At 61.5% G+C, this 57,505-nt stretch carries 49 protein-coding genes, 1 pseudogene and 1 riboswitch (1 of these 51 cut by a window edge); of the genes and pseudogenes, 22 read left to right on the top strand and 28 right to left on the bottom strand.

All coding sequences use genetic code 11. The features are described 5' to 3' along the window. Together rapA and rluA are read left to right on the top strand one after the other, a co-directional pair. Positions 1–2,046 carry the 3' portion of an RNA polymerase-associated protein RapA gene (rapA, locus tag BN1121_RS01800; protein WP_043597052.1) on the top strand. Its footprint begins 822 nt before the window's first position, so 2,046 of the gene's 2,868 nt are visible here — the last part of the coding sequence; the start codon falls outside the window, past its left edge; the stop codon is at positions 2,044–2,046. A 17-nt stretch (positions 2,047–2,063) separates the two neighbouring features. Next, positions 2,064–2,723, top strand: coding sequence for a bifunctional tRNA pseudouridine(32) synthase/23S rRNA pseudouridine(746) synthase RluA (gene rluA, locus BN1121_RS01795; protein ID WP_005356165.1), 660 nt, complete (start codon positions 2,064–2,066; stop codon positions 2,721–2,723). Positions 2,724–2,776: 53 nt separating this feature from the next. On the opposite strand, the gene BN1121_RS01790 is transcribed toward rluA, so the two are convergent. The 3 genes from BN1121_RS01790 to BN1121_RS01780 all read right to left on the bottom strand — a co-directional run bounded on the left by BN1121_RS01790 (position 2,777) and on the right by BN1121_RS01780 (position 5,074). Next, complete coding sequence (locus tag BN1121_RS01790; protein WP_005356162.1) at positions 2,777–2,962, bottom strand: hypothetical protein; 186 nt, start codon at positions 2,960–2,962, stop codon at positions 2,777–2,779. 141 nt (positions 2,963–3,103) lie between these two features. After that, entirely contained in the window at positions 3,104–4,741 is a 1,638-nt protein-coding gene (gene groL / locus BN1121_RS01785) for a chaperonin GroEL (protein WP_005356159.1), read from the bottom strand. 39 nt (positions 4,742–4,780) lie between these two features. Then, a complete protein-coding gene (locus BN1121_RS01780; RefSeq protein ID WP_005356158.1) occupies positions 4,781–5,074 on the bottom strand; it encodes a co-chaperone GroES in 294 nt (97 codons plus the stop codon). Positions 5,075–5,317: 243 nt separating this feature from the next. Here BN1121_RS01780 and BN1121_RS01775 point away from each other — a divergent pair, with 243 nt between their 5' ends. Then, positions 5,318–6,613 carry an MATE family efflux transporter gene (locus BN1121_RS01775; protein ID WP_081606458.1) on the top strand — a complete coding sequence of 432 codons (1,296 nt, stop codon included), beginning with the start codon at positions 5,318–5,320 and terminating at the stop codon, positions 6,611–6,613. Between the two features lie 42 nt (positions 6,614–6,655). On the opposite strand, the gene BN1121_RS01770 is transcribed toward BN1121_RS01775, so the two are convergent. After that, complete coding sequence (locus BN1121_RS01770) at positions 6,656–7,093, bottom strand: FxsA family protein (RefSeq protein ID WP_005356152.1); 438 nt, start codon at positions 7,091–7,093, stop codon at positions 6,656–6,658. 343 nt (positions 7,094–7,436) lie between these two features. Here BN1121_RS01770 and aspA point away from each other — a divergent pair, with 343 nt between their 5' ends. The 3 genes from aspA (at position 7,437) to BN1121_RS01755 (ending at position 11,635) form a co-directional block, all read left to right on the top strand. Continuing rightward, positions 7,437–8,876 carry an aspartate ammonia-lyase gene (gene aspA, locus BN1121_RS01765; RefSeq protein ID WP_005356149.1) on the top strand — a complete coding sequence of 480 codons (1,440 nt, stop codon included), beginning with the start codon at positions 7,437–7,439 and terminating at the stop codon, positions 8,874–8,876. 125 nt (positions 8,877–9,001) lie between these two features. Further along, positions 9,002–10,321, top strand: coding sequence for an anaerobic C4-dicarboxylate transporter (locus tag BN1121_RS01760; protein WP_005356146.1), 1,320 nt, complete (start codon positions 9,002–9,004; stop codon positions 10,319–10,321). Between the two features lie 228 nt (positions 10,322–10,549). After that, positions 10,550–11,635: a porin gene (locus BN1121_RS01755; RefSeq protein ID WP_005356143.1), complete on the top strand. Its 1,086-nt coding sequence runs from the start codon at positions 10,550–10,552 to the stop codon at positions 11,633–11,635. A gap of 79 nt (positions 11,636–11,714) precedes the next feature. On the opposite strand, the gene mdtH is transcribed toward BN1121_RS01755, so the two are convergent. Further along, on the bottom strand, positions 11,715–12,911 hold the full coding sequence (gene mdtH, locus BN1121_RS01750) for a multidrug efflux MFS transporter MdtH (protein WP_005356141.1): 1,197 nt from the start codon (positions 12,909–12,911) through the stop codon (positions 11,715–11,717). A 92-nt stretch (positions 12,912–13,003) separates the two neighbouring features. Here mdtH and BN1121_RS01745 point away from each other — a divergent pair, with 92 nt between their 5' ends. Next, positions 13,004–13,900, top strand: coding sequence for a LysR family transcriptional regulator (locus BN1121_RS01745; protein WP_005356139.1), 897 nt, complete (start codon positions 13,004–13,006; stop codon positions 13,898–13,900). A 33-nt stretch (positions 13,901–13,933) separates the two neighbouring features. On the opposite strand, the gene BN1121_RS01740 is transcribed toward BN1121_RS01745, so the two are convergent. Then, complete coding sequence (locus tag BN1121_RS01740) at positions 13,934–15,700, bottom strand: M4 family metallopeptidase (RefSeq protein ID WP_005356137.1); 1,767 nt, start codon at positions 15,698–15,700, stop codon at positions 13,934–13,936. Positions 15,701–16,022: 322 nt separating this feature from the next. Between BN1121_RS01740 and BN1121_RS01735 the strand changes: the two genes are divergently transcribed. Together BN1121_RS01735 and BN1121_RS01730 are read left to right on the top strand one after the other, a co-directional pair. Then, positions 16,023–16,577, top strand: a complete 555-nt coding sequence (locus tag BN1121_RS01735) for a GNAT family N-acetyltransferase (protein WP_005356136.1) — start codon at positions 16,023–16,025, stop codon at positions 16,575–16,577. Continuing rightward, positions 16,577–17,131, top strand: coding sequence for a GNAT family N-acetyltransferase (locus tag BN1121_RS01730; RefSeq protein ID WP_005356135.1), 555 nt, complete (start codon positions 16,577–16,579; stop codon positions 17,129–17,131). The genes BN1121_RS01735 and BN1121_RS01730 overlap by 1 nt, the downstream gene beginning before the upstream one ends. A 57-nt stretch (positions 17,132–17,188) precedes the next feature. On the opposite strand, the gene putA is transcribed toward BN1121_RS01730, so the two are convergent. The 3 genes from putA to BN1121_RS01715 all read right to left on the bottom strand — a co-directional run bounded on the left by putA (position 17,189) and on the right by BN1121_RS01715 (position 22,063). After that, the gene (gene putA, locus BN1121_RS01725) at positions 17,189–20,353 is read right to left on the bottom strand and encodes a bifunctional proline dehydrogenase/L-glutamate gamma-semialdehyde dehydrogenase PutA (RefSeq protein WP_005356134.1); all 3,165 of its coding nucleotides are present in this window, start codon (positions 20,351–20,353) and stop codon (positions 17,189–17,191) included. A gap of 269 nt (positions 20,354–20,622) precedes the next feature. Beyond that, positions 20,623–21,222: a TIGR04211 family SH3 domain-containing protein gene (locus BN1121_RS01720; RefSeq protein WP_005356133.1), complete on the bottom strand. Its 600-nt coding sequence runs from the start codon at positions 21,220–21,222 to the stop codon at positions 20,623–20,625. A gap of 94 nt (positions 21,223–21,316) precedes the next feature. Next, complete coding sequence (locus BN1121_RS01715; protein WP_005356132.1) at positions 21,317–22,063, bottom strand: potassium channel family protein; 747 nt, start codon at positions 22,061–22,063, stop codon at positions 21,317–21,319. Between the two features lie 99 nt (positions 22,064–22,162). Between BN1121_RS01715 and BN1121_RS01710 the strand changes: the two genes are divergently transcribed. The 5 genes from BN1121_RS01710 (at position 22,163) to glmS (ending at position 30,154) form a co-directional block, all read left to right on the top strand. Then, the gene (locus tag BN1121_RS01710) at positions 22,163–23,413 is read left to right on the top strand and encodes a methyl-accepting chemotaxis protein (RefSeq protein ID WP_005356130.1); all 1,251 of its coding nucleotides are present in this window, start codon (positions 22,163–22,165) and stop codon (positions 23,411–23,413) included. A gap of 149 nt (positions 23,414–23,562) precedes the next feature. Next, positions 23,563–26,409: a bifunctional [glutamate--ammonia ligase]-adenylyl-L-tyrosine phosphorylase/[glutamate--ammonia-ligase] adenylyltransferase gene (gene glnE / locus BN1121_RS01705; protein ID WP_005356129.1), complete on the top strand. Its 2,847-nt coding sequence runs from the start codon at positions 23,563–23,565 to the stop codon at positions 26,407–26,409. Positions 26,410–26,465: 56 nt separating this feature from the next. Beyond that, positions 26,466–27,458: a sensor domain-containing diguanylate cyclase gene (locus tag BN1121_RS01700; RefSeq protein WP_005356128.1), complete on the top strand. Its 993-nt coding sequence runs from the start codon at positions 26,466–26,468 to the stop codon at positions 27,456–27,458. 66 nt (positions 27,459–27,524) lie between these two features. Beyond that, the gene (locus tag BN1121_RS01695) at positions 27,525–28,298 is read left to right on the top strand and encodes a DeoR/GlpR family DNA-binding transcription regulator (protein ID WP_005356126.1); all 774 of its coding nucleotides are present in this window, start codon (positions 27,525–27,527) and stop codon (positions 28,296–28,298) included. A gap of 23 nt (positions 28,299–28,321) precedes the next feature. Beyond that, entirely contained in the window at positions 28,322–30,154 is a 1,833-nt protein-coding gene (glmS, locus tag BN1121_RS01690; RefSeq protein ID WP_005356124.1) for a glutamine--fructose-6-phosphate transaminase (isomerizing), read from the top strand. A gap of 71 nt (positions 30,155–30,225) precedes the next feature. On the opposite strand, the gene BN1121_RS01685 is transcribed toward glmS, so the two are convergent. Continuing rightward, positions 30,226–30,711, bottom strand: coding sequence for a MarR family winged helix-turn-helix transcriptional regulator (locus BN1121_RS01685; RefSeq protein ID WP_005356123.1), 486 nt, complete (start codon positions 30,709–30,711; stop codon positions 30,226–30,228). A gap of 329 nt (positions 30,712–31,040) precedes the next feature. Between BN1121_RS01685 and BN1121_RS01680 the strand changes: the two genes are divergently transcribed. From BN1121_RS01680 to BN1121_RS01670, 3 genes are all read left to right on the top strand, one after another. Continuing rightward, positions 31,041–32,024, top strand: a complete 984-nt coding sequence (locus tag BN1121_RS01680; protein WP_197065733.1) for an EamA family transporter — start codon at positions 31,041–31,043, stop codon at positions 32,022–32,024. Further along, a complete protein-coding gene (locus BN1121_RS01675) occupies positions 32,021–32,617 on the top strand; it encodes an NADPH-dependent FMN reductase (RefSeq protein WP_005356119.1) in 597 nt (198 codons plus the stop codon). Before BN1121_RS01680 ends, BN1121_RS01675 begins: the two co-directional genes overlap by 4 nt. A gap of 141 nt (positions 32,618–32,758) precedes the next feature. Next, on the top strand, positions 32,759–34,756 hold the full coding sequence (locus BN1121_RS01670) for a bifunctional 2',3'-cyclic-nucleotide 2'-phosphodiesterase/3'-nucleotidase (protein WP_005356118.1): 1,998 nt from the start codon (positions 32,759–32,761) through the stop codon (positions 34,754–34,756). Between the two features lie 28 nt (positions 34,757–34,784). Here BN1121_RS01670 and BN1121_RS01665 read toward each other — a convergent pair whose 3' ends face one another. After that, the gene (locus BN1121_RS01665; protein ID WP_005356116.1) at positions 34,785–35,399 is read right to left on the bottom strand and encodes a LysE family translocator; all 615 of its coding nucleotides are present in this window, start codon (positions 35,397–35,399) and stop codon (positions 34,785–34,787) included. Between the two features lie 104 nt (positions 35,400–35,503). Between BN1121_RS01665 and BN1121_RS01660 the strand changes: the two genes are divergently transcribed. Further along, the gene (locus BN1121_RS01660) at positions 35,504–36,427 is read left to right on the top strand and encodes a LysR family transcriptional regulator (protein ID WP_005356112.1); all 924 of its coding nucleotides are present in this window, start codon (positions 35,504–35,506) and stop codon (positions 36,425–36,427) included. A 44-nt stretch (positions 36,428–36,471) separates the two neighbouring features. Here the strand turns inward: BN1121_RS01660 and BN1121_RS01655 are convergent, their stop codons facing one another. The 5 genes from BN1121_RS01655 to BN1121_RS01640 all read right to left on the bottom strand — a co-directional run bounded on the left by BN1121_RS01655 (position 36,472) and on the right by BN1121_RS01640 (position 40,894). Further along, positions 36,472–37,191 (bottom strand): substrate-binding periplasmic protein, encoded by a 720-nt coding sequence (locus BN1121_RS01655; RefSeq protein ID WP_005356110.1) that lies wholly within the window; start codon positions 37,189–37,191, stop codon positions 36,472–36,474. Between the two features lie 59 nt (positions 37,192–37,250). Further along, positions 37,251–38,141, bottom strand: coding sequence for an ABC transporter substrate-binding protein (locus BN1121_RS01650; protein ID WP_005356109.1), 891 nt, complete (start codon positions 38,139–38,141; stop codon positions 37,251–37,253). Positions 38,142–38,727: 586 nt separating this feature from the next. Continuing rightward, complete coding sequence (locus tag BN1121_RS19655) at positions 38,728–38,877, bottom strand: hypothetical protein (RefSeq protein ID WP_231552982.1); 150 nt, start codon at positions 38,875–38,877, stop codon at positions 38,728–38,730. A 203-nt stretch (positions 38,878–39,080) separates the two neighbouring features. Next, positions 39,081–40,028 (bottom strand): transposase, encoded by a 948-nt coding sequence (locus BN1121_RS01645; RefSeq protein WP_043597043.1) that lies wholly within the window; start codon positions 40,026–40,028, stop codon positions 39,081–39,083. Between the two features lie 41 nt (positions 40,029–40,069). After that, complete coding sequence (locus BN1121_RS01640; RefSeq protein ID WP_005363993.1) at positions 40,070–40,894, bottom strand: transposase; 825 nt, start codon at positions 40,892–40,894, stop codon at positions 40,070–40,072. A gap of 404 nt (positions 40,895–41,298) precedes the next feature. Here BN1121_RS01640 and BN1121_RS19650 point away from each other — a divergent pair, with 404 nt between their 5' ends. Together BN1121_RS19650 and BN1121_RS19100 are read left to right on the top strand one after the other, a co-directional pair. Further along, the gene (locus BN1121_RS19650; RefSeq protein WP_156139382.1) at positions 41,299–41,892 is read left to right on the top strand and encodes a hypothetical protein; all 594 of its coding nucleotides are present in this window, start codon (positions 41,299–41,301) and stop codon (positions 41,890–41,892) included. A gap of 123 nt (positions 41,893–42,015) precedes the next feature. Continuing rightward, positions 42,016–43,128: a PIN domain-containing protein gene (locus BN1121_RS19100; protein WP_081606497.1), complete on the top strand. Its 1,113-nt coding sequence runs from the start codon at positions 42,016–42,018 to the stop codon at positions 43,126–43,128. A gap of 667 nt (positions 43,129–43,795) precedes the next feature. Here the strand turns inward: BN1121_RS19100 and thiH are convergent. The 12 genes from thiH to BN1121_RS01575 all read right to left on the bottom strand — a co-directional run bounded on the left by thiH (position 43,796) and on the right by BN1121_RS01575 (position 56,080). Continuing rightward, a complete protein-coding gene (gene thiH / locus BN1121_RS01630) occupies positions 43,796–44,944 on the bottom strand; it encodes a 2-iminoacetate synthase ThiH (RefSeq protein WP_005354317.1) in 1,149 nt (382 codons plus the stop codon). Then, positions 44,941–45,708, bottom strand: coding sequence for a thiazole synthase (locus tag BN1121_RS01625; RefSeq protein WP_005354316.1), 768 nt, complete (start codon positions 45,706–45,708; stop codon positions 44,941–44,943). The genes thiH and BN1121_RS01625 overlap by 4 nt, the downstream gene beginning before the upstream one ends. A gap of 85 nt (positions 45,709–45,793) precedes the next feature. Next, positions 45,794–46,000, bottom strand: a complete 207-nt coding sequence (gene thiS, locus BN1121_RS01620; protein ID WP_005354315.1) for a sulfur carrier protein ThiS — start codon at positions 45,998–46,000, stop codon at positions 45,794–45,796. Continuing rightward, on the bottom strand, positions 45,997–46,773 hold the full coding sequence (locus tag BN1121_RS01615) for a HesA/MoeB/ThiF family protein (RefSeq protein ID WP_005354314.1): 777 nt from the start codon (positions 46,771–46,773) through the stop codon (positions 45,997–45,999). The genes thiS and BN1121_RS01615 overlap by 4 nt, the downstream gene beginning before the upstream one ends. Next, positions 46,763–48,370, bottom strand: a complete 1,608-nt coding sequence (gene thiE, locus BN1121_RS01610; RefSeq protein ID WP_005354313.1) for a thiamine phosphate synthase — start codon at positions 48,368–48,370, stop codon at positions 46,763–46,765. The genes BN1121_RS01615 and thiE overlap by 11 nt, the downstream gene beginning before the upstream one ends. Beyond that, positions 48,367–50,409, bottom strand: a complete 2,043-nt coding sequence (gene thiC, locus BN1121_RS01605) for a phosphomethylpyrimidine synthase ThiC (RefSeq protein WP_005354312.1) — start codon at positions 50,407–50,409, stop codon at positions 48,367–48,369. Before thiC ends, thiE begins: the two co-directional genes overlap by 4 nt. 275 nt (positions 50,410–50,684) lie before the next feature. Continuing rightward, positions 50,685–50,798, bottom strand: a riboswitch (TPP riboswitch). 108 nt (positions 50,799–50,906) lie between these two features. Continuing rightward, entirely contained in the window at positions 50,907–52,385 is a 1,479-nt protein-coding gene (locus tag BN1121_RS01600; protein WP_043157658.1) for an aerolysin family beta-barrel pore-forming toxin, read from the bottom strand. A gap of 488 nt (positions 52,386–52,873) precedes the next feature. Beyond that, positions 52,874–54,028: a glutathionylspermidine synthase family protein gene (locus BN1121_RS01595; protein WP_005354304.1), complete on the bottom strand. Its 1,155-nt coding sequence runs from the start codon at positions 54,026–54,028 to the stop codon at positions 52,874–52,876. 2 nt (positions 54,029–54,030) lie between these two features. Next, a complete protein-coding gene (locus BN1121_RS01590; RefSeq protein ID WP_005354303.1) occupies positions 54,031–54,567 on the bottom strand; it encodes a DUF1190 domain-containing protein in 537 nt (178 codons plus the stop codon). Positions 54,568–54,574: 7 nt separating this feature from the next. After that, positions 54,575–54,988: a DUF350 domain-containing protein gene (locus BN1121_RS01585; protein WP_005354302.1), complete on the bottom strand. Its 414-nt coding sequence runs from the start codon at positions 54,986–54,988 to the stop codon at positions 54,575–54,577. Positions 54,989–55,120: 132 nt separating this feature from the next. After that, the gene (locus BN1121_RS01580; RefSeq protein WP_005354301.1) at positions 55,121–55,594 is read right to left on the bottom strand and encodes a hypothetical protein; all 474 of its coding nucleotides are present in this window, start codon (positions 55,592–55,594) and stop codon (positions 55,121–55,123) included. A 72-nt stretch (positions 55,595–55,666) separates the two neighbouring features. Then, positions 55,667–56,080 carry a DUF5666 domain-containing protein gene (locus BN1121_RS01575; protein ID WP_005354300.1) on the bottom strand — a complete coding sequence of 138 codons (414 nt, stop codon included), beginning with the start codon at positions 56,078–56,080 and terminating at the stop codon, positions 55,667–55,669. A gap of 80 nt (positions 56,081–56,160) precedes the next feature. Between BN1121_RS01575 and BN1121_RS01570 the strand changes: the two genes are divergently transcribed. Beyond that, entirely contained in the window at positions 56,161–56,829 is a 669-nt protein-coding gene (locus BN1121_RS01570) for a response regulator transcription factor (RefSeq protein WP_005354296.1), read from the top strand. Then, a pseudogene (locus BN1121_RS01565) lies at positions 56,826–57,505 on the top strand (HAMP domain-containing protein); the annotation flags it as partial. The gene BN1121_RS01570 and the pseudogene BN1121_RS01565, both read left to right, overlap by 4 nt.

Here is a 57,505-nt window from a genome sequence, read left to right as displayed (position 1 = left end):
CTGCTGGTCGTGGATGAGGCTCATCACCTAGAGTGGAGCGCCGAGGCGCCGAGTCGTGCCTACGAGATGGTCGAGGCCCTGGCCGAGCAGGTCCCCGGCGTACTGCTGCTCACCGCAACCCCGGATCAGCTAGGCCACAAGAGTCACTTTGCCCGCCTGCGCCTGCTCGATCCGGAGCGCTTCTTCGACTACGACGCCTTCCTCGCCGAGGAGCAAGAGTACGGCGCCATCGCCAGCGCCGCCCAGGCCCTGCTCGACGGCGCAGAACTCGACGCCGCCGCCCGCTCCCTGCTGGCCGAACAACTCGACGGGGTTGATCTGAGCGATGCAGCCAGCCGCCAGCAGGCGGTAGAGAAACTGCTCGATCGTCACGGTACCGGCCGCGTGCTGTTCCGCAACAGCCGCGCCAACATCCAGGGCTTCCCGGAACGCCACCTCAACGTCTATCCCATGGCCTTGCCGGATCAGTACAAGACCGCCATCAAGGTGATGGGCATGATGGGCGGCAATGGCGGCGATCTGCAAACCCGCGCCTTGCGCTACCTCTACCCCGAGAAGATCTTCCAGCAATTCGAAGGTGACAGCAGCACCTGGACCCAGTTCGATCCGCGTATCGACTGGTTGCTGGAGCTGCTGCTCTCGGCACGCCAGCAGAAGGTGCTGGTGATCTGCTCCGAGGCCGCTACCGCCATCGCACTGGAAGAGGCCGTGCGCACCCGCGAGGGGATCCGCGCCGCCGTGTTTCACGAAGGCATGTCCCTCATCGAGCGTGACAAGGCCGCGGCCTACTTCGCCCAGAACGAGGGCGGAGCCCAGGTGCTGCTCTGCTCCGAAATCGGCTCCGAGGGCCGTAACTTCCAGTTCGCCAGCCACCTAGTGCTGTTCGATCTGCCGCTCAACCCGGATCTGCTGGAGCAGCGCATCGGCCGTCTCGACCGGATTGGTCAGCGCAACACGGTGGAGATCCACGTCCCTTATCTGGAGGGCACCTCTCAGCATGCCCTGCTGCGCTGGTACCACGCCGGTCTCGACGCCTTCGAGCAGACCTGTCCGACCGCCCGCCCTGTGTTTGAGGCGGTACGCGAGGAGCTGTTCACCCTGCTGGCGGCCAACGACAACGGCGAAGAGGCCCTCGATGCCCTGCTCGAGCGCACCCGCGCCATTCACGAGCCGCTCAGGGCCAAGCTGGAATCCGGCCGCGATCGCCTGCTCGAGATCCACTCCAGCGGTGGCGACAAGGCGCGCGCCCTGGTCGAACAACTGGCAGCCGAAGACGACGACACCGCCATGGTGGCGTTCGCCCTCAAGATGTTCGACGAGATCGGCATCAACCAGGATGACCGCGGCGAGAACGCCCTGGTGCTGACCCCGGGTGACCATATGCTGGTGCCCAGCTTCCCGGGCCTGCCCCAGGACGGCATGACGGTTACCTTCGACCGGGAGACCGCCCTGTCGCGCGATGACATGGCGTTTGTCTCCTGGGATCACCCCATGCTGCGCGGCGGTATCGATCTGATCCTCGGCTCCGAGATCGGCTCCACCTCGGTGGCCCTGCTGAAGAACAAGGCGCTGCCCATCGGCTCGACCCTGCTCGAGCTGGTGTTCGTGGCCGAGTCGGCCAGCCATCCCCAGCTCTACCGCTTCATGCCGCCGACCCCGATCCGCCTGCTGCTCGACAAAAACGGCAACAACCTGGGTGAAAAGGTACCCTTCGAGACCTTTAACCGTCAGCTGACCCCGGTCAACCGTCACCTGGGCAGCAAGCTGGTGACCACTTCCCAGCCGCTGATCCACGGCCTTATCGGCAAGGGGCAGGAGCTGGCCGAGCCGCTCAAGGCCCAGATCGTCGCCGACGCTCGTGCCCGCATGGTCGCCACCCTGCAGCAAGAGCTGGCCCGCCTGACCGAGCTCAAGGCGGTCAACCCCAACGTGCGCGACAGCGAACTGGCCTATCTGCAGCAGTTGGAGGCAGAATTGCTCCACCTGATTGACCAGACCCAGCTCAAGCTGGATGCCATCCGCTTCATCGTGGTCACCCACCAGTAACAGACAGAGCGAGAGAGATGATCGACTACAACCCGCCCAAGGAGCCCTGGCTCGAGATCCTGCATCAGGATCGCGACATCATGGTGGTCAACAAGCCAACCGGTCTGCTCAGCGTCCCCGGCCGTGGCGCCGACTACGAAGACAGCGTGCTGTGGCGCGTGCAGCAAGAGGGGTTCCCACGGGCGGCGGCGTCCCATCGTCTCGACATGGCCACCAGTGGTGTCATCGTGGTACCGCTCACACCCGACGCCCACCGGGAACTGAGCCGTCAGTTTCGCGAGCGCGAGACCGACAAGCACTACCTGGCCTGGGTGTGGGGTGAGATGAAAGACGAGAGCGGTCAGGTCGACCTGCCCCTGTGCGTCGACTGGCCGAACCGACCCAAGCAGAAGGTGGACTTCGAGGAGGGGCGCCATGCCCTCACCCTGTGGCAGAAGCTGAGGGTGGAGAATGGCAACACGCTGGTGAAGCTGACGCCCATCACAGGGCGCTCACACCAACTGCGGGTCCACATGCTGGAGCTGGGTCACCCCATTCTGGGGGACAACCTCTACGCCCACCCTGAGGCCCTGGCGGCCGCACCGCACCTCTATTTGCATGCGGCGCGCCTCGAGATAAGCCACCCGCGCAGCGGCGAGCGTATCGCCTTCGAGGCGCCGGCGCCCTTTGCGCTCTGAATCGCATCCATAAAAAAAGCCTCGGCATCTGCCGAGGCTTTTGTTTTGTAGCATCAGACACGAATGTCGATGTTGCTGCCCAGCGAACCGCCGGCGGACTGAGGAGCGGGAGCAGACTTGGATGCAGTCTGCAACAACTCCAGAGCAGCCTGCCCTTCTTGCTGTTGCTGTTTCTTGGCCAGGCTAGCCGCAAGGATAGCCTGGCCATAGTTGGCAGAACCGGATCCGGAAATTTCCATAGTTTACCTCCTGTCCAACACCATTATCGGCCTGTCGGGGCAAATCATGACCTATTTTTCTGGCCTATCACCGCAAAGTGCTATTCCTGTCGCAAAAAGAAAGGGCCCTCACGGGCCCTTCGTCAAGCAGGGGGGGAAGGCTTACATCATGCCGCCCATGCCACCCATGCCGCCCATGTCCGGCATGGCCGGGGCATCTTTCTTCGGCAGCTCGGTCACCATGCACTCGGTGGTGATCATCAGGCCGGCGATAGAGGCCGCGAATTGCAGGGCGGAGCGGGTTACCTTGGTCGGATCCAGGATACCCATCTCCAGCATGTCGCCGTACTGCTCGGAGTAGGCGTTGTAACCGAAGTTGCCTTCACCGGCCTTGACGTTGTTGGCCACGACGGAGGCTTCTTCGCCGGCGTTGGTGACGATCTGACGCAGGGGGGACTCCATGGCGCGCAGGGCAACCTTGATACCCACGTTCTGGTCTTCGTTGTCGCCACGCAGGTCAACCAGCTTGGCTGCCACGCGGATCAGGGCGACACCACCACCGGCAACCACACCTTCCTCAACGGCGGCGCGGGTTGCGTGCAGGGCGTCTTCCACACGGGCCTTCTTCTCTTTCATTTCGACTTCGGTGGCAGCGCCCACCTTGATCACGGCAACACCGCCGGCCAGCTTGGCCACGCGCTCTTGCAGCTTCTCACGGTCGTAATCGGAAGAGGTCTCTTCGATCTGCTGACGGATCTGGGCAACGCGGGCCTCGATCGCGGCGGCTTCACCCACGCCATCGATGATGGTGGTGTTTTCCTTGGTGATGACGATGCGCTTGGCACGACCCAGATCTTCCAGGGCTGCCTTCTCCAGCTCCATACCGACTTCTTCGGAGATGACGGTACCACCGGTCAGGATGGCGATATCCTGCAGCATGGCCTTGCGACGGTCACCGAAGCCCGGCGCCTTGACGGCAGCAACCTTGACGATACCGCGCATGGTGTTGACCACCAGGGTAGCCAGGGCTTCGCCTTCCACATCTTCGGCCACGATCACCAGCGGCTTGCCAGACTTGGCCACGCCTTCCAGTACCGGCAGCATTTCGCGGATGTTGGAGACCTTCTTGTCAACCAGCAGGATGAAGGGGTCGTCCAGCTCGACGGCACCGGCTTCCGGCTTGTTGATGAAGTAAGGAGACAGGTAACCGCGATCGAACTGCATACCCTCGACCACAGCCAGCTCGTCTTCCAGAGCCTGACCGTCTTCAACTGTGATGACGCCGTCACGACCCACCTTGTCCATGGCTTCGGCAATCAGCTTGCCCACCTTCTCGTCGGAGTTGGCGGAAATGGTGCCTACCTGGGCGATGGCGTTGTTGTCGGCGCACGGGGTGGACAGGGCTTGCAGCTCGGTGACGGCAGCGGCAACGGCCTTGTCGATACCGCGCTTCAGATCCATCGGGTTCATGCCGGCGGCGACCGCCTTCAGGCCTTCGTTGACGATGGATTGAGCCAGTACGGTGGCGGTGGTGGTGCCGTCACCGGCGGCGTCGTTGGCCTTGGAAGCGACTTCCTTGACCATCTGGGCGCCCATGTTCATGAACTTGTCTTCCAGCTCGATCTCACGAGCGACGGAGACGCCGTCCTTGGTGATGGTCGGGGCACCGAAGGACTTGTCCAGCACCACGTTACGGCCCTTCGGACCCAGGGTCACCTTGACCGCATCGGCCAGGATGTTGACCCCGTCCAGCATTTTTACGCGAGCGTCGTTACCAAATTTAACGTCTTTAGCAGCCATCTTGTTCAATCCTTATCAATGAAACGGGTTAGGGTGAGATTACTCTTCGACGATCGCCAGGATGTCGGTCTCGGAGAGGATCAGCACCTCCTGACCATCCAGCTTCTCGGTCTTCACACCGTAGCCTTCGTTAAAGATCACCTTGTCACCCACCTTGACGGCCAGCGGCTTCACTTCGCCGTTATCCAGGATTCGACCAGTGCCCACGGCCAGAACTTCGCCACGAGTGGACTTCTGGGCCGCAGTACCAGTCAGCACGATGCCGCCGGCAGACTTGGCTTCGGCTTCGATGCGCTTGATGATGACACGGTCATGCAGTGGACGAATTTTCATCGATAACTCTCCCAAAATGAGTTTTCTCTTGTTTCGTTAACATGGCCATACCTGGCCAAAGCGTTGATATTCCCAGATGTGGGGGCTCAAGCCCTGCCTTCAAGGGGCGATACAAAAAAAATTTTTTCACGTACTATTGAACTCTCTTTATCGAACCGCCCCGGCGGCCCGCCTGCAAAGAGAGACGCCGTGCACGCCCCCAACCCACTTCACCACGCCCCGATCCCCGCCCTGCTGGCACGCATGACGGGCCCCATGATCGTCGGCATAGTGGCCATCCTGGCCTTCAACCTGATCGATACCTTCTTCATCGGTCTGCTGGGCACCGAGGCGCTGGCGGCGGTCAGTTTCACCTTTCCGGTCACCTTCGTGGTCACCTCCCTCATCATGGGGCTGGGGGCCGGTCTCTCTGCCGTGCTTGGCCATACCCTGGGCCAGGGGCGCCACGACGAAGCCGCCCGTTTCACCACCGATGCCCTGCTGCTGACGCTCTTGATGGTGAGCAGCCTGTCGCTACTGGGCGCCGCCACCATAGACCCCCTGTTTCGTCTGCTGGGGGCCAGTGACCAGTTGATCGCCCTGATCCACGACTACATGCTGATCTGGTATCTGACGGTTCCCCTGCTGGCGCTGCCCATGGTGGGCAATGCCGCCACCCGGGCCACCGGCGATACCAAGACCCCCAGCCTGGTGATGGCGGTGGCCGGGCTGGTCAACGGCCTGCTCGATCCCCTGCTTATCTTCGGCTGGGGTCCGGTGCCGGCCCTCGGCATCAAGGGGGCGGCCATCGCCACCTCGCTCTCCTGGCTGATGGCCATGCTGGTGAGCCTGCGCATCCTCTACCGGCGCGATCGCCTGCTGCTGCTCACCCTCTCCCCCTGGCCAAGGCTGAAAACGCACTGGCAGGCCGTCTTACATGTGGCCCTGCCGGCCGCCTTCACCAACATGCTCAACCCGCTGGCCAACGCCCTGTTGATGATGATCTTCGCCGGGCTAGGTACCGAGGTGGTGGCCGCCTATGGCGCCGCATCGCGGGTCGAGGCCCTGCTACTCATCGTCATGATGGCGCTCTCCTCGGTCCTGGCCCCCTTCGTGTCGCAGAACACCGGGGCCGGTAACCCGCAGCGAGCCCATGCGGCCCTGATGCTGACGATGCGCTTCGCGCTGCTGTTCCAGCTCGCTCTCTATGCGGTCGTCTGGCTGGTCGCCCCCTGGGTGGCCACCCTCTTTAGCGAGAGCCCAACCGTCGTCGAGACCATGACCCGTTACCTCCATCTGGTTCCGCTGGGATATGGCTGCCAGGCTCTGGTGATGCTGCTGGCCTCCGCCCTCAACGGAGTGCGCGCCTCCGCCGTCGCCCTGCTCTTCAACGGCCTGCGCCTGTTTGGGCTCTTGCTACCTCTGGCCTGGTTCGGCTCGGCACAGGGGATAGAGGGCATCTTCCTCGGCATGCTGCTGGCCAACCTGCTGGCGGGCACGCTGGCCTATCTGTTTGGTGCCCACCGGTTCGAGGCCCTCTGCCGCCTCAAGACCCCCTGAAATGAGAAGGGGGCCTCACGGCCCCCTCTGTTATCGACGCACTCAATCCTTTCGCTCGTACTCACCCTCTAGGGTGCGACCATCCGACGCGGGACGCCCGGCGCCTGCATCGAAGGGGCCCTTGACCACGAAACGGCCCGAGCCCATCAGCTTGTCGGCAATCCGGTTGCGCAACGTCGGCTGCAACAGCAGTACGGCCACTATGTCGGTGACAAAACCGGGGATGATTAGCAGCAGTCCCGCCAGGGCCAACATGATACCGCTCATCATCTCGCGGCCAGGCAGCTCACCCAGCTGCATCTTGTGTTGGGCCCCCATCAGGGTACGCAGTCCCTGAGAGCGCACCAGCGAGGTACCGACCAGAGCGGTCAGCACCACCAGGGCCACCGTGGGCAGGGCACCGATGACGGAGCCGACCTGGATGAGCACCGTCATCTCCAACAGGGCCAGACCCACCAGCCCGAAAAACAGTTTACCCATGATGACCTCTGTCGCTTTTGACTCGTATCCAACTTAAATGGGGGTGTGATGACCCTTTTTCAAGTCTCGGCTCACACTCAACACCTCACTGTAATGCATAGAAAATCGTTTAGATAACATGGCCATTCTGGCAAATGGCAGTTATTTATTTTTTTGAAAACTTTAAATTTAGTGATCTGCGTCTGATTTGAGCTACCCACAATGAGATAATATTATTGTCAGTTTTCAGGGCATCGCCCTGCGCCCCTACACGATGTGCAACGCTTCAGGATGACAATTGCGCATGGAACTCGCATCGCATTGTGAGGAATGTTCAATCTGTTTTGATTTCTGAGGCAACACAATGAGCGACAACAAGAACGTCCGCATTGAAGAAGACCTGCTGGGCACCAAAGAAGTTTCCAATGACGTTTACTACGGCGTGCATACCCTGCGTGCCATTGAGAACTTCAAGATCAGCTCTCAGAAAATTTCCGATGTTCCCGCCTTCGTTCGCGGCATGGTGCTGACCAAGAAAGCCGCTGCCCTCGCCAACGGCGAGCTGGGCACCATCCGCCCCGAGATCGCCGACAAGATCGTCGAAGCCTGTGATGTCATGCTCAACACCGGCAAGTGTTTCGATCAGTTCCCGATCGACGTATTCCAGGGCGGCGCCGGTACCTCCGTCAACATGAACACCAACGAGGTGCTGGCCAACATCGCCCTCGAGCTGATGGGCCTTGAGAAGGGTCGCTACGACGTCATCAACCCCAACGACCACGTCAACAAGTGCCAGTCCACCAACGATGCCTACCCGACCGGTTTCCGCGTCGCCGTGGTCGACAGCACTGACACCACCCTGCATGCCCTCGAGCATCTGATCGCCGCCTTCGATGCCAAGGCTGCCGAGTTCAAGAGCATCCTGAAGATGGGTCGTACCCAGCTGCAAGACGCCGTGCCCATGACCCTGGGTCAGGAGTTCCACGCCTTCGCCGTCACCCTGCGCGAAGAGATCAAGACCATCAAGCGTTGCCAGGAGCTGCTGCTGGAAGTGAACCTGGGCGCCACCGCCATCGGTACCGGCCTGAACACCCCGCCCGAGTACTCCCAACTGGCCATTCAGCGCCTGGCCGAGATCACCGGTCGCGCCTATGTACCGGCCGAGGATCTGATCGAGGCGACCTCCGACTGCGGCGCCTATGTGATGCTGCACGGCGCGGTCAAGCGTCTGGCCATGAAGCTCTCCAAGATCTGTAACGATCTGCGTCTGCTCTCCTCCGGTCCGCGTACCGCACTCAAAGAGATCAACCTGCCGGAGATGCAGGCTGGCTCCTCCATCATGCCGGCCAAGGTCAACCCGGTTATCCCCGAGGTGGTGAACCAGTCCTGCTTCAAGGTGTTTGGTAACGACGTGACCATCACCTTCGCCGCCGAAGCCGGTCAGCTGCAGCTGAACGTGATGGAACCGGTGATCGCCCAGGCCATGTTCGAATCCCTGAGCCTGATGGAGAAGGCCTGTATCTCTCTGCGTGAGAAGTGCGTGGAAGGGATCACCGCCAATCCGGAGATCTGCCGCAACCACGTGCTCAACTCCATCGGCATCGTGACCTATCTGAACCCCTTCATCGGTCACCACGAAGGGGACATCGTCGGCAAGATCTGCGCCCAGACCGGCAAGAACGTCCGTGAAGTGGTGCTGGAACGCGGCCTGCTGACCGCCGAGCAGCTCGACGAGATCCTCTCCATCGAGAACCTGATGAACCCGCAATACAAAGCCAAGCGCTTCACTCGCGAGCAGGCATAACTCTGTCATGGGGCGGGCATGCCCGCCCCATAAAGCCTCTTCCCGAGCGATCTGCACCCAGATGACTCGGGAATCGGCTTTTTCAAGCACACAGCGTCACCAAAAACTAAAAAATGGAGTTAACCATGATTGGCATTGAGTTACTGGTAGTGCTCGCCGCTATCTATCTGGGGGCCCGGATAGGCAGCATCGGCATCGGCTTCGCCGGTGGTCTGGGTGTGTTGGTCCTGACCTGGGGCCTTGGGGTGCAGATCCCGAGTGACCAGCTGGTCTCCTACATCCCCTGGGACGTGATCATGATCATCGCGTCCGTCATCTGCGCCATCGCCTGCATGCAGCTGGCCGGCGGGATGGACTATCTGGTGCATCTGGCCGAGAAGGCCCTGCGCAAGAACCCCAAATACATCACCTTCGCCGCCCCTGTGGTCACCTATCTGATGACCATGCTGGCCGGTACCGGTCACACCGCCTTCTCCACCCTGCCGGTGATCGCCGAAGTGGCCAAGGAGCAGGGCATCCGCCCCTCCCGCCCGCTCTCTATCGCGGTCGTCGCCTCCCAGATCGCCATCACGGCCTCACCGATCTCCGCCGCCGTGGTCGCCTTCTCCGGCATGCTGGAGCCGCTGGGCGTGGACTACCTGACCCTGCTGGCCATCTGCATCCCGTCCACCTTCATTGCCTGCATCCTGGGTGCCTTCGTCGCCAATATGCTGGGCAAGCCGCTGGACCAGGACGAAGTCTATCTGGAGCGCAAGGCCAAGGGGCTCATCAAGCTGCGTGGCGCCACCCAGCTTGAAATCAAACCCTACGCCAAGCTGTCGGTGTGGATCTTTGTCGCCGCCATCGTCGCCGTCATGGCCTATGCCACCGCCATCTCCGGCAAGGTGGGCCTGATCGCCAACCCGCCGATCCCCCGCGATGGCGCCATCATGGGCATCATGCTGGCCGCGGCCACCATCATGACCCTGGTGTGCAAGCTGGACGTGACCCAGGTCACCAACATGCCGACCTTCAAGTCCGGTATGTCCGCCTGTATCTGCGTGCTGGGTGTGGCCTGGCTGGGTAACGTCTTCGTGAAGGGCAACATGGACACCATCCAGCTCATCGCCGGCGACCTGCTGAACCAGTACTCCTGGCTGCTGGCCGTGGTGCTGTTCTTCGCCGCCATGCTGCTCTACTCCCAGGGCGCCACCACCAAGGCACTGATGCCGGCCGCCCTGGCGCTGGGCGTCAGCCCGCTGACCGCGATTGCCTCCTTCGCCGCCGTGAGCGCCCTGTTCGTGCTGCCGACCTACCCGACCCTGCTGGCCGCGGTCGAAATGGACGACACCGGCTCTACCCGTATCGGCAAGGCGGTGTTCAACCACCCCTTCTTCGTACCGGGTGTGGCCACCATCGCCATGGCCGTGGCGCTGGGCTTCTTCTTCGGCGGCATCATGCTGTAAGCTCGCCCCAGAATGAAAAACGGCCCGCCATCGTGCGGGCCGTTTTTTTTGCGAGCCATATCACAAAACACCGCAACATTCTGCCGTTACGTTCCGGTTCAGCCTTATTAATCACCAACTCTTTAAGCTTCAGTCAAGCTTTGGCGGTATATCGTCCTCTCATCGGAAACACCGATCACCCGGACCGAGCACAGGTCTGTTGAGTGTTGATATCAGAGGATTAAAACTATGAAATACACTGCACTGAAGATCGCCATCTCCAGCCTGTTGCTGGCCGGTACCGCCCAGGCTGCCACCGTTTATGACCAGAACGACACCAAACTCGACATCGGTGGCCGTGCCCAGGGCATGTACTATGGCACCGATGACAACGGCGCCGAAGGTGATCAGAGCTACTTCCGTGTGAACATGCGCGGTGAGACCAAGATCGCCCCCGAAATGAAGGCCTTCGGCTTCGTCGAGTACAACCTGCCGACCTCCGGCTCCGACAACGACGAGCTGCGTTATGCCTATGCTGGCATCAAGCACGATCGCTTCGGCGCCTTCAGCTACGGTCGTCAGGACGGTCTGTTCCGCATCGTGAACGACTACACCGACGTGCTGCCCGAGTGGGGTGGTGACGGTCTGGGCAAGGGCACCGAGGTGTTCGGTACCGGCCGTACCAACGGCCTGGCCCAGTACCTCTACACCTACAATGGCCTGACCCTGGGCGCCCAGTTCACCGGTAACAACGATCCGCAGAATGCCGATCGCTCCGACTTCAAGGTTCTGGGCCAAAGCATCTGGAACAAGAAGGGCTCCAAGGAAGGCTTTGCCGTTGCCGCCTCCTACGACTTCGACATGGGTCTGGGTCTCTCCGCCGCCTACAACCAGGCTGGCAAGACCGACGAGCAGGCGCGTTACGCCGCCTTCGGTGGTGACTCCGATGCCAGACTGTACGGTGCCGGCATCAAGTACGCGGCCGGTGACCTCTACCTGGCCGCAACCTATGCCCACGGTGAAAACCACCTGTTCGTTGAGAACGGCTACGCCGACAAGCACGATGGCTACGAAGCCGTTGCCCAGTACAGCATCGGCAAGTTCAAGCCGTCTCTGGCCTACCTGCGTACCGACGTGAAAGACGATGCACGCGGCATCGATGATACCTATACCGAGTACGTCTCCATCGGTGCCTGGTACAACTTCACCGACAACTTCAACATGTACGTTGATTACAAGGTCAACCTGCTGGACGACGGCGCCGTATCCGGTACCAGCAAACTGGGTCAGAACACCGACGACGTGGTCGCCGTGGCCCTGCAATACAACTTCTAAGTTGTCCTCGCTGCGAAAGCAGCACCATGCCTACTGTTTTCTTTTTTGCCGGTCCCTCGTGGACCGGCTTTTTATTGCCTCAGGCCAGCGCCCGGGCCCGCAGCTCGGGGCGACGGGCAAAACAGCGGACCAACAGCAGCAAGGTGACGGCACCTATGGTCCCCAACACCAGCCAGGGCAAGGCCGGCTCGCCCAGTCTGGTGGCGTGATCATAGAGGGCACCGCCCCCCACATATCCGCTCATGCCCCCCAGCGCCAGCCCCAACCGACTAAAGCCCATATAGCTGCCACGCGCCGCCGGATTGGCCAGCCGCGTCATCAGGGTTTCCCGCGCCGGCTCGGCGATGATGATGCCCAGATAGAAGCAACCAAGCAGCACGAAGACACCGGTCAGGGTGTTGACGAAGGCCACCAGGCCGATGCCTGCGGTCATCAGCAGCACGCCGGCCATCAGCCGGGTCTCCAGCCGGTAGCGCCGCTCACTGAACCTGGCGATGGGGTAGAGCAGGAGCAGGGAGAGGGCGCTCTCCAGGGTATACATCCACCCCACCGCCGTGGTGCTGCCGGCCAACTGTTTAACCAGGATGGGAAAGATGAGCATCATCTGCACCCACATCATGTAGTAACCGCTGAGCACCAGCACCAGGCGACAGAAGGCGCGATCCGCCAGGACCTGCCCCAACCCTTCCCAGATTGGCGTCGGCTTGACCGAGAGGCGGTAGGCGGGCAAAAGGAGGGCGTTGCACAGGGCAGCCAGCAGAAAGAGGCCCCCACCCAGCAGGCAGACATAGGTGAAATCGAAGCGCAGCAGCCAGCTGCCGAGCAGGGCCCCCACCACGGCGCCGGCGCTCTCCAGCATCATCAGCAGCGAGATGAAACGACCACGCTGACGCGGCCGGGTGAACTTGATGACCAGGGCGGCACGCGGCGGGTCGAACAGACAGCCACCGAGACCTGAGAGGAAGCAGGAGAAGATCAGCATGGCGCCGCTCTCGGCCCAGGCCAGAGAGAAGAAGCCGGCGGCCCGCAGCAACATGCCGCTGACGATGAGTGGCCTGGCGCCGAAGCGGTCGGCCAGGGAACCGCCGAAGATGCCGAGTCCCTGCTGGGTCAGTTGGCGCAGGCCAAGCGCCAACCCGACCAGCCCCGCGGCCCAGCCCAGTTGGTCCACGAAACGCAGGCTGATCATGGGCATCACCACGAAAAATCCCAAGATAACCAGCGTCGTATCCAGCGCCAGAAACCAGCGCCCCCAATATCTTGCCCTATCGACCATGACACCCTCTCACTCAATGACAGATTCATTGTGTGACGGCGTCAGATATAGTGGTAGACGACAACTGGCTATATTTCATATCAGGATTATTTATGTCACTGGATCTGGACGATCTGCAGCTGCTGCTCGATGTGGCCGAGCTGGGCAGCTTCAGCCAGGCCGCCGCCATCCGCGGTTGGTCACAACCCCTGGTCAGTCAACGCATTGCCACGCTGGAGCAGACGCTGGGAGCCTCGCTGTTTCAACGCCATCGGCGTGGTGTCACCCCGACCCCGGCCTGTGAGCAGTTTCTTCCTGCCGCACGCGCAGCACTGGGTGCACTGGCCGAGGGGCGGCTGGCCATACAGGGGGCACCTGCACTGCCACGGATCCGGCTCGCCTGCCTCCCTTCCCTGACTTCCGCCGTCTTCAGCCCGCTGCTAAGGGAGCTGGTTGACGGCGCCTTTGAGATCCGCTGTAACACGGACCACTCCGGAGTGATCATGCAAGATCTGCTGACCGGTGAGTGCGACATCGGCTTCGTGCTGCGCTGCCCTCCCGTTGCCGGACTGCATATGGAGCTGCTCTGCCGCTCCCCCATCATTGCGGTCGCCTCCCCCCTGCACCCTCTGGCCGGCCAGCAGGGGCTGACACTGCACCATATCGCCAACGAGCGCATCGCACCCCAGCAGTGGGGGGCAGGGTGTGACGTCTTTATTCAGCAGATGCGCCGACTCAGGGAGCCGACCCGCTCACTGCATGCCATTCAGCCTGCCAGCGCCGCGCGCGAGTTGGCCCTCGAGCACGGCTTCATTACTCTGATGCCGGCATTGGCGGTGGCACGGGATCTGGAACTGGGCCGACTGATCCGTCTGGATGTGGGGGATCTGCCGCAGGATCACTGGGAGGTGATGATGGCCTGGCGTAGCGGCAAGCGCCCCAACGCGGCCAAGGAGGTAGTACTGAATGCCGCCAGAGGGCTGGCAGCCCTCTGGCGGGGTGTGGAATAGGGCGCGCTCAGTGCGCCCCTCTGATCATCAGGATCAGTAGCTGCCCTTCAGGGTCACGCCCGAGAAGGCGCTATACCCCTTGACCTGAACATACCAGGTGCCCGCCTTGGGCGCATTCATGGTACAGGTCTCGGCATTGCCCCCCTTGTAGGGACGGCAGTCATAGCTGGTGCTGGTGGGGGCTGATCCGTACTTCACATAGAGGTCGGCATCCCCACTACCACCGCTGATGGCGAAGGTCACTGCGCTGACCCCGGCCGGCACCGTCATGGTGTAGTTAAGCTGAGTGCCCGAGGCGCCGGTGAGCCCGGTCACGGGCACCCCGTTTTGCAGCACGTTACCCGGTTGCGGAGGGGTGCCACAGCTGGCATTGACCCCAACGGCCTGGAACGCACTCGCCACGTCAGTCACGCTGTAACCCAGATCGGTCGCCGCCTTGGTCACACCGCAGGCACCGCTGTCGAAGGTCGCGTTGGCGCCCCAGTAGAGGCGGTTAGCCAGCACGAACACCTCGAAAGCCTTGCGAGTACTCCAGCCACTGCTGTTGGCCAGCAGATAGAAGGCCTTGTTGTAGACACCGGAGCTGTAGTGAACGTTGAGGCCGTCGGTGTAATCACTGGCATGACCGATGGATCTGCCGTCACGGGTCGGATCTTCGAAATAGCGCAGCGAACCGTTGCCCTTGAAGATCTGGGCGCCCACCAGCCAGTCGTTGCTCCCCTTCATGAAGTTTTCGGCCGCCTCACCCGCCATGTCGGAGAAGGCCTCGTTGATGCCACCCGACTGTCCCGAGTAGACCAGGCCGGAGTTCTGCTCGGTGAAGCCGTGGCTCACCTCGTGGGCTGCCACATCCAGGCTCACCAGCGGGTAGAAGGTGGTGGCGCCATCGCCAAAGGTCATTTGGCTGCCGTCCCAGAAGGCATTCTCGTAATTCTTGCTGTAGTGCACCCGCATCTTCAGCTTGAAGCTGAGCGGCGCCGTGTTGTACCAGTCGCGGTACATGTTGAACACCACGTTGCCGAAGTAGTGGGCATCGTTGAGGGGGGAGTAGGCACCGTTGATCTCCTTGACCGTATTTTCCGGACAGGTGAACTGATGCACCGACCCCCCCGTGGTGGCGTGGTTCATGTTGATGGTGTCGACGTTGGTGCTGCTCATGCGGCAGTTGGCATCCACCTGGAGTGGGCCATAGTCGCTGCCATAGAAATATTTGCCGGTCTTGAGGTTGCCGCCCGGACCGGTGGCGTCCTGATGGTTGATCCCTTCCCAGCGCTTGAGCTCGGCGCCGCTCAGGGCGTCGATGATGACGAAGGGACGGCTCGGCGTCTCGCTCCCTTCGACCAGATAGGAGACCTGATAGACCAGGTGAGCCTGGCCGTTCTCGTCCTGCATCACATAGAGGCGAACCTTCTCGTTAACCCCTTTCTGCTCGCCACGCGCCTTCTGGGCTGCGGTGGCGGCGTTGAAGGCCGGCTTGGCCGAGGCCACATCCTGCTCGATGCCGACCAGCTGCTGACCAGAGACCCGCTCGATGCCACTGGCCCCCTGCTCGGCCACCAAGGCAGACCCCCAGACCGGCACTCCTTGCCAGGTCTGCTCGAAACGCACCCGTTTCTCCCCGTTGGGCAGAGTCACGGTCCGCACGGCACGGTAGTCGCCACCGCCGACCAGGGCGCTGACACCCTTGCCGTCTGCCGATACCTGCTGTGGCCCTGCAACCCGTTCGATCGTCACCAGTTCGGCCGCCAGAGCCGAACTTCCCCAACAGGCCAGCGCTACAGCCAGATAGATTTTGTTCATGTCGATATCCTTGTCGATGAGGGAGTCATTCCGGCTCGTGCCGGCTCAAACAAGGTAGAGCGCCGATGTGCGGGTGCGTGCCTGTAACAAATTACAGATTAGAAAGGTGAGGTAGCAGAAAATGTGGCTGCACAGAATTCGAACTACCAAGTGGTCATTTTTGCAGCACAAAATTTCACCCTGGCCCATTAAAAACATTTTCATCAATGGTGTCGTCACATTCTCACTCATTTGGGGCATTGTCATGGGGTAAAGCCCTTGGCGAGGCGGCGGCCACTGGATAGAGTGACGGTTCGGGTCGACCCTGCCAAAGGAGGGAAGGATGTTCACCTGGACACTGGATGAGGAGCTCTCCCTGCTCTTCCTGCAACCCGGCATGGCCACCGAGCTGTTTGCCCTGTGCCACGACAACCGGGACTACTTGAGCCAGTGGCTTCCCTGGCCACCATTTATTCAGAAACCGGAAGACACCTCACTCTTTATCCGCCGCGCCATCGAGGCCTTCGCCCGGAGCGAGAGCATGAATTGCGCCATCGAATATCAGGGCGAGCTGGTCGGTGTCGTTGCCTACAACCGACTCGATCACCAGCTGGGGGTGGCCACCATTGGCTACTGGTTGGCCGAACGCTGGCAGGGTAACGGCATCATCACCCGCGCCTGTCAGGCGCTGATCCACCATGCCTTCGACGAACTGGGGATGGAGAAAGTCGAGATCCGGGCTGCCGTCGACAACGTCGCCAGCCGGGCCGTCTGCGAGCGACTCGGGTTTACGCTGGAGGGGGTCTTGCGCCACGCCGAGAAGCTCCCCCAGGGCATAGTCGACCACGCCTGCTACGGCTTGCTGCGCGGCGAATGGCGCCATGAGCGGGGGGAGTGATGAACAACCTGCCTCACCTGACCACGGCGCGTTGCCACCTCACCCTGTTGACGCCGGATCACGCGGATCTCATCCTCGACTACTACCAGCGCAACCGGCACCATCTCGAGCCTTGGGAGCCCCTGCGTCCGGAAGGCTTCTACACGCTCCCCTACTGGAGCAACCGCCTGCGCGACAGCTATCAGCAGTGTTTCAACGGCCAGAGCGTCAATCTGGTCGCGCTGGATCCGCAGGGGCAGATGATAGCCAGCTGCAACTTCACCAACATCATCCACGGCGCCTTCGAGGCGTGCCACCTCGGCTACTCTCTCGACGCCAATCAGCAGGGGCGGGGGCTGATGCAGGAGATCTTGAGCGCAGCCCTCTCCTATATGTTTCGCGAACACCGGCTGAACCGGATCATGGCGTGCTATATACCACGCAATGAACGCAGCGGTCGGCTGCTCGAGAGGCTCGGCTTCGAGCGCGAGGGACTGGCGCGCGATTATCTGATGATCAACGGCCAGTGGGAGGATCATGTGCTCACCTCCCTGCGCAGGGCTCGTTGGTGCTAGCACCCGCGATCAAAAAAAAACCGAAGCAGATGCTTCGGTTTTTTTATGTCGCCCGAATCAGGCATCGCCCATCGCCAGCAGAGTGGCGTTGCCGCCGACCGCCGTAGTGTTGATGGTGCGGGTCTTCTCGGTCACGAAGCGGTGCAGGTAGTGGGGGCCGCCCGCCTTGGGACCGGTGCCGGAGAGGCCCTGGCCGCCAAACGGATGGACCCCGACCACGGCGCCAATCTGGTTGCGGTTGATGTAGACGTTGCCCACGTTGATGCGGCTCGCCAGTGCCTCGGCATGGGACTCGTTACGGCTGTGGATCCCCAGCGTCAGGCCATAGCCGGTGCCGTTGATCTCATTGATCACCTGATCCAGATCCTTGGCGGCGTAGCGCACCACGTGCAGGATCGGGCCGAACTGCTCACGCTCGAGCTCGCTGATGGAGCGGATCTCCAGCGCCGTCGGCTGTACGAAGTAGCCCTCCAGGGTCGCCTTGGGCATGGGGGCCTGGGCGATCAGACGGCTCTTCGGGATCATCCGGGCCAGGTGCAGGTCCAGCGTCGCCTTGGCCTCGGCGTCGATGACCGGGCCCACGTCGGTGTCGTGTTCGGCCGGGTTGCCGACTTTCAACTCCTGCAGGGCACCGGTGAGGATCTCCAGCACCCGGTCGGCGATCTCCTCTTGCAGGAACAGCACGCGCAGGGCAGAGCAGCGCTGGCCGGCGCTCTGGAAGGCGGCGCTCACCACGTCGCGCACCACCTGCTCGGGCAGGGCGGTGGAGTCGACGATCATGGCGTTCTGGCCGCCGGTCTCGGCAATCAGCGGCAGGATGGCGCCATCGCGGTTGGCCAGGGTCTGGTTGATGAGTCTGGCGGTCTCGGTGGAGCCGGTGAAGCAGACGCCGCCGATGCGGCGATCCGCGGTCAAGCGGGCCCCCACGCTGGCGCCATCGCCCGGCAGCAGGTGCAACACGTCACCCGGGATGCCGGCCTGGTGGGCCAGGGTCACCGCCAGGTGGGCGACCAGGCCGGTCTGCTCGGCCGGCTTGGCGACGACCGTGTTGCCGGTGGCGAGCGCCGCCGCAACCTGGCCAAGGAAAATGGCCAGCGGGAAGTTCCACGGGCTGATGCAGACGAACACGCCGCGCCCCTGCAAGAACAGCTCGTTCTGCTCACCTGTGTAGCCCGGCAGCAGGGTGGCCTTACCCATCATGGCGCGGGCCTGCTGGGCGTAGTAGCGGCAGAAATCCACCGCCTCGCGCACCTCGTCGATGCCATCTTGCAGCAGCTTGCCCGCCTCGCGGGTGCAAAGCGAAATGAACTGCTCGCGGTTCGCCTCCAGCAGATCCGCCAGCTTATCCAGGGTGGCGGCGCGCTCGGCGACCGGGGTTTCGCGCCAGCGCGGGAAGGCGGCGTGGGCGCTGGCCAGGGCCTGCTCCACGGCAGCGCCATCGGCCCAGCGGATCTTGCCCACCACCTGGCTGATGTCCTGCGGGCTCAGCACTGTCTGCAGCTCGCCCGTCACCAGCGTCTCGCCGTTGACGATGGGGCCGGCCTGCCACTGCTTGCTCTCCAGCTCCTTGAGCCTGGCGAAGAAGGGACGCTGAATGGAGACGATGTTCATGTTGACGCCGCTCGAGTTCTTGCGATCGCTAAACAGGTTCACCGGCTGCGGGATGCGATCGTTGGCCAGGGTCGGGTAGCGCTTGAGGGTGCGCAGCGGGTGTTCGGCCAAGCTGTCGACCGGGGTGTTGGGGTCCACCAGCTTGTGCACGAACGAGGTGTTGGCGCCGTTTTCCAGCAGACGGCGCACCAGGTAGGGCAGCAGATCCTTGTGGGCACCGACCGGGGCGTAGATGCGGCAGGCCAGACCCGGATTCTCTTTGAGCACCGTGTGATAGAGCTCATCCCCCATGCCGTGCAGGCGCTGGAACTCGAACTGGCGATCGCCGGCCATCTCGAGGATGGTCACGACCGTGTGGGCATTGTGGGTGGCAAACTGGGGCGAGATGGCGCCGATGGTCGCCTCGCTCAGCAGGTAGCGGGCACAGGCGAGGTAGGAGACGTCGGTCCCTGCCTTACGGGTAAACAGCGGGTAGCCCGGCAGGCCGGCCTGCTGGGCATACTTGAGCTCGCTGTCCCAGTAGGCGCCCTTGACCAGACGCACCGGGATGAGATCCCCCTGTTCGCGGGCCAGGGCGGTCAACCAGCACAGTACCGGCAGGGCGCGCTTGGAGTAGGCCTGCACCACCATGCCGAGCTTGCCCCAGCCGCGGTTGGCCTCACTGCGATAGAGCTGCTCGAACAAGTCCAGCGACAGCTCGAGACGGTCCATCTCCTCGGCGTCGATGCTGATGGCCACATCCCGCTCCCGGGCCAGGCGCACCAGACCGATGAGACGCTCGCACATCTCGCCGAGCACCCGTTCGCGGTTGGCCACGTCATAGCGCGGATGCAGGGCGGAGAGCTTGATGGAAATGGAAGGCGCCGGACCACCGTCGCTGATGCGCTCGGCGCCCACCGCCTCGATGGCGTTGCGATAGTCGGTCAGGTACTTGTCGGCGTCCTGCATGGTCAGGGCCGACTCCCCCAGCATGTCATAGGTATGGGTGAAGCCCTGTTCGCGCTGCTTGCGGCTGGCCTTGAGGGCCTCTTTCATGTCGCGGCCCAGCACGAACTGCTTGCCCATGATCTTCATGGCGGCGTACATGGCCGAGCGCACCATGGGCTCACCCAGCTTGTTGACCATGCGGCCCAGCAGATTGGCCGGGTTGCCGTCGAGCTTCTTGTCGAGCTTGATGATCTTGCCGGTCAGCATCAGGCCCCAGGTCGAGGCGTTGACCAGGGTAGAGTCGCTCTTGCGAAAGTGAGCCGCCCAGTTGGCGCCGGAGAGCTTGTCCTTGATCAGGGCATCGGCGGTGTCGGCGTCGGGGATGCGCAGCAGCGCCTCCGCCAGGCACATCAGTATGATCCCCTCCTGGGTATCCAGGCTGTACTCCTGCAAGAAGGCGTCGATGCCATCGCCGGCACCGTTCTCCTGACGCACCTTGCTCACCAGCGCGCGGGCGCGGCTGGTGATGCGCTCGAGAGCGGCACCATCGCTCGGCAGCATGGCCGACAGCTCGGTCAGGTAGGCATTCTCGTCCACCACGTAGTTCTGGGTGATGGCCTCGCGCAGGGCGGCGAGATCGGTGGGGCGGTAGTCGGGGGCAAGCACTTGGGTCGCTTTGAACATAGATGGGGTCTTCCTGTACACCCTGGGGGCTCAATGGGATGGCGCACGGCGCCGCAACGCCGGTAATGTATACAATCTTTGACCGCCAATGAAATGAAAATGTTGCCATTTTATTAATCTCCCCGCATCTTTTCCGGAATAAGGGCTCAACAAGGCCAACATCTCATCTGTCAGGGGAAGAGAGAGCGGGAAATTGCATACAATTTCCCTGCCCTGCCAACGCAAAGGGGGGATGCCTTGGCATCCCCCCTTTATTCACAGTGACTCGCTCAATTCATCCAGCGATCGCCACGACGCCGGCGCGGCAACATGGGCAGCAAGAGCCCCGCCAGGATGCCGGCGCCCACCATCAGACCGCCGCGAATGAACCAGTCCATCTGCATATCGTGCTCACGGTTGTCATAGCTCTGGTTGAGCGCGTCGTTCTGCTCTTTCAGGCTGGCCATCTGCGCGTCCCGCTGCTTGAGCTGAGTCTGCAGCTCGGTGAGCTGCTGCTGCTGCCGGGCTATGGTGTCATCCTTCTCGGCAAACAGCTGCTCGTTATCGCCGTTGAGATTCTTGAGACGTCCCTTGAGCTCATCGACCTGCTGCTGGAGCTGCGCCACCTGCTGACGGAAGCTCGGCCCAGTCTGCAGATCATCGCCCTTCACCCAACCGCTGCGCCCCTTGCCATCGGTGATCTGCACGAAGCCACCCTCATTGGAGCCGGTGAGCTCGACCGGCTCGCCCGCCTTGACGCTGCCGAGGATGCGGTACTGGGTTCCCGGCCCGCCGTGCATGAAGGAGTAGATGTTGTCGGATATGTAACGAGTCTCGGCCATGGTGTGGCTGGCAGCGAGAGTAAGCAGGATCCCGATCAGGGCACGCATGGATGTCGATGTCTCTGTATTGGTTGAAAAACAGCTTGGATGGTAAGCCGGAGCCCCCTCAAACCACAAGCAGAACCGCAACTGAGTGTGACGCTCAGCCGCGGCGCTGGCTCTCCTTGATCTGTCGGATCTCTTGTAAGAGCAGCTCCTGCTGCTGGGAAAGACGGTGGATCTGCTGCTGCAGCGCCAGGGTCTCCTTATTGGTGGACCGAAGAAAGAGGCTGGCCATGAAACCGCTCATGGCGCTGAACACGCCCACACCGAAGATGATCACCAGACTGGCCACGAAGCGCCCCTCGTCGGTGTGCGGCACTATGTCGCCATAACCGACGGTGGAGAGGGTCACCAGCGCCCACCAGAAGGCGTCATAGGGGCTCTTGATTTCACTACCGGGCACACCCCCTTCGACCCAGTACATGAGGCCAGCCCCCACGCCGAGCAGCATGAAGAAGAGCAGCAAGATACCAGCCAGATGGGTCTCGCTACGCTCGCGGCGGAATATGGCCAGCAGATCCGGGTTGCTGCGCAGCAGCTGGATCACCCGATAGAGCTGCAACAGCCGTGCCCAGCGCAGATGCTCCACCATGGGCAGACTGCCCGGCAGATAGAGCCAGTTGCTCTTGAGGTAGGCGAGGCGCTGATCGCTGCGCGCCAGGCCATAGCCAAAGTGGGCAAGGAAGAACAGGCAGAGCAGGTTGTCCACGTCATAGAAGAGGGCGAGCGCCTCTGGCGTGAAATATTTACCGAAAAACCAGCGCAAACTAACCAACAGCACAGAGACGGCCGAGAGCAGAGCCATCAAGAGATCCATGGCCCTCAGGCCGTTAGAGTGATGTCGCATACAAAACCATCATTGAGCTGAAACATTAATTATAAAAAACAAGATAATGCCGATATCCTGACGGTCAAAGGGGAATTCGCTTGTCAAAGGAGAGTCGTGATGCGTTTTAATGCCATCGAACGTCGCATGAGTGATGTTCGTCTGCTGCCCAAGGTAGTGATTCTGATGGTGGTCAGCACCCTGATGCTGCTGGCAAAACTCTGGTTCGACGCCAGTCACCTTGAGGAGACGCTGCTGCTGGGGGGCATTGAGGCCAGCAAGGCGGATCAGATGGCGCAGAGCCTCATCTGGAATGGGTTGATGGAGACGGCCGTCATGGGGGTCTTCTTCGTGGTCTTTCTGCTGGCCGGCTCCCGCCTCATGGTGCGCCAGGTAAACTATCTGGTGAGCCTCTTGCATCGCTTCTCCCAACAAGACCTTAGCCACAGGGTCGAGCTCAACTCCAAAGACGAGTTCGGCGACATAGCCCGCGCCGTGTCCCACTCCCAGAATCACCTGCGCGAGGTGTTCGGCAATCAGCGCAGCATCAGCAAGGAGCTCGGCGAGATCGCCTCTCAGGTGACCCTTTGCATGGAAGAGGCCAACGAGTCGATCAGCGAAGAGTTCAAACAGATAGAGCAGCTCGCCGGCGCCATGAGCGAGATGGCCGCCTCGGTGCGCGAGGTCGCCGGTCATGCGGAGCAGGCCTCCCGCGCCACCACAGAGAGCCGCGCCCTGGCCGAACAGGGACAGGGCTACGTAGCCGAGACCGTGACCACCATCTCGGCCCTGTCGACCAACATCCAGCGCTCCTCCGGCGTGGTCAGCGACGTGGAGCAGGGGGTGCAGCGCATCGGCTCCGTGGTCGACACCATCCGCAGCATCTCGGAGCAGACCAACCTGCTGGCCCTTAACGCCGCCATCGAGGCGGCCCGCGCCGGTGAGGCCGGCCGCGGCTTTGCCGTGGTGGCCGACGAGGTGCGCTCCCTGGCCAACCGGGCCCAGGCGGCCACGGTGGAGATCCAGCAGATGATCGAGCAACTGCAACAGGGCGCCCGCCAGGCCACCCTGCTGATGAGCGAGAGCGTGACCCAGGCCGATCTCGGGGTGGAGCAGGTGAACCGGGCCGGCGATCAGCTCGGCACCATAGTCAACCGGGTGCACGCCGTGGCCGACATGAACTACCAGATCGCCACCGCCGCCGAACAGCAGAGCAAGGTGGCCGAGGAGATGGAGGACAACCTTACCCAGGTCAAGCAGATCGTCGAGGGCTCTGTGGTGGTGATCCGCGAGCTGCTCGAGGCAAGCGGCCAGGTAGAGGCCCACAGCCGGGATCTGGACAGCACCATTCGGGCCTTTAAGCTGGACTGATCCCTCCCGTCACAACGGAGTGCCACGACACCGTGGCACCCTGGCCACTCTGGTTGTGTGCGTGCACTCCCACAGCCGGCCCCGCGCTGTGACTTAGCGCGGCAGAGTGTTAGATTGGCGGGCATAGTCAGTTGCAAAGGAACCTTGCCGTGACCCTGCCCGCCCCCCTCCTCCCCCTCGCCGAGCGCCACTGGCAGCGCCTGCTGGATCAGCAGCCAGAGCGTGCCAACCTGACCGAACCGGTTCGCGGCGCCCTGCTCACCCTGCTCGGTCTCTCGGATTTCGTGGCCGACGCCCTGCATCGGGAGCCTGCCTTGCTCGAGACCCTGCTGCAGAGCGGTGAGCTGGAGCAGGCCGAGCGTTGGCCCCGCTACCCGACCCAGCTTGCCGAGGCACTGGGCGACGTGCAGGACGAAGAGTCACTGAAGCGGGCCCTGCGCCGTTTTCGCCGCCATCATATGGTGGTGATCGCCTGGCGCGAGCTGCTGGGGCTGGCCCGGGTGGAGGAGAGCTTCATCCACCTCACCCAGCTGGCCGATGCCCTGATAGGCCAGACCCGCGACTGGCTCTATCACCTCCAGTGCCGCGAGCTGGGCACCCCGCTCGATGGCGAGGGCAATCCCCAGCCCCTGCTGATCCTCGGCATGGGCAAGCTGGGCGGTGGCGAGCTCAACTTCTCGTCCGACATCGACCTCATCTTCACCTTCCCCGAGAACGGCTACACCCATGGCGGGCGCCGTGAGCTGGCCAATCAGCAGTTCTTCATCAAGCTGGGTCAACGCATCATCAACGCCCTGCACCAGAGCACGGTCGATGGTCAGGTGTTCCGGGTCGACATGCGGCTGCGCCCGTTCGGCGACGCCGGTCCGCTGGCCATCTCGTTTGCGGCCATGGAGGACTACTACCAGCACCATGGCCGCAACTGGGAACGCTACGCCATGGTCAAGGCGCGGGTGATCGGCGCCGAGTGCCACTACAGTCGTGAACTCGGCGAGCTGCTGCGCCCCTTCGTGTTTCGCCGCTACATCGACTTCGGGGTCATCGACGGCCTGCGCCAGATGAAGGCGATGATCGCCGCCGAGGTCCGCCGCAAGGGGCTGGAGGGGAACATCAAGCTGGGCGCCGGCGGCATCCGTGAGGTGGAGTTTATCGTGCAGGCGCTGCAACTCATCCGCGGCGGCCGTGAGCCGGCTCTGCGAGTGCGCCACCTGCCGGACGCGCTCTCGGCCATCGCGGCTTGCGGTGCCCTCACCGGCGAGGAGAGTGAGCGCCTGCTCGGCGCCTATCGCTTCCTGCGCCGGGTCGAGAACCTGTTGCAGGAGATCGGCGATCAGCAGACTCAGACCCTGCCGAGCGAGGAGCGGGATCGCGCCCGCCTGGTGTACGCCATGGGGCAACCCGACTGGGCCAGCCTGATGACGCACCTCGACGAACAGATGGCGGCGGTGCACGCCGAGTTCGTCAAGGTGGTGGGCGAGGAGAAAGAGGCGCCGTCCCACCTCGAGCAGGCGTGGGTGGATCTGTGGCGCACCACGCTCGATCGCGACGAGATCATCGCCCTGCTGGCGGAGCAGGGAGCCGGCGACGGTGAGGCCATCGCCACCCATCTGCTCCATTTTAAGGAGGAGGCGTCACGCCGCCCCATCGGCCCTCAGGGACGCGCCGCGCTGGACTGGCTGATGCCGGAGCTGCTGCGGCTGGTGGCGAAGCAGACACAGCCCGGCCCCTTGTTCGATCGCCTCTGTCAGCTGCTGACTCGCATCTTCACCCGCAGCGCCTACCTGCAGCTGCTGGCCGAAAATCCGGGGGCCCTGGGACAACTGGTGCGCCTGTGCGCGGCCAGCCATCTGGTGAGCGACCAGCTGTCTCGCTACCCCATCTTGCTCGACGAGTTGCTCGATCCCCAGCACCTCTATCACCCGACTCCGCTCGATCACTACAAGCCCCAACTACGCCAGTTCCTGCTGCGCATCCCCGAAGAAGACGTGGAGCAGCAGATGGAGGCACTGCGCCAGTTCAAACAGGTTCAGCTGCTGCGCATCGTGGCGGCCGACATCGCCGGCGCCCTGCCCCTGATGAAGGTGAGCGATCACCTCACCTGGCTGGCGGAGGCCATCATAGAGGAGGTGGTGAACCAGGCCTGGAGCCAGATCACCGAACGCTATGGGGTACCGCCCGAAGTGGCCGAGAGTGGCGAGCGGGGCTTTGCCGTGATCGCCTACGGCAAGCTCGGCGGCATCGAGCTCGGTTACGGCTCGGACCTCGATCTGGTGTTCCTGCACACCGGCGAACCCGGGGGCTACACCAACGGGGCCAAGTCCATCGACAGCCGCCAGTTCTATATCCGGCTGGCCCAGCGGGTGCTGCATCTGTTTAGCACCCGCACCCCCTCGGGCATCCTCTACGAGATCGATATGCGGCTGCGCCCCTCCGGTGACGCGGGTCTGCTGGTCTCCTCTCTCGACGCCTTCGAGCACTATCAGCAGCACGACGCCTGGACCTGGGAGCACCAGGCCCTGGTGCGGGCCCGGCCCGTCTATGGGAACGAGCGCCTGCTGGCCGGATTCGCCCGGGTGCGCCGGGCCGTGCTTTCGCGCGAACGCGAGCGGGCCACACTCATCAAAGAGGTTCGCGAGATGCGCGCCAAGATGCGCGATCACCTGCTCAAGGCCGGCACCGGCGAGTTTGACCTCAAGCAGTCGCCGGGGGGCATGGTCGACATCGAATTCATCGCCCAGTTCCTGGTGCTGGCCCATGCCGCCGAGTTCCCGGAGCCACTCACCCGCTGGTCCGATAATGTGCGTATCTTCGACGAGTGCGTCATGACCGGAGTCTTGACCCTGGAGGAGGCCGAAGGGCTCAAGCACGCCTATCTGGAGATCCGCAACCTGGGCCACCGGCTCAACCTCTCGGAGATCTCCCGCCGGGTCTCGGATGACCAGCTGATGGCGGAGCGCCGCCATGTGCTCGCCCTGTGGCAGCGCCTGCTGGAATAACGCCCCGGCTTGTGACCTACACTTAGGCGGAGGTCGCAGGTAAAAGGAATATAAGAGTGGAGAAGCAGGGAGTGCTGCAGTTCTCCACGCTCGACGAGCAAGTCCAGGCACAGATCCTGGATCTCGTCAGCGATGGACTCTGGCTATGGAATGCCAACAGCGGGGAGGTGCTACGCTCGGCCTCCTGGTATCGCATGCTGGGTTATGAGCCAAACTGCCCGCCCCTCCTCACCCGAGAGCGCCTGATCCATCCCGATGACCATGCCAGGATCAAGGCGCTGCTCGATCAGCTGATGGAGGAGGGAGGAACCGAGGTGTGCTGCGAGTACCGCTGCCTGAGCCAGAGCGGTGACTACCTCTGGACCGAGGAGCGGATGCGCATCCTGAGCCGTCACCCCGATGGCAGCCTGGCCCTGCTGGCCGGGAGTCAACGTCTCGCCCAGGATCGCAGGGCGCAACTCGAGCGGCTCAGCAGCCACACCCTCAACCTGGAACGACAAGTGGCCCTGCGCACCGCCGAGCTGCAGGCCCTCAACGCCTCCCTGCTCGAGCAGCTCGAACAGAACCGCCGTCTGGCCGAGACCGACAGCCTGACCCAGGCTGCCAACCGCTATCAGGCCGAGCGAGTGCTCGAGCAGGAGTGCGCCCGTGCCCGCCGCTTTCGCCAACCTCTCTCCCTCATCGTGCTGGACATCGACAACTTCAAGGGGATCAACGACCACTTCGGTCATGCCGCCGGCGACCGCACCCTGAAGGAGCTGGTGCGCCTCATCGGTCAGCATCTGCGCAGCATCGATCTGCTGGCCCGCTGGGGGGGTGACGAGTTCCTCATCATACTGCCCGGCACTACGCTGCACGCGGCCCGAGCCGTGGCCGAGAAGCTGCAAGAGCTGGTGCACGCCCACCCTCCTCTGCACCAGGAGCCGGTCACCCTCAGCATGGGGCTGGCCCAGTTTCAGCCCGATGACACCCCGGAGCAGCTCACCCTGCGCGGCGATCGTGCCCTCTATCGCGCCAAGGGCGCCGGGCGAGACTGCGTTCGCGATTAAAGCGCTTCACTTTTCCCCAAACTCGCTGCTAAACTTTCATAATTCTTTCGAAACGAAACTTTTTCAGTGACCAAACGTAACACTCAACAGCGTCGCCACGCCATCGTCGCCCTGGTGCAGGAGCAGGGCGAAGTCAGCGTCGACACCCTGGCCAGGCACTTCTCCACCTCCGAGGTGACCATTCGCAAGGATCTCGCCGTGCTGGAGACGGGCGGGCTGCTGCTGCGCCGTTACGGTGGGGCTATCCCGCTGCCCACCGAGATGGTGGCCGAGGAGAATCCTGAGCAGGTTTCGAAACGAAAGCAGGCGATCGCCCGTGCCGCCGCCGAGCGGCTGCGCGACCATAATCGGGTCATCATCGACAGCGGCACCACCACCAGCGCCATGATCCCCCTGCTTGGCAGCAAGCGCGGCCTCATCGTCATGACCAACTCCCTCAACGTGGCCGGCGCCCTGCGCGAGTTGGAGAACGAGCCAACCCTGCTGATGACCGGCGGCACCTGGGATCCCCACTCCGAGTCCTTTCAGGGTCAGGTGGCCGAACAGGTCCTGCGCTCCTACGATTTCGATCAGCTCTTCATCGGCGCCGATGGCATCGATCTCGAGCGAGGCACCACCACCTTCAACGAGCTGGTGGGGCTGTCGCGGGTGATGGCCGAGGTATCGCGCGAGGTGATCGTCATGGTCGAGTCCGAGAAGATCGGCCGCCGCATCCCCAACCTCGAGTTGCCCTGGGGCCGTATCCAGACCCTGGTGACCGACGACGCCCTGGCTCCCGAGGCCCGGGAGAAGATTCAGGCTCAGGGGGTGACGCTCATCTGCGCCCCCCTCAATCACTAATTTCGTTTGCAAGGAGAGTTTCTATGTGTGGCATCGTCGGGGCCGTAGCCCAGCGTGACGTGGCAGAGATCCTGGTCGAGGGGCTGCGCCGCCTCGAGTATCGCGGTTACGACTCGGCCGGGGTGGCCGTGTTCAGCGCCCAGCACCCCCTGCAGCGGGTGCGCCGCCTCGGCAAGGTCGCCGAGCTGGCCAAGGCCCTCGACGAGCAGTCGGTCCACGGCGGCACCGGCATCGCCCACACCCGCTGGGCGACCCACGGCGAGCCCTCCGAGCGCAACGCCCACCCCCACCTCTCCGAGCACATCGTCGTGGTGCACAACGGCATCATCGAGAACCACGAGGCGCTGCGCGAGGAGCTCAAAGCCCTGGGCTATGTCTTCACCTCCGACACCGACACCGAGGTGATCGCCCACCTGGTGCATCACGAGCTGAAAGAGGCGCCGAGCCTGATCGCCGCCATGCAAAAGGCGGTCAAGCAGCTACGCGGCGCCTACGGTACCGTGGTGATGGACACCCGTGACGACAGCCGTGTGGTGGTGGCCCGCTCCGGCTCCCCTCTGGTGATCGGCCGCGGCATCGGCGAGAACTTCATCGCCTCCGACCAGCTAGCCCTGCTGCCGGTGACCCGCCGCTTCATCTTCCTGGAGGAGGGGGACGTGGCCGAGGTGACCCGCCGCGACGTGCAGGTGTTCGACGTGGACGGCAAGCCGGTGGTGCGCGAGGAAAAAGAATCCGACATCTCCCACGACGCCGGTGACAAGGGCGAGTATCGCCACTACATGCTCAAAGAGATCCACGAGCAGCCGGCCGCCATCAACCAGACCCTGGACGGGCGTCTGGGCCTCGATCACGTGGTGGTCGAGTCCTTCGGCAACGGCGCGCGCGCCATCTTCGACCAGGTCGAGCACATCCAGATCGTCGCCTGCGGCACCTCCTATCACTCCGGCATGGTGGCCCGCTACTGGTTCGAGTCCATCGCCGGTGTCTCCTGCAACGTTGAGATCGCCTCCGAGTTCCGCTATCGCAAGTCGGTGGTGCGCCCGGGCAGCCTGCTGGTGACCCTCTCCCAGAGCGGCGAGACCGCCGACACCCTGGCCGCCCTGCGCCTGGCCAAGACTTGCGGCTACATGAGCTCGCTGGCCATCTGCAACGTGCCGGGGTCGTCTCTGGTGCGTGAATCGGATCTCGCCTTTATGACCCGCGCGGGGGCAGAAATTGGAGTGGCCTCCACCAAGGCCTTCACCACCCAGCTGGCCGGCCTGCTGATGCTGGTGGCCGCCATCGGCCGCTGCCGCGGCAACCTGGACGCCGCCGCCGAGGCCACCCTGGTCAAATCCCTGCATGCCCTGCCCCAGCGCATCAAGGAAAGCCTCTCCTTGGCCAAGCAGATCGAGACCCTGGCCGAGGAGTTCGCCGACAAGCAGCACAGCCTGTTCCTGGGCCGTGGCGATCAGTACCCCATCGCCATGGAGGGGGCGCTCAAGCTCAAGGAGATCTCCTACATCCACGCCGAGGCCTATGCCGCCGGTGAGCTCAAGCACGGCCCGCTGGCGCTGATCGACGCCGAGATGCCCATCATCGTCGTGGCGCCGAACAACGACCTGCTGGAGAAGCTCAAGTCCAACGTGGAAGAGGTGCGTGCCCGCGGCGGCATCCTCTATGTCTTCGCCGACGCCGAGACCGGCTTCAAGAGCGACGACACCATGCGGGTGATGAACCTCAACCACGTGGAAGAGGTGATCGCGCCCATCGTCTACACGGTGCCGCTGCAGCTGCTCTCCTACTACGTGGCCCTCATTAAGGGCACCGACGTGGATCAGCCCCGCAACCTGGCCAAGTCGGTCACCGTCGAGTAAGCAAAAGGCCCCGAAAGGGGCCTTTTTGGAAAGGGAACTGAATAAAGCCTGCGCCGTTGCAGGCTAAAGGATCAGGACTCGTTGGTCAGCAGCCAGGCTCTGAGCAGATTGGCCAATTGCTCGCGCTGTTCGTCTGTTAGCGGATCGAGGATGGCTTTTTCATTAATGACATGCTCTTCAACTGCCTTATCAATCAGATCTTTACCTTCTTTCGTCAACACGACACAACAGCTTCTTCTGTCTTCAGGACTAGCAATACGTTCAATCAGTCCCCGTTGTACCAACTGCTCAATGCGCGTGCTCATTGCACCGGATGACAGCATCAGCGTCTGATAAAGCCCGGTTGGCGTCATCGGTTCATTGAAGCGTCTCAGCGTAGCCAAGATATCGAACTCAACTGCACTTAGTGCATTGTTTTTAAATGTTTCATTTACTCTCTTGTCAATAATTCTGCTCATTCGACTGAGTCGACCAAGCACCCCCATGGGTGAGCAGTCCAGATCTGGCCTCTGGTGCTGCCACTGTACCAGCAATCGGTCTACATGATCGTATTGCATCATTACCTCTCAAAATACCTCCAAAGAAAGATACTTGACATGGAGATTGTTGGCTAGTATTTTTCAGAAGTGCCTTTTCAAAAAGATACTTACTAAAAAGCAAACTCACTCTATCGCCAATCTTGCCTGTCACAAGCACCAAAAGGAAAAGTGTTATGCATCATCAAGAAAGGAATCATCGCTTACCCGTCCCCCCTCTGTGATGTGTCTGCGGTGTTTACGTCATTAGTGCCGGCGAAAGCCAAGAATCCGATTTAGCACCGATGCTGCCAGAGCCACTTATCGGAAACGTGCTGGCTCTTCAGGACACAACACCTGTGGAAAGCACCATGAATGAAGTTACCCGCATCCATGTTGGTGACCGTTATTCTGGATTTTATCCGGGGAAAACCATGAAAACATATCAAACCCTGATAGATGTGGCTTTGACGGCCCTGGCCCCTATCATCTGGGGCAGCACCTACATAGTCACCACTGAATTACTGCCAAAGGATCTGCCTCTGTTGGCATCCATGATCCGGGCACTTGGCGCGGGTCTGATCCTGCTGCTGTTTTGCAAGATCCGTCCTGTAGGCATGTGGTGGGGAAAAATCGTCGTGCTCGGGTCACTCAATATTGGCCTGTTCTTTTATTGCCTGTTTGCAGCCGCTTACTACTTACCCGGGGGGCTAGCCGCGCTCGTCATGTCGGTGCAGCCATTAATTGTCATGGGATTGGGCGTCATCTTCTTCCAAAGCAAACTCAGCCTGCCCCATCTCCTTTCTGCCTTGCTAGGTGTCTTTGCTATCAGCCTGCTGGTCCTTAACAGTACCGTCAAACTCAACGGATGGGGTGTCTCATTCGGATTAATCGGTTCATGCAGCATGGCCCTTGGCATCTTATTGACGAAACACTGGGGACGTCCCGAAGGCATGTCTCTGCTTGGCTTCACAGGCTGGCAATTGACGCTTGGTGGACTGATCTTGTTGCCCATCGCTCTTTGGTATGAGGATGTTCCTGAAGTGCTGACGATCTGGAATATCTCTGGCTATGCCTATCTGAGTCTGGTTGGCGGGGTCTTTGGTTACTTGGTCTGGTTCCGTGGCATCGAGAAACTAAATCCTGTCACGACCTCTTTCCTCGGATTTCTCAGTCCAGTGTCTGCCAGCCTGCTGGGGTATCTCATCCTCGAGCAGTCATTAACCCAACTTCAGCTCGTGGGTGCACTTGCCATTATTGCCTCTGTTTACATGACGCGTCCGCAGACACAACAACTGTCTGTACCGACGAAGTCACCGTCCCCTCCTCACGATCATAAGGAAGATGAAAAATGAAGCTCAGTATTATTTCAGGAAGCCACCGGGAAAACTCATACAGTCGCAAGGCGGCAACCTATTTACAGCACCTTGCTCGTCTTGAAGGCTTCCTGGACGCGAACATCATGGATTTGAGCACCCTTGCTTTCCCCTTATGGAATGAAGGGGTCTGGAATGCCAGCGAAGAATGGGGTAGTTGGAGAGCCCTGGCATCAGAGTTGAAGCAATCCGATGCAATCGTGCTGATTACGCCAGAATGGCATGGCATGGTGACGCCAGCCCTCAAGAACTTCCTGATGCTGTGCACTTCGCACGAGTTGGGCCATAAACCCGCACTGCTCGCCAGTGTTTCAACGAGCGTGAACGGTGTTTATCCGATCAGTGAGCTACGGATGACTGGCAGTAAAAATAACCATGCCTGCTTTATCCCGGATCATTTGATTTTCCGTCACTGTGAAAGCCTCCTCATATCGGACAATGCGGTCAGTGACGAACGGTTCGACAGCCGGGCACGCTATACCGTCAAGTCGCTGGCAGCCTATGCAAAAGCGTTGGGTTCTGTCCGCACAACACTGCAAGAAGAGATGCACAATTTTCCATTTGGCATGTAACAAGGAGAATTCCATACGCATCTACAGGGCCTTTCTCTTCCCGAAACCGGTTTCGTGCACTGCCAACCATCTCACATCTTCAGTAATTTCAATCGGGTATGATTCGCGCGCTGGCAATAACAACTACAGAAGCGAATCATCATGGAACAATACTTCAAGCTGGGGGCGGTGGCCGCCATCCTGTTGCTGTCTGGCTGTCAGGGCGACAACAGCAGCCAACCGCAACCCGGTGACGTGACCCTGCGTCTGATCCAGACCTCCGACATCCATTCCAACCTGCTCGGTTTTGACTACTACCAGAACAAGGAAGACCGCAAGTTCGGCCTCTCCCGCACCGCCCTGCTGATCCGTCAGGCGCGCGCCGAGAACCCCAACAACCTGCTGCTCGACAACGGCGACCTGATCCAGGGATCGCCGCTCGCCGACTACATCTTCGATCAGCAGGAGAAGGGGAACTACCTGGCCAAGCAGGCCCACCCCGCCTTCAAGGCGATGAACGAGCTGGGCTATGACGTGGGCAACCTCGGCAACCACGAGTTCAACTACGGCCTCGACTACCTGACGGCGGCGCTCAAGGGGGCCAACTTCCCCTATGTGAACGCCAACGTCTTCGCTGCCGGTGCCTTCAAGCGCGACGCCAGCGGTGCCATCGACTGGAGCGCCAACCGCTTCACCCCCTACCTGCTGCTCGATCGCCAGGTCAAGGATGCCAACGGCAAGACCCAGACCGTCAAGGTCGGCGTGCTGGGGCTGACCCCGCCGCAGGTGGTGCAGTGGGACAAGCGCCACCTGGAGGGCAAGGTAGTGGTGGCCGACATGGTCGAGACCGCCGAGCACTACATCCCCGAGATGCGTGCCAAGGGGGCCGATCTGGTGGTGGTGGTGGCCCACACCGGCATCACGGGCGCCAGCCGTGAGCAGATGATGGAGAACACCGCCTACTACTTGGCGCAGGTGAAGGGGGTCGACGCCCTGATGCTGGGCCACGCCCACAAGAACTTCCCCGGCGACTACCCGGACATGGCCGGCATCGACAACGACAAGGGCACCCTGGCCGGCGTGCCGACCGTGATGCCCGGCTACTGGGGCAACCACCTCGGCATCATCGACCTCAAGCTCACCTTCAAGGAGGGTCGCTGGCAGGTGGCCTCGAGCCAGGCCCAGCTGCGCAAGATCGACAGCAGCGAGGGGAGCCCGGTTGACGAGAAGGTCGCCGGCCTGGTGCAGGCAGATCACGATGCCACCAACGCCTGGCTCGACGAGCCCCTCGGCCAGATCACCCAGCCCATCCACAGCTTCTTCGCCCTGGTGCAGGACGACCCCTCGATCCAGCTGGTGAGCGACGCCCAGCGCTGGCACGCCAACAGCCTGCGCCAGAGCGGCCTGCTCAAGGAGAGCTGGCCCATACTGTCGGCGGCGGCGCCGTTCCGCGGTGGCCGCAACGGCATCACCGACTTCACCTGGGTGCCGGCGGGCAACATCTCACTGCGCAACGTCTCGGATCTCTACATCTACCCCAACACCCTGCAGGTGGTCGCCATCAACGGAGCCACCGTCAAGGAGTGGCTGGAGATGAGTGCCGGCCAGTTCAACCGCATCGACCCGGCCGCCACCACCACCCAGTGGCTGGTGAACGAGCAGTACCGTACCTACAACTTCGATGTGCTGGACGGGGTGAGCTATGAAGTGGATGTGACCCAGCCGGCCCGCTATGACAAGGACGGGGTCAAGGTGAGTGACGGCAGTCGCATCAGCAACCTCACCTATCAGGGGCAACCTATCGATCCGGCCCAGATGTTCTACGTGGTGACCAACAACTACCGCGCCAGCGGCGGCGGCCACTTCCCGGGCATCAACAGCAAGGTGATCGTGCACGAGGATCCCAAAGAAACCCGCGAGATCCTCTCCGAGTACCTGGTGCATCTCTCCACCGCCAATCCGGGTGGTTTCTCCCCAAGCGCCGACGGCAACTGGCACATGAAGGCCCTGCCGGCCAGCGTCGACCTGCGCCTCTACTCCTCCCCGCGGGAGGAGGCCAAGGCCCTGGCGGGCAGCGATCTGCAGTATCTCTCGACCCTGCCGGCGGATGATTCCAAGCACCCCGGCTACGCCATCTACCGGCTGGTACGCCAGCCCTGATGACAAGGCGGCCTGCGGGCCGCCTTTTTTATCGCCCCGAGAGGGCCAACAGCAGCGCCAGGACGATAAAGATGAGACCGAACCCCCGGTTGAGCCAGCGCAGCTGCCCCTGGCGGGCGAGCCGGCCAAGCAGCAAGCCGGCGCCAAGGGCATAGCTCACCATGGCCAGGGTATCGATGGCGATGATGATGGCACCGAGGCGCAGGTAGTGGGCCATCCCCTCACCGGCCCCCACAAACTGAGGCAGGAAGGCGACCAGAAAGACGATGGACTTGGGGTTACTGAGGTTGACCAGAAACCCCTGGCGCAGGCTCTGCCATGCACAGCCCTGCGAGGTCCCACCTTGCCGCAACGCCCCCTCTCCCTGACGAAACTTGGCAATGCCCAGGTAGCAGAGATAACCGCTGCCCATCAGCTTGATGACCTGGAACAGGGTATCCGAGCCGGCCACCAGGCTGCCGAGACCGGCACTCACCACCAACAGATGCAGCAGCAGGGCCAGTTGCAGGCCGAGGATGTTAAACCCCGCCAGCCGCCGACCCCCCTCCAGGGTGCGCGACATGGTCGCGATGGCCCCGGCACCGGGCGAGAAGCTGAACGCCAGGCAACTGGCGGTGAAGAGGGAGAGCAGGGTGGGAGTCATGGGTTCTCCTGGGGGTGACGGACGAGGTTGGGCGCCACGGTACCATGTGCTAGCATCCGGCTGATATTCACCCATCGGTTAATCCGACATTAAGGAGTGGGTTAATGATCGCCCTGCAGGATCTCCACTTTCTCGTCACCCTGGCGACCAGCCCCAGCTTTGCCATCGCCGCCCGTCGTCTCGACGTCTCGGCACCGCATGTGACCCAGAAGCTCAAGCGGCTGGAGGCCAGCCTGGGCGTCTGTCTGTTCGAGCGCGGTCGCCAACCCAGGCTCACCCCCCAGGGACGACTCATCACCGAACGCGGCGGCGAGGTGCTGCGCCAGATGCGGGCGCTGGAGGAGAGCCTTCAGAGCAGCCGCGAGGAGCTGGGGGGTCAGCTCAATATACTGGCGCCCATCGGCTTTGGGGAGAAACGCCTCGCCCCCCTGCTGGGGGAGTACCGGCGCCAGCATCCCCATGTGACCCTCGATCTGACCCTCTCGGATCGCCCCGCCTGGGAGGGTAATCCGCGCCAACCCGACATCATGTTCTACATTGGCGATCTGCATCAGAGCCCGCTCTATCGCACCCTGATAGCCCCAACCTGCCGCCTGCTGTGCGCCGCGCCGGCCTATCTGGCCAGCATGCCGCCGCTGCACCGGCCGGAGGATCTCGCCCATCACCACTGCATAGTGCTGCGGGAGAACGACGAGGATTGCACCCTGTGGCGCCTGCGCCACCTCGCCTTGGGAGAGGAGTCGAGCATCCGGGTCTCTCCCTCCCTCACCAGCAACGTGGCCGATGCGGTCAAGCAGTGGGCCCTGCAGGGACTGGGGATCATTCATCGCTCCGAGTGGGATCTGCAACCCGAGCTGGCGGCGGGCACCCTGGTCCCCGTGCTGCCCGACTATGCGCCGCCCGCCGTCGATATCGTCGCCCTGATGGGCAGCAGCCGGGAGAGCCGGCCGCGCCGACTCAACCACTTCATCACCTTTGTTCAGGCGCGACTGCGAGAGGAGCTCGGCGCCGCCAAGGTGCGGCCATAAAAAAGGAGCCGTGTCGGCTCCTTCTATGCGGCGTCGAGGCCGGGCTATTTCACCCCGTAACTGGCGAGGATTTTGTCCAGGGTGCCATCGGCCTTGATGGCCGCCAGCCCCTTGTTGAAGGCCTCTATCCACTGCTTGCTATTGGGATTTTTCAGGCCGCTGGCCACGTGGAGCGGGTTGGTCGAGAGGGCCTTGGTCGTGAAGCTGAACTGGGCCGCGTCCATGCCCTGCTGGGCCATGATGGCACGGGCGACCACCTCGTCCTCCAGGGTCAGATCGATGCGATGATCCAGCAGTTTCTTGAGGTTGGTGGGCAGATCCACCGCCTCCTGCCGGTTCAGATCCGCCTGCATAAAGTCATCGCCATAGCCGTAGCCCCGCACGATGCCGACGCTCTTGCCCTTGAGGCTGTCGAGCCCGCTGTAGTCGAAGCTGCCCCCGGCCAGCTGGATAAACTTCACCTCGTTATTGAGGTAAGGGTCGCTAAAGAGCAGGGTCTTGGTGCGCGCCTCGGTGAACCAGGCCCCCACCAGGATGTCGATGCTCCCCTCCTCCACCCCCGAAAGGGCGCGGGCCCAGGGCATGATCCGCATCTCCAGCTGATGCCCCTGGCTTGCCAGGGCACTTTTGACTATCTCCACCGAGATCCCTTTGCTCCCGTCGATCACGAAGGGGGGCCAGGGGTCTTGCGCCGCCGTCACCGTCGCCGCCTGGGCGCCGGTCAGGCTCCACAGCAACAGCACTCCGCCAATCCATGCTTTCATCTTCCACTCTCCATCGGGTTGATTCACCTCACTGAGCTAAGAAGAGGGCAGAGGGGGCGTCAAGGCACCGGTTTCTCACGCCCGCCCAGAATCAGGCGCGGCGCAGGATCCAGTTGCAGGGGGATCGCCTCGAGCGGGGTGCCGCGGCTGTGCTGGTCTATGATGCGGGCGGCCATGCGCCCCAGGCTCTCATAGCTGCTGATGGTGCCCACGCTGCAACCGTAAGACATAAACAGCTCGGCGCCGCACAGGGTCGGGATCCCGGCCCGGTTTAGCGACGCCAGCAGGCGCGGCGCCACCGAGAGCAGATAGCTGTCGGCCCCCAGATAGACGATGGCATCCCCGGCATCGTGCACCAGTCGCGCCAGCTCACTGTCGAGTCGCTTGGCAACCGGCACTATGCGCCAGGTCTCCACCGGCCAGTTGAAGCGCTGGGCCTCGTGGATCACCATCTCTGCCAGCAGCAGGGTGTTCTGCTCTCTCGGATTGAAGGGGAGCAGGAGCCGCCGCCCCGCGGGAAGATGGCGACGGCCATTTTCCAGTTGCAGCCCCATGGGCACCAGATTGCTGACCCCCGCCACCTGGCGGTTGACCCCCGGCTCATCGGAGAGGATGCCAGCCCCGAAAGGGTCGGAGACCACGTTGAAGATAAGCGGCTTGCGCCCGCCCATTAGGCTCTTGGCCATCAGGGTCGCCGTGGTGCCGAAGGTGTAGACATAGTCATACTGCTCGATGTTGGGCAGCAGCTGCTGCCGCAGCAGGGTCGCCAGCAGGTTGCGATCCAGATTGGCGTTGAAGGTGACAAAGCGCGCCCGATAGCCAAGGCGAGCCAGCTCGTCGCGAAACCCCTCCTCGGCCTGGGTCTCACCCCGCCACAGCACCATGGCGATGGTCAACGCCTGAGCCGGCAGCGTTAACAACAACAGCAGCACCACGACTCCGACTCTCATGCTTACCCCTCCGCTTGCACCCTTCAGTTAGCGTAGGCCAGCCAACAAAAAGCCGAACCCTGGGGTTCGGTAGGAAAAGTGGCAAGAAAAAGATAGCCAGACTCAATGCAGATGACCGTAGGGCACCGCATCAAGAATAAGATGGTTATCGCGCAAAAATAAAAAATACCGATACAAACACCCAGCCAATACCCCAGACAGAGAGTTTTATTTATGAAGAATTGTTTTAAACTGATATTTTGTATTGAGGTGAAATATGAAAGCACTTGTATATCCGCTACTAGTAACCAGTCTTACTTGCTTCGCCAGCGAATGCGATAATTTATTGGTAAACGGTAGCTTTGAGAACTCTCCACTTCGCCCATCTATTTGGGAAACATTTACCGAACCTCTTTTGGGACACCCACCTTTCTACTGCTGGCGTTAGCTCACATCCATTACCGAGATGATTTGGCCCCTTGAGACCTCAGACGCCAAGCATCAAACGTTGGGGAGAGTGAATTCCTAAAAACAGGCCACCGAGCGGCCACGTGACCGCACTCATGTCATGAGATGCGCCAGAAGGGAAAGTCGACTTGAAGCGAGATTAGTGGGTTGGCTGGTGACACCGTCGCTGGCCGCAGTGGTAGGCGTAACGCTCTCGCGCCGTACCGTGGCCGATAGCCCGGATGCCGCTTCGTTTGAACAGCCTCACCTGCTTGAGCCAGTCGTCAGCGTCGAGTTGCAACCGTTGCAAGATTAGCCTCTTTTTAGACACCCACCTTTCTACTGAAGGCGTTAGCTCAATCCATTACCGAGATGATTTGGCCCCTTGAGACCTCAGACGCCAAACATCAAACGTTGGGGAGAGTGAATTCCTAAAAACAGACCACCGAGCGGCCACGCGACCGCACTCATGTCATGAGATGCGCCAGAAGGGAAAGTCGACTTGAAGCGAGATTAGTGGGTTGGCTGGTGGCATCGTCGCTGCCCGCAGTGGTGGGCGTAACGCTCTCGCGCCACGCCGTGACCAATGGCCCGGATGCCGCTTCGTTTGAACAGCCTCACCTGCTTGAGCCAGTCGTCAGCGTCGAGTTGCAGGCGCTCCAGTATGGGGGAAAGCGCCTCGGGAATATGGCCCCGCTTGTCGTCGCGAATGGCACGGCCGGTCCAGTCAACTAAAGCCAGATAGTCGGTGAAGGTGTAGGGAAGTGACTTGGATTCACCCTTCTTGGCAAACGGGAGCAGCAGGGGCGGTAGCTCGGTGGTTTGGGCTCTTCCCAGACGCTGGCTGATGCTGGTGTAGTCACTCTCTTCGGGCCGGTCGGCAAGTTTGGCGCGGATAGGATTGAGCTCCACATAGGCCATGCAGGCTAATAGCGCCGATTCTGTCAGCAGGGCCTGACTCTTGAAGCGCCCCTCCCAGAAATGGCCCTTGCAGCCGTCTTCCTGATTGGCCTTACGAGCTAGTCCTTCGTTGAGCAGGCGCACGAACCAGCTGATGGAGTAGAGCCGCCGGCGCCACTCATCTATCAGCCCTTGCACCACCGAGAGCTCTGGCTCAATCAGGGCATCCCCCTGATACCAGCGCCGCACCAGCAGCGGCCACTGAAACAGCCCGGCCCAGCGCTCGGCCACCTCCCGCTCACTCCAGCCCTGGGCCTGCTCGGCATCCACTCTCAGCACCAGGTGGTAGTGGTTACTCATCACCGCATAGGCGGAGATGCCGATGGCAAAGAGCCGCGACAGCTGGCCCAGTCGGTCGACCACCCACTGGCGGCGATGCTCGTAACTCTGGCCCGAGTGGGCATCTTCCCCACACAGAAAGGCCCGCCGCACGCAGCGACTCACCACATGGTAGTAGGGCGTATCCTGCAGGCTGATTTGACGTGAGCGGGCGATAGTCATGGCGAGTTCCTCGGCAGTGATGCTTCAAGCCAAGCAGGCCATTATGCCTCTGTCAAAATGGTGGGTGTCCCAGAATCACCTGCCTCGGGAATATGGCCCCGCTTGTCATCGCGGATGGCACGGCCAGTCCAGTCAACCAGCGCCAGATAGTCGCTGAAGGTGTAGGGGAGTGACTCGAGTTTACCTTTCTGAGCGAAAGGGAGCAGCAAGGGTGGCAACTCGGTGGTCTGGGCCCTTCCCAGGCGCTGGCTGATGCTGGTGTAGTCACTCTTCTCGGGTCGGTCGGCGAGTTTGGCACGGATGGGGTTGAGCTCCACATAGGCCATGCAGGCGAGCAGTGCCGACTCCGTCAGCAGGGCCTGACTCTTGAAGCGCCCCTCCCAGAAGTGACCCTTGCAGCTGTCTTCCTGATTGGCTTGGCGGGCCAGTCCTTCGTTGAGCAGGCGCACAAACCAGCTGATGGAGTAGAGTCGCTCTCGCCACTCCCCTATCAATCCCTGCACTACCGCGAGCTCAGGCTCAATCAGGGCATCCCCCTGATACCAGCGCCGTACCAGTAGCGGCCACTGGAACAGCCCGGCCCAGCGCTCGGCCACCTCCCGCTCGCTCCAGCCCTGCGCCTGCTCGGCATCTACTTTCAGCACCAGGTGGTAGTGGTTGCTCATCACCGCGTAGGCGCAGATACCGATGGCAAAGAGCCGTGACAGCTGGCCCAGCCGGTCAACCACCCACAGGCGTCGATGCTCGTAACTCTGGCCCGAATGAGCATCTTCCCCGCACAGAAAGGCCCGCCGCACACAGCGGCTCACCACGTGGTAGTAGGGCGTATCCTGCAGGCTGATTTGACGTGAGCGGGCGATAGTCATGGCGAGTTCCTCGGCAGTGATGCTTCAAGCCAAGCAGGCCATTATGCCTCTGTCAAAATGGTGGGTGTCCCAGAATCTTAGAATCTTCGTCCCAGAATCTTCGATAACGGCACTATAGCCTGTCTCAATACTCCCGCTTGGTAACATTGGTCAATAGAGCAGATTAATCTGAAGCTGATTGGCGACGGGAATATTACTACGCTGTGGAAAAAACACACAAAAATTCATTGCGACATAAATGATACAAACCCAGAGGATCTGTCATTAGACTGCTCTAATAGAAATTAAAGTGCGGGGTATCACACCTTTAAACTAATAGGCTTCATACAAACCCCCATCAGGGTTACACTGCCTTACCCATTACAATGGGTATACCCGTAGTCCTTAAGAGTGAGGCTAATTCAATGAAATGGTGGGAAAAAACGGTTGAATACACATTTGTCTTAGAGGCAGCCCAAAAGGGCGTATTTAACCTTTTTATGCCTTTAGATGGTGATGTTGAGTCAATCGGTGACACTGTTGTATGTAAAGATTCTAAATATTTTATTCTGGAGTTTAAAAAAACTCTCTCTGACCTTTCGGGAGAATTCAAGAAATATGAGGGCGGTAAAGTCGGTTTTTCTAAGGCTGCGAATGAATTAAAAAACATGCCTGCTTATCAAGCTCATTTTTTGATAGGAGGAAAAATAGGGACAAAAAAACATTTAGAAATTCAAGTTAGCCACTATTTTGAGCATGCTATCACAGATGGTATCTTGAGTAATACCTTTCAGAAAGGAGCATCTCTTAAGGAAATGCAAGAATATTCAGAAAAATTAACAACACTAAAAAGCTTAGGAACAGAGATTGATACTAATGGTAGCTCATCTGGTGGATTTCATTATGAAAGTGTTCTAGCTATTTCAATGTCTGGTAATACGGCGACGTTAATCCCGCTTAAATATTTCAAAAATTTTAATCTCACTAAAACATATACTTTCAGTCCTAACGGACCATGAATTAACATCAACATACAACATTACAGATATTGGCCGTACTATAACTCACTTAGCCTGACTACAACCCAAAACCATAATATATAAATGTAGTATGGCACCTAACGGAAATAATTTGGTGACACAATGTTTGACAATATAATTTTGGATACCAATATACTTCATAAAGATTACAATCTTAGGTCTAACGACCTGAAGAAAATTGTTAAGATTGCAGGAATATACAAAACAAATATCTGCATCCCTCAAATCGTAATCGATGAGTGTCTTGGTCAATATACCAAAGAGTTCAATAAAACACTAAGAGAACTCAGTGACATTCAAGCCAAGCTATCAAGAATACTCCTCGACAAGAAAGCTAACGAAGTTGCATTTGATAAATTGCTTTCCTCAATAAAGAAAAGGGAGTCAGAATATAAGACATGGCTTGAAAGTTTTATAAAAGACAAGAGAATAAATATTGTCCCATACAGTTCAGTATCGCATCAAAATATTGTTAATGCTATTTACTCCTTGAGACATCCATTCACTGAAAATGGTAAAGAACAAGGATATAAAGATTACATGCTAGCTTTATCTGTAATGGAAAAATACCCAAATTCAAAAAGTATAATTTACACAAAAAACATAAAGGATTTTGCGGGAGCTAAGCAAGAAAAATCGATAATTGTTGGACTGCACCCTGACTTTTCGTTCGATAACTGCAAAGTCACTGATAACTTGCCATCATTAATTCAAGCTTTGCATAAAAATAATAACCACTTATCAAAATCCAATATTTCCGAGGTGCAAATTGAATCATTTATAGAGCAATTGGTTGATGATTTATTAGAAAATATACTTTATAAGGATGAGTTATATGGGGAACTAGTATTCGACCCTGTCATAAATAAAAATACTTTATATCATCAGGTTCTTGATGAACTAATTATAGAAGGTGATAGTGAAAATGATTTGTTTTCAATATCAGGAAAGCTATCAATAGATTTCACGTGCAACTTTGCAATTGATAATTATGACATGATGATGTTTGATGAAAATTTTGTTTTTTACGACATTGTAGAAAAGATGGCATCAAAAAAATATAAGGATGACGACGAGTGGAAGATTAACCTATACGACATTAGATACAAGGCAACCATTGAGTTCACTTATGATTTATTTGATGCTGGCAAGTCGCCTCTAGATAAATACGATGAATATTCCCTAATAATAAACAGACTAACAGTGGATGTTTGAATGCATTCTTTCTGGCACCATGTAAATATAGTGTTGCGACGTGCGATAAATAACAAAAACGGTAATAGATAAAATGGTAAAATCCCATTCCGCTTTGCACTGCATGTAACTTTAGTCATTTATCCCCCCTTCGAAACATACATATTTCAGGCAAAGTTCACTACTTGGAAGAGGCCCATTTGGAGATACGAGATTAGTATTTTGATAATGAGGGGATTCTCATAAAGTATGGAGTAAGAACAGTATTACCTTCTCTTATTCGCTGAGGCGAGCCCGCTTGTCCAGGCCGCGAGACAGGATGTCGAGCGAGCGGCGCCGGGCCATGAATGGCCCGTCGGCGCGTGCCGTCGGACAAGCGGGTGAGCCGAAGGAACCCGACGAAGTCGGGCTAATAAGCGGGGGTGGCCTTTCTTTTGGTGACTTTTCTTTGGCCACGCAAAGAAAAGTCACTCGCCCAAGCCCGAAGGGCGGGCGAAACCCCTTCGAGGCCAGCGGCCTCGCGTCCTGCACGGCAAGGCCGTGCCATTCCCCCATCACACGGTACGGACGATTACGCCTCACGGCTAATCTCCCCTACGATTTCACGGCGCAGCCGTGCCTGCTTGCCACAGGCACGGAGTCTGGCTGAACGCCGGGATGCCACTGGCAAAGGGGGGCGCGGCCGCCCCTATCGGCCCAAGAAGGGTTCCCAGTCCTTGAACACCGGCTGCAACCCCGCCTGGCGTACGGCGGCGGCCACTTCACCCACAGGGCGATCGTCGTGGATGGCGAACTGCTCCAGCTCCTCTTCACCGCCGTCCGCATAGCCCCCCGGCTGGGTGCGCGACTCGGCCGACATCTGGGTGATGCCAAGACGCACCGCGCCGTTGCGAAACGCCGGCGATTCCCGGGTCGAGAGGGACAAGTCCAGGGTCGGCGAGAAGAGGCGCCAGGCGCAGACAAGCTGGGCCAGCTGGCGATCCGACATCACAACCTCGGGCTCCAGCCCCCCAGTGCAGGGGCGCAGGCGCGGAAACGACAGGGAATAGCGGCTCTGCCAATGGTGGCGCTCAAGCCAGGCGAGATGCTCGGCGACAAAGTAGCTGTCGGCACGCCAGTCCGAGGAGAGACCGATCAGCGCCCCCAGCCCTATCTTGTCGATGCCGGCACGGCCCAGCCGGTCCGGCGTGGCGAGTCGCCATGCGATGTCCTGCTTGTTGCCGCGCAGGTGGTGGCGGGCGTAGGTGGGGGCGTGGTAAGTCTCCTGATAGACCATGACCGAATCGAGGCCGAGGGTCTTGAGCTCGGCGTATTCGTCTTGCGAGAGGGGCTGCACCTCCATCCCCACCGTGCTGAAGTGGCGGCGGATGATGGGCATCACCTCGCGGAAATAGGCGAGCCCCACCTTAGTCTCGTGCTCGCCGGTCACCAGCAACACGCTGTCGAAGCCGCGCGCCTTGATGGCGAGGCACTCGCGCTCTATCTCCTCCAGGCTCAGGGTCTTGCGCTTCAGGCGGTTGCTCATGGAGAAGCCGCAGTAGGTGCAGTCGTTGGCGCATAGGTTCGACAGATAGAGCGGCACATAGAAGCCGATGGTGTTGCCAAAGCGCTGGCGAGTCAGCCGCTCGGCCTCGGCCGCCATCTGCGGCAAAAACGCCTCGGCAGCCGGGGAGATCAGCGCCATAAAGTCATGCAGGCTGCGGCGCGAACTGGCAAGCGCCCGCTCCACGTCCGAGGCGGTCTTGGCGCGCACCTGCATCCCCACATCGTCCCACTCCAGCGCCTGCCATCTATCGAGAAAACTCACGCCCTCGATGGGGTCGAAGTGCACGCTCATAGGGCCCCCAGAAAATCGGTGAGCGGGCTGGAGGCCTGGGCCTGCACGCCGCGCGCCCCCAGACCCGCCTTATAGGCGCTACGGCCTGCCTCACAGGCCAACGCGAAGGCGCGGCCCATGGCAACCGGGTCGCCGCTCACCGCGATGGCGGTGTTGACCAGCACGGCGTCGGCACCCAGCTCAAAGGCGGCGGCCGCGTGGCTCGGCGCACCGATCCCCGCATCCACCACCACGGGCACATTGGCCTGCTCGACGATGATGGAGAGAAACTCCCGGGTCACCAGCCCCTGATTCGAACCGATGGGCGCCCCGAGCGGCATCACGGCGGCGCAGCCCACCTCTTCGAGCCGCTTGCAGAGCACGGGGTCGGCACCACAGTAGGGCAGCACCACAAAGCCCTCTTTCACCAGCTGCTCGGCGGCTTTGAGCGTCTCGATGGGGTCTGGCAGCAGATAGCGCGGATCGGGGTGGATCTCGAGCTTCAGCCAGTTGGTCCCCAGCGCCTCGCGGGCCAGGTGGGCGGCAAACACCGCCTCGGCGGCGGTCTTGGCGCCGGAGGTGTTGGGCAAGAGCTTGACCCCGAGTTGCAGCAAGGGGCTGAGGATATCGTCGTGGGCCTTGCCCGGTTCGAGGCGCTTGATGGCCATGGTGACGAGCTGGGAGCCACTCACCTCGATGGCGGCGGCCATCAGTTCCGGGCGGGCAAACTTGCCGGTGCCGGTGAAGAGGCGCGATGAGAAGGTGTGATCGGCTATCTTGAGCATGTCAGCCTCCGGCCACTGCGATAAGAAGAGGTGAGGCCCCGCCGCAAGGCAGAGCACTCGAAGATGGGACTGCGAGCATCATGGTTCAGCCTCCGGCAATGGCGGTGAAGAGGTGGAGTTCGTCCCCGTCATTGAGACGGGTTTCGGCCCAGCGGCCACGGGGCAGCACGGCGCCGTTAAGGGCCACCGCCACCCCCTGGGGATTAACTTCTTGCGCCGCCAGCAGGTCGGCCACGCTCTGCCCCGCCGCCAGCGGCTGGGCTTCATCATTGAGTCGAATGGTCAAGGTCATGGGGTGATTTCCTTATCGTGTGTCGGGCATCGGCGCTGCCCGCAAACCGGGCAGTCGGGGTCGGGGGCCAGGGTGAGGGTCTGCCACTGATGGGCCAGCGCATCGAAACGGCGCAATGTGCCGGCGACCGGGCTCGGCAGGCCGAGCAGCAGTTTCAGCGCCTCCAGCGCCTGCAGGGAGCCCATCACCCCGACCAGCGGGCCGGTGACGCCGCTGGTCTCGCAGCTCTGACTGACTTTCGTATCCTGCGGATAGAGGCAGGCGTAGCAGGCGTGATCTACATGGCTTCGCGCCATCAGCTGTCCCTGCCAGCCCACAGCGGCGGCACAGATCCAGGGTTTTCCCTGAGCCACGCAGGCGGCGTTGATGGCCTGGCGGGTGGCCAGGTTGTCGCAGCAGTCGACAACCAGATCCACCTCTTCCACAAAACCGGGCAGGCTGGCGGCATCGAGCCGCTGATTGATGGCAATCAGCTCCACCAGCGGGTTGTGGGCGGCCAACCGCTCGCGGGCCAGCTCCGCCTTGGAGTGGTTGACCGCATCAGAGTCGAACAGGATCTGGCGCGGCAGGTTGCTGGAATCCACCGTATCGCCATCGGCCAGCCACAGGGTGCCCACACCGGCACCGGCCAGATAGAGGGCGAGCGGCGAGCCGAGCCCGCCGAGGCCCACGATCAGCACGGATTTGCCTTTCAGCCGCGCCTGCCCTTCCTCGCCCACTTCCGCCAGCATCAGCTGGCGGCCATATCTGAGGTATTCCGCATCAGAGAGCATGTTCTGCCTCCCGTATCACGCTGGCCGAGCGTGGCTCGTCCCCCGCCCCCACGGCGGCCAGCAGCCGCTCGGTCGCCCCCTGCCAGTCGTCACTGGCGGTGATGGCCGAGACCAGGGCGATGCTGCCGACCCCGCTTGCCTTGACCGCCGCGACCCGCGCCTCGCTGATGCCGCCGATGGCGACCGTCGGCCAGTCGCACATCAGGGCGCGGTAGCGGTGCAGCCGCGCCAGCCCCTGAGGGCGCGAAGGCATCGCCTTGGTGTTGGTCGGGAAAATATGGCCGAGCGCTATATAGGAGGGGGCCAGCTCGCGGGCGCGCATCAGCTCGAAGTAGCCGTGGGTGGAGATGCCAAGGCGCAGCCCCGCCCCCTGAATGGCGGCGAGATCGGCGGTCTCCATGTCCTCCTGCCCCAGGTGCACGCCCCAGGCCCCCGCCTCAATGGCCTGTTGCCAATGGTCGTTGATAAAGAGCCGCGCCCCATGGCGGCGACCGAGCGCTACTGCCTCAGCAATGGCCGGCGCCACCTGGGCGGCGGGCAGGTCCTTGATGCGCAGCTGGATGGTCTTGACCCCGGCCCCCAGCAGGCGCTTGAGCCACTTGACCGAGTTCACCACCGGATAGAGGCCGAGGTTGTGTTCGGTCGGCGCGAAGGGGCCCTGCGGCAGACGGGAGCTGCTCGCTTCATACAGGCCGAAACGACGATCCAGGGTTGACCCCGCCAGCACGGCGCGTGGGAAGTGGGCGAGGCTGGTCGGCCAGCCCAGATGGGCGATGGGGCCGGGGCCCGCCCCCACTCCCTGCGCCGCCGCCAAGCCCTGTTGCAGGTAGGCGCGCGCCAGGGTGATGGCGTCTTCCACCGGGTAGTCCTGCGCCACCACGGCGGCGATGGCGCTGGCGTAGCAGCAACCGGTGCCGTGGCCGTGGCGGGTATCGAGGCGCGGCTCGGCAAGCCAGAATTCGCGGGTCTCGTCCTGGTAGTAGTCGAGGCAGAGATCTCCGCCCCACGCAAGGTGGCCGCCCTTGACCAGCACGGCGCGGGCGCCGAGTTCACGCAAACGGCGGGCGGCGAGGCGCACCAGTTCGGGGCTGCTGACCGGCAGGCCGGTCAGGGCCTCCAATTCGGGGCCGTTGGGGGTGATCAAGGAGAGGCGCGGCAGCAGGTGCTCGCGCACCGCCGCCAGCATGCCGGGCTCCGCCATGGGGGTGCCAGTGCTGGCGATGGCCACCGGGTCGTAGACCACAAAGGGGGCGCTTATCGTATCGAGCCGGCGGGCCAGCACCTCCACGTGCAGCCGGGTCGGCAGCAGACCTACCTTGATAGCGGCGGGTGGCAGATCCAGCCCCAGGGCGTCGATCTGGGCGGTGAAGGTCTGCATCAACACGGGGTCGACCATCTTCACCGCCACCGAGTTCTGGGCCGTGATGGCGGAGATGACCGAGCAGCCGTGCACGCTGAGGTCGTGCAGGGTGTGCAGGTCGGCCTGAATGCCGGCGCCGCCGCCGGAGTCTGAACCCGCTATGGTCCAGACCACGGGACGGGCCGCCGTCACTGCTGTCAGGTCGGCGGGGCTGACAGCCCCGCGCTCGCTGCTCACGCCTCCTCCCCTGCGGCCTGCTTCAGGGTTGCCGCCTGGTGGTAGATCTCGCCGCCGGTCTCCTTGAAGGTTTCCGCCATCCGCGCCATGCCGCTCTCAACGTCGGCCTGCTTGAAGGTCTCCGTCTCCTTACGGGCCATGCCGCTCTCCACCTCGGCCACCACCCGCTCCTGCTGGCCATCCATGCCGACCATCTTGATCTCCACCGCTTCCAGCTTGGCGGCGTAGTCGCGCACGTCCTGGGTGATCTTCATGGAGCAGAACTTGGGCCCGCACATGGAGCAGAAGTGCGCCACCTTGCCGGACTCCTGGGGCAGGGTCTCGTCGTGATAGGCGCGAGCGGTGTCGGGATCCAGCGCCAAGTTGAACTGATCTTCCCAGCGGAACTCGAAGCGCGCCTTGGACATGGCGTTGTCGCGGATCTGGGCGCCCGGGTGGCCCTTGGCAAGGTCAGCGGCGTGGGCGGCGATCTTGTAGGTGATCAGCCCCTGCTTCACGTCCTCCTTGTTGGGCAGGCCCAGGTGCTCCTTGGGGGTCACGTAGCAGAGCATGGCGCAGCCGTACCAGCCGATGAGCGCCGCGCCGATGCCGGAGGTGAAGTGATCGTAACCCGGCGCGATGTCGGTGGTGAGCGGGCCCAGGGTATAGAAGGGCGCCTCGTGGCAGTGCTCAAGCTGCTCGGTCATGTTGCGCTCGATCATGTGCATGGGCACGTGGCCGGGGCCCTCGATCATCACCTGCACGTCGTATTCCCAGGCGATCTTGGTGAGCTCGCCCAGGGTGCGCAGCTCGGCGAACTGGGCCTCGTCGTTGGCGTCGTAGACGGAGCCCGGGCGCAGGCCGTCACCCAGCGACAGGCTCACGTCGTAGGCGGCGCAGATCTCGCAGATCTCGCGGAAGTGCTCGTAGAGGAAGTTCTCCTTGTGGTGGGAGAGGCACCACTTGGCCATGATGCTGCCGCCGCGGGAGACGATGCCGGTGAGGCGCTTGGCGGTCATGGGCACGAAGCGCAGCAAGACGCCGGCGTGGATGGTGAAGTAGTCCACCCCCTGCTCGGCCTGTTCGAGCAGGGTGTCGCGCAGCAGCTCCCAGGTGAGGTCTTCGGCGATGCCGTTGGTCTTCTCCAGCGCCTGGTAGATGGGCACTGTCCCGATGGGCACCGGGCTGTTGCGCAGGATCCACTCGCGGGTCTCGTGGATGTAGCGGCCGGTGGAGAGATCCATGACGGTGTCGGCGCCCCAGCGGGTGGACCACACCAGCTTCTCCACTTCCTCTTCGATGCTGGAGGTGACCGCCGAGTTGCCGATGTTGGCGTTGATCTTCACCAGGAAGTTGCGGCCGATGATCATGGGCTCGGCTTCCGGGTGGTTGATGTTACTGGGGATGATGGCGCGGCCGGCGGCCACTTCACCCCGCACGAACTCAGGGGTGATGTTCTGGGGCAGTCTGGCGCCAAAGCCCTGACCCGGATGCTGGGTGCGCAAGAGTTCTGAGCGCACCCGCTCGCGACCCATGTTCTCGCGCAGGGCGATAAATTCCATCTCGGGGGTGACGATGCCGGCACGGGCGTAGTGCAGCTGGGTCACCCGGCGGCCCGGCTTGGCGCGGCGAGCGCTCGGCAGGTGTTCGAAGCGCAGGTGATCCAGCCCCTCGTCGGCCAGGCGCTCCTGGGTGAAGGTGGAGCTCAGCCCCTCCAGCGCTTCGGTGTCAGCGCGCTCCAGCACCCACTGTTCGCGCAGGCGCGGCAGGCCGCGGCGCACGTCGATGGGGGCAGCCTCTTCCCCATAGGGACCCGAGGTGTCGTAGACAGGTACCGGCTCGTTGGGCTCGAACTGGGGGGCTTCCTTGGTGCCGCCAACGAAGGTATCGGCCAGCTGGATCTCCCGCAGGGGCACCCGGATGTCGGGGCGGGAGCCTTCAATAAAGATGCGACGGGAGTTGGGGTGAGCCATCCCCTTGAGGTTGTCGATAAAGGTCTGGGCGCTGGATCGCTGCTCGCGGCGGCTGGATTTGGTGGTATCAGAAACATTGGTAGACATAGCAAAACTCACATTAACTGGTTGAAGTTATGGGTGTTTGCTTGTCTGGAGTTCGAGGAGAAGATGAACTTGCGGCGGGATGTGCTCGGGGGAGTGAGTCGGGCATGGATCTTCCCAGCTCTGCTATCCCGGTGTTTCCCTAGTCTGGAAACCTGGCGCCTGATGGACAACCGGACGGGACAGCCTCCCCCTGTGCGCCTGAGCCATCGCGGGCGGAGCCCTTGACGGGTGGGGCCCTGCTCCTGATGAGCGAAGGTTTGCCCCGGCGCGGTAACCCGCAAGTTACCCTTGTTTCCCTTCGCAGGTCTTAACCTGATCAGGTTCCACGGATCCCGAATTAACGGTCTCAGCTTAGCGTCGTTCGACGGTCAGCACTCCGACAAGATGGCGCCAGTATAAGTGGGGTTTTGCAAAGTACAACCCATTAACAACTCCGATCAGTGCGAAAAAAGACCGGGCACTGGGCCCGGTCTGGTCGTTACGCTGCGTGTGCTTGTTTAATTGCGAGCCGGGGTCACCGAGAGAGTGACATTCTCGAAGCCCAGCTCGGCAAGCTCCTGGGCATCGAGCGGGATGTCCAGCTTGAGCCCGGTCTTGGCACCGTCCACGCTACGGGCACGGCGCACCTTGCTGTCGCCACCGATGGGCACGGGCGCACCGATCTCGATGTTACCGGCGAACTGGCTCTCGGCATGGAAGTCACCCGTGATGCTGGCGCGCACCGGGCGCAGTACCTTGGCCAGGGAGCTCTTCATGGTGTCGAGACCGTTCTGCTGTATGGTCCAGTTCCAGTCCCACCACTTCATCTCACCCGGGATGTAACGCTTGTCCCATTGGTAACGAATGCTGCTCGCCTTGTCCTTGAACGGTCCCATGACGAAGGTGTGACTCCAGGTCGGCCGGTTGTCCGGATGGGTATACCAGGCGTTGCCGCCCCAGCGCAGGAAGCCGTTCAGGGTCATGTCGTAGCTGACATCGGCCTTGAACTCGTAGGGGTAGGAGATGTTCGCCTTGTAGAGCTCGATCTTCACCGGGATCCTGGAGTGGGCAGGCACGGTCGGGCGCACCGACTGGGAGAGCGAGGTGGTGGTTGCCCCGCCGTTTTGGGAGGCCCAGGACTGGTTGGCGGCAATCTCGATGGAGAGCTCTGTCTCGCCCACCAGCGGCCACTTGAACTTGTTCTTGGTCGAGACCTTCTCGCTCAGGCCATAGGTGTTGGTCTTGGACCAGTTGGTGGCCGTGTCGTAACGCAGGGTCACGTCATAACCCGACTGGGGGGTGTCGCTGTCGTTTACCGCCCAGCCCACCACCGTCTTGACCAGGGTGCGGTCTGACTGGGTCACGTCACCGTGGCTGAAGCTCTCGGGATCCAGGGTGTAGGCGAAGTTGCTAACCCGGATGCTGCTCTTCTCGCCGCAGCGATAACCGTCGCAGCCGCCGCTGTTGTTGCCGCGGATCAGCCAGCCGTCACCGTCCTGGGTCACGTCCATGTCCTCGCCCACGTACTGGCTGTGGTTCCCTCCCACCCAGGCGTAGCCGAGATAGTGGGCCAGGTAGCTGGCCGGTTTGATGAAATTGGCACTGTCGTGTACCAGACGCCATTGCACGTCGACTTCATCTCCGTCTGGAATATTCAGCGCAGGCAGAACAGGTATTTCACCCGTGACCGGACTGGTCGGGTAACACCAGGTATTATAGGCCTTGCCTGGTTTAATTTCGCCATTATATCCGGGGCCCATAATGACCCAGCCATTGGCTAATCCACTGATTTGCCATTGGCCCATCATGGCCACAATATTATTCCGGACACTCTGCGCTTCTTCCCGGTTAATCGGGCGATAATTTTCGCCGCATACCTCTTCACCAAGGGAAAAGAGACGCAGCTGATCGGGATAGACAGGCTCCGCAGCCTGGGCCTGCGCGATCAGGGCGGTGGAGATCATTAATGACAAGCCAGTTATTTTGAGTGCTTTCATAGCAACCCCTTTTTATTGATAGGTTAATTAAACAGAGGGTCGTTATTGTTATTTTTAAGTCGTGCGGAAGAACGACAATATCAGTCGTGGGAAAGACAATACGCGATCATCGGCACATTTCCACAACAAAGCACAAATAAACACATAACTTAATAGAGCAAAAACTTTATTGATCACATTGATATTTACTGCGCTAAATATTCCCAGCCGGCTGTTTTATATAGAATTAGGCCACCCATCGATAAGATGGAAAGCGCACTCATTGATGGCGGTCTATATCGTCGCTTTTAATTCTCTCTTCACCGGCACGCCACTGGCCTGAATATCATCGCTCACCGACTGCAACCGCCCCTCGAGACCCATGCCAGGGCCCGGCCGGCGGCGACCGATGAAGGCGCGACTCTTTATCGATGAGTGCATGACCAGGCTGAACGCAGAGAGGGGGCAGCTCGCCCCCTCGGGGGTGTGACAGACTCAGCGATGCGTTGTCAGTCGATGATGATATGGGGCAGGAAGCGGGAGCTGTCTTTGGTGATCAGGGTGGCATCTTCCCGGATGCCGATGCCGGCCGCCTCATCGCCCACCACCCAGCTGCCGACCAGGGTGTAACTGCCGGCATAGCAAGGCAGCGGGTGAAACGCCTGACGCACATAACCCGAGTCATCGTAGGGGCCAGGTTCCTGCAGATGCTCGCCTCGATGATCAACCAGCTCGATATTGGCCCCTTCACGGGAGTAGAGAGGCTTTCGCACCCAACCGGGTGCCAGGCTGGCCCTTGGTTGCTCATCGAAGAAGGCGGGCAGCAAGTTGGGATGGCCCGGAAAGGCTTGCCACAGCAGGGGCAAGATCCCCTTGTTGGAGAGGATCATCTTCCAGGCCGGCTCGATGAAGCGGGTCTGGCTGGTGAGCAGGGTCTGGCCGAAGGGCTCACGCACCATAAACTCCCAGGGGTAGAGCTTGAAGATCTGGCGGATCGGCGCCTCTTCAAGATCCACCAACTGGCCGGCCAGCTCGCCGAGATCCGCCAGATCGATGAAGCGGGCATCACACCCGGCCTGCAGGGCGATGTCGATGAGATAATCGAGATTGCCTCTGTCCTCCAGGTTATCGCCGACACAGGTAAAATGCAGGGGCGTGCCGCGCCCATGGGTGGCAAAGGCGCTCTGCAGCTTCTCCTGCAGGGAGTTGAACTGGTCCGCCCCGGCCGGCAGGGCACCGCGACGCACCTGATCCTCGAGCCAGATCCACTGGAAGAAGCCGGACTCATAGAGGGAGGTGGGCGTGTCGTAGTTGAGCTCCAGCAGCTTGGCCGGCCCACGCCCGTCGTAGGTGAGATCCAGCCGGCCATAGAGGTGAGGATCCCGCCGCCGCCAGGAGTCCGCCAGGGCAGGCCAGCAATACTGCGGGATATCCAGCCGGGTCAGCAGTGCCTCGCTGGCCACTATCTCGGGCACCAGAGAGAGGGCCATCTGGTGCAACTCTTCGGTCGGCGCCTCCAGATCATCCTCTATCTGGCGCAGGGTGAAGCGATAGTAAGCGCTCTCATCCCAATAGGGCTCTCCGTCGAAGGTGTGAAACTCGAAGCCAAGCTCGTGAGCCTGTTCGCGCCAGTCGGCGCGCTCGGTAAGCGAGATGCGCTCCACGCCTAGCCCCCATTGCTCTGACAATAGGCCGCACGCCGCGCGGCCTCACCACCGAAGCCGCCCCGACGCACGGCGAGCGCCGGCTCCAGGGTGACCGCACTCTGGCACACCTGCACCAGGCCACTCGCGGCCGGCAGGCCGACCCCCTGGGCCGTACGCAGGGAGTAGGGCTCGTCGATGCGCTGATAGAGGGGCTGAGCCGGGATATTCGGATTGGGCGTGGCGCCTATTGCCACGCCGCTTACCAGAAACGCCCGCATGCGGGGCACCTGGCCGTCGCAGCCCCCCACACCGAAATCGGCCTCACACTCGGTACGATCGGGATAATAGGGGGCTCGCACCATATGCCGGGCACGGGCCTCATCGAAGGCCAGGCGGCACTGAGCGGGATCATTCTCGGGGGAAGAGGCACAGGCCTGGGCCGAGTAGTAGACATAGGCCAGCTCGGGACGCTCGTTACACCCCTGCAACCAGAGGGAGGCGGTGGGCACCATCATCACCAGCGCCACCCGGCTACTGCGCTTGTTGTTGCTCTTCATGGGCCCCTCAGTAGGTCATGCAGGCGGCGTTGAGCAGCCCGACGGCCAGGGAGGCCGCCGCCACCAGGATGGCACTGGCCATCTCGCCCTGCGCGATCCGCTCAGGCAACCCTTTGAGCAGCCGCCGCATCACCATAAACGCCCCCACCTGCACCAGCAGGGCGATCACTCCCCAGATGGCGCAGTCGAGCAGGGAGAGAGAGTGACTGATGGCGCTGGAGAGCGGCAGGGCAAAGCCGATGAGAGCCCCGCCAAAGGCGGTGGCGGCCGCCGGATTGCCGGCCCGGATCAGGGCAAATTCGTGATGGGGAGTGAGCCAGGTATAGAGGCGTACAAAGAGCGCCAGTAACACCATGGCCAGCAGAAAATAGGCCAGGAAGGGCAGCAAGCCGCTCAGGGAGCCGAGCAGTGAGGACGACATCGCGAGGATCCAGTGATGAAACGAGGCGACATCATGGAGAAAAGCGAGGGGAGCAACAATCACCTCGGCGGTGGCGTCCCCAAGATGGGGGACGCGGCTGGCGAAACTATCACCGCCACGGCACCACCCGGCCTACTCTTCGGGATTGACGATCAGGATCTCGATCAGGACACCTGCGCCATCGCGAGTCAGCACCAACTCACGCCCGGGTGCCAGATCCGCGGCACTCCCGTTGACCCAGGCCACTCGCTCATCCCAGGTCACTCGCCCCAGGTGGGCCAGGGTGAGCTCGTTGCCATCCAGGCTCGCCACCCTGTCTTGCCCCCGCCGCCAGGGGTCGCGAATCGGTGCCGGATGCTCCTGCACCTCGATGCGAAGGGCCACCCCCTGCTCCACCCAGAGCGCCAGACGATCGCCGGGCCGCAGCGGCTCCCCATCGAGGCGCCCAGCTCGCCAGACCGGGGCACTGCCGCGCTCCACCCTGGCCCCCATCATGTCCAGCGTGAGGCCATCGTCCCCTTCCAGCTCCACCAGCCACAGCTCGCCGGCCGTTGCGACCTCAACCCAGAGCAGCGCGGCCAGCAAGGCACTCTCTCTCAGCCACATAGCAAAAAACCCATGTCGAACCGAAGTTCAAGCATGGGTTTGGTCAACGCCGGATGCCCCCTGCGAAATCTGTCAGTCATCCTCGCGGCAGTGGGAGAGGCGCATCCCGTCGAAGCGGCACTCCAGCGCCACCCAGCGCCCCTCAAAGGGGGCCAGGGAGCCGTCCTGGACCGAGTAGCCCCAAATCCTCCCCCCTTCGACCCTACCCTGGAGATCGAGATCCTCATCCTCCTCGAGCGGCTCTATCTCACGCACCAGGTTACGCCCCTCTTGCACCACCCCCTCCAGTTCGACCCAGGTGCCGCCGAGGTCGTCCTCGTTCAGCCCGTCCTTGAAACGGGTCTGCTCGTCGATCACGAAGGGGATGCCGTTGACCATCAACTCGCCGAGCTGCCAGCTGGTACGCCCGATCAGCTTGAACTCGCTCCCCTGCGCCAACGCCGAGAGGGAGACGAGCAGGAGAGACAGAGAGAGACGTTTCAGCATGGGGATCCTCGGGGTTACACTGGCGACAGACAGGGTCGCGCCTGGGGTGTGAAAGCAACGTGAAGCGGGGAGATCTCAGCATGAAAATAGTGGTGGTGGAAGACAATCCTCAGGTCGCCGAGACCATTCTCGACTATCTGGCGCTGGCCGGCCACACGGTCGATTGCGCCTATCACGGGCAGGCCGCCCTGCAACTGCTGGCGGAGCAACGCTTCGACGTCATCATCATGGACGTCATGATGCCGCGCCTCGACGGGCTGAGCACCGTGGCCCGCCTGCGCGAGCAGGGGATCGCCACGCCGGTCATCTTCCTCACCGCCCGTGACGCCCTGGAAGACAAGCTGGCGGGGTTTCGCGTCGGGGGGGACGACTACCTTGTCAAGCCGTTCGCCATGGAGGAGCTGGAGGTGCGCCTGCAGGCCCTCTACCTGCGCGGTCCACGCTGCGACGTGGGGCAACTCACAGTGGGGGATCTCACCCTGGATCCGCGCAGCGGCCGCGCCATCCGTGGCGGAGTGGAGCTGAAGATCGGCAAGATCCCGTTTCAGATCCTGGCCCTGCTGGCACGCCGCGCCCCGGCCCTGGTGACTCGCCAGGAGGTGCTCGACACCATCTGGGGGGAAGAGGAGCCCGACTCGGACGCCCTGCGCAGCCACATCTATGCCCTGCGAAGCGCCCTCGACAAACCGTTTGATCACCCCATGCTGGAGACGGTGCACGGCCAGGGCTACCGGCTGATCGCCCCATGAGCCTGCCGAGCCTGCGCCGCCGTCTGATGCTGGCCCTGGGCGGGGCCGGCCTGCTCTTCCTGCTGCTGGTCTCGGGCCTGATGCTGGTGGCCGAGGACAAGATGGAAGAGCTGAGCCTGCACCACTGGCTGCAGGCCGAGGTGACCCGCTACGGGGACGACTGGCTGCGCCTCGGCCCAGCGGCGCCCGCCCCCAGTCCGCGCCAGTTCTCCAGCTACTGGACCGAGGCCGGCCGGTTGCCGGTCTGGCTCAGGCCCTACGCAACCCCAGGCTTCTATGAGCACCAGCTGGGGGACGAGGACAAACACTTCCTGGTGGCCCGGCATCCCTCGGGCAAGGGGCTGCTCTATCTGGTCTTCAACGACGACGCCGATGACTATCTGGATCCTTACGAGGATCGCCTGCACCTGGTGACCCGCCTCATCGGTCTCGGCCTGCTGCTGGCAGCCCTCGGCTTCGGTTTTTGGCTGGTTCGCCACATCACGGGTCCCCTGAACCGGTTGCGCCAGCGGGTCGCCCACCTCACGCCGGAGCAGGCCGACTTCACCCCGGATGCGCCCTGGCAAGAGCTCAGGGAGATAGAGCTGGCCCTGCTGGCCGGCAAGCGAGAGGTGAGCGCCGTGTTTGCCCGCGAGCAGGAGTTCAGTCGCTTCGCCAGCCACGAGCTGCGCACCCC

Source organism: Aeromonas diversa CDC 2478-85, assembly GCF_000819805.1.
GTDB lineage: Bacteria > Pseudomonadota > Gammaproteobacteria > Enterobacterales > Aeromonadaceae > Aeromonas > Aeromonas diversa.
Note: the sequence above shows the minus strand (reverse complement) of the source record. Positions and strands in the feature narration are given on the sequence as shown.

Excerpts from the sequence above, each read along its gene's own strand:
- rluA (WP_005356165.1), top strand. The coding sequence starts at position 2,064 with ATGATCGACTACAACCCGCCCAAGGAGCCCTGGCTCGAGATCCTGCAT.
- BN1121_RS01790 (WP_005356162.1), bottom strand. The coding sequence starts at position 2,962 with ATGGAAATTTCCGGATCCGGTTCTGCCAACTATGGCCAGGCTATCCTT.
- groL (WP_005356159.1), bottom strand. The coding sequence starts at position 4,741 with ATGGCTGCTAAAGACGTTAAATTTGGTAACGACGCTCGCGTAAAAATG.
- BN1121_RS01780 (WP_005356158.1), bottom strand. The coding sequence starts at position 5,074 with ATGAAAATTCGTCCACTGCATGACCGTGTCATCATCAAGCGCATCGAA.
- BN1121_RS01775 (WP_081606458.1), top strand. The coding sequence starts at position 5,318 with ATGACGGGCCCCATGATCGTCGGCATAGTGGCCATCCTGGCCTTCAAC.
- BN1121_RS01770 (WP_005356152.1), bottom strand. The coding sequence starts at position 7,093 with ATGGGTAAACTGTTTTTCGGGCTGGTGGGTCTGGCCCTGTTGGAGATG.
- aspA (WP_005356149.1), top strand. The coding sequence starts at position 7,437 with ATGAGCGACAACAAGAACGTCCGCATTGAAGAAGACCTGCTGGGCACC.
- BN1121_RS01760 (WP_005356146.1), top strand. The coding sequence starts at position 9,002 with ATGATTGGCATTGAGTTACTGGTAGTGCTCGCCGCTATCTATCTGGGG.
- BN1121_RS01755 (WP_005356143.1), top strand. The coding sequence starts at position 10,550 with ATGAAATACACTGCACTGAAGATCGCCATCTCCAGCCTGTTGCTGGCC.
- mdtH (WP_005356141.1), bottom strand. The coding sequence starts at position 12,911 with ATGGTCGATAGGGCAAGATATTGGGGGCGCTGGTTTCTGGCGCTGGAT.
- BN1121_RS01745 (WP_005356139.1), top strand. The coding sequence starts at position 13,004 with ATGTCACTGGATCTGGACGATCTGCAGCTGCTGCTCGATGTGGCCGAG.
- BN1121_RS01740 (WP_005356137.1), bottom strand. The coding sequence starts at position 15,700 with ATGAACAAAATCTATCTGGCTGTAGCGCTGGCCTGTTGGGGAAGTTCG.
- BN1121_RS01735 (WP_005356136.1), top strand. The coding sequence starts at position 16,023 with ATGTTCACCTGGACACTGGATGAGGAGCTCTCCCTGCTCTTCCTGCAA.
- BN1121_RS01730 (WP_005356135.1), top strand. The coding sequence starts at position 16,577 with ATGAACAACCTGCCTCACCTGACCACGGCGCGTTGCCACCTCACCCTG.
- putA (WP_005356134.1), bottom strand. The coding sequence starts at position 20,353 with ATGTTCAAAGCGACCCAAGTGCTTGCCCCCGACTACCGCCCCACCGAT.
- BN1121_RS01720 (WP_005356133.1), bottom strand. The coding sequence starts at position 21,222 with ATGCGTGCCCTGATCGGGATCCTGCTTACTCTCGCTGCCAGCCACACC.
- BN1121_RS01715 (WP_005356132.1), bottom strand. The coding sequence starts at position 22,063 with ATGCGACATCACTCTAACGGCCTGAGGGCCATGGATCTCTTGATGGCT.
- BN1121_RS01710 (WP_005356130.1), top strand. The coding sequence starts at position 22,163 with ATGCGTTTTAATGCCATCGAACGTCGCATGAGTGATGTTCGTCTGCTG.
- glmS (WP_005356124.1), top strand. The coding sequence starts at position 28,322 with ATGTGTGGCATCGTCGGGGCCGTAGCCCAGCGTGACGTGGCAGAGATC.
- BN1121_RS01685 (WP_005356123.1), bottom strand. The coding sequence starts at position 30,711 with ATGCAATACGATCATGTAGACCGATTGCTGGTACAGTGGCAGCACCAG.
- BN1121_RS01680 (WP_197065733.1), top strand. The coding sequence starts at position 31,041 with ATGAATGAAGTTACCCGCATCCATGTTGGTGACCGTTATTCTGGATTT.
- BN1121_RS01675 (WP_005356119.1), top strand. The coding sequence starts at position 32,021 with ATGAAGCTCAGTATTATTTCAGGAAGCCACCGGGAAAACTCATACAGT.
- BN1121_RS01670 (WP_005356118.1), top strand. The coding sequence starts at position 32,759 with ATGGAACAATACTTCAAGCTGGGGGCGGTGGCCGCCATCCTGTTGCTG.
- BN1121_RS01665 (WP_005356116.1), bottom strand. The coding sequence starts at position 35,399 with ATGACTCCCACCCTGCTCTCCCTCTTCACCGCCAGTTGCCTGGCGTTC.
- BN1121_RS01660 (WP_005356112.1), top strand. The coding sequence starts at position 35,504 with ATGATCGCCCTGCAGGATCTCCACTTTCTCGTCACCCTGGCGACCAGC.
- BN1121_RS01655 (WP_005356110.1), bottom strand. The coding sequence starts at position 37,191 with ATGAAAGCATGGATTGGCGGAGTGCTGTTGCTGTGGAGCCTGACCGGC.
- BN1121_RS01650 (WP_005356109.1), bottom strand. The coding sequence starts at position 38,141 with ATGAGAGTCGGAGTCGTGGTGCTGCTGTTGTTGTTAACGCTGCCGGCT.
- BN1121_RS01645 (WP_043597043.1), bottom strand. The coding sequence starts at position 40,028 with ATGACTATCGCCCGCTCACGTCAAATCAGCCTGCAGGATACGCCCTAC.
- BN1121_RS01640 (WP_005363993.1), bottom strand. The coding sequence starts at position 40,894 with ATGACTATCGCCCGCTCACGTCAAATCAGCCTGCAGGATACGCCCTAC.
- BN1121_RS19650 (WP_156139382.1), top strand. The coding sequence starts at position 41,299 with ATGAAATGGTGGGAAAAAACGGTTGAATACACATTTGTCTTAGAGGCA.
- BN1121_RS19100 (WP_081606497.1), top strand. The coding sequence starts at position 42,016 with ATGTTTGACAATATAATTTTGGATACCAATATACTTCATAAAGATTAC.
- thiH (WP_005354317.1), bottom strand. The coding sequence starts at position 44,944 with ATGAGCGTGCACTTCGACCCCATCGAGGGCGTGAGTTTTCTCGATAGA.
- BN1121_RS01625 (WP_005354316.1), bottom strand. The coding sequence starts at position 45,708 with ATGCTCAAGATAGCCGATCACACCTTCTCATCGCGCCTCTTCACCGGC.
- thiS (WP_005354315.1), bottom strand. The coding sequence starts at position 46,000 with ATGACCTTGACCATTCGACTCAATGATGAAGCCCAGCCGCTGGCGGCG.
- BN1121_RS01615 (WP_005354314.1), bottom strand. The coding sequence starts at position 46,773 with ATGCTCTCTGATGCGGAATACCTCAGATATGGCCGCCAGCTGATGCTG.
- thiC (WP_005354312.1), bottom strand. The coding sequence starts at position 50,409 with ATGTCTACCAATGTTTCTGATACCACCAAATCCAGCCGCCGCGAGCAG.
- BN1121_RS01600 (WP_043157658.1), bottom strand. The coding sequence starts at position 52,385 with ATGAAAGCACTCAAAATAACTGGCTTGTCATTAATGATCTCCACCGCC.
- BN1121_RS01590 (WP_005354303.1), bottom strand. The coding sequence starts at position 54,567 with ATGAAGAGCAACAACAAGCGCAGTAGCCGGGTGGCGCTGGTGATGATG.
- BN1121_RS01585 (WP_005354302.1), bottom strand. The coding sequence starts at position 54,988 with ATGTCGTCCTCACTGCTCGGCTCCCTGAGCGGCTTGCTGCCCTTCCTG.
- BN1121_RS01580 (WP_005354301.1), bottom strand. The coding sequence starts at position 55,594 with ATGTGGCTGAGAGAGAGTGCCTTGCTGGCCGCGCTGCTCTGGGTTGAG.
- BN1121_RS01575 (WP_005354300.1), bottom strand. The coding sequence starts at position 56,080 with ATGCTGAAACGTCTCTCTCTGTCTCTCCTGCTCGTCTCCCTCTCGGCG.
- BN1121_RS01570 (WP_005354296.1), top strand. The coding sequence starts at position 56,161 with ATGAAAATAGTGGTGGTGGAAGACAATCCTCAGGTCGCCGAGACCATT.